We start from the raw sequence: 50,448 nt of genomic DNA, 5'->3' as shown, positions 1-50,448 counted from the left end.
ACCACGCCAACGTCCAGTCCCACTCGGGCTCTTCGGCGGTGCTGGCCGCCTACGCCGCCCTGCTGCGCCCCGGGGACACCGTCCTCGCCCTGGGCGCCGCCCTTCACGCCGCCGGCCGCATCTCACGGGACGTCAGCACGCGCCGCGCCTTGCGCACCGCCCGCCGTACGAACGTGTCGACACGGCCCTCCCGATAGCCCGGGAACGCGCGGGCCTCTCGGGGCCCGGCGAGGTAGACCGCGTCGGGAATGCCCGCGGCGCGGTCGCGGAAGTGCGGATAGGCCAGGTAGACGCGGCGGCCCTTCTTCTCCAGGAGGGCCGCGGCCTGCTTCTTGGCCTTGACGAACTGCACCACGTCCAGCAACAGGTCCGGGCGCTGCTCGGCGACCAGGTGCAGCCGCAGCCGCTCGTGGACCTTCAGGCGCTCGGCGACGCCCTCGGTCCAGTGGGCGTCCATCAGCGGCTTGGCCAGCTCCAGCTTGTGCCGGCGGACCTCCTCGCTGTCGGTGGCGAACTTCGGGCCGAACTGCGGCAGCAGGGTGACCAGGAAGGGCCGGACCATCAGCAGGTCGCGCCGGCCGCCCGCCGGGACGAGCTCGGCGATGAGGTTCATCAGGGCCCGCGCGGAGTCGAAGCGCAGCGTGTAACTGCCGCTCTTGGTCACGTGCTTGCCGTCGTCGCGCCCGACCAGGTAGTAGCAGGTGTGGTCGGCGACCACCGAGACGCCGTTCGCCCGGAGGTAGGCCTCCATCGTGAACAGCGCGTCCTCGCCGGTGAACAGCGACTCGTCGAACCGCATGCCGTGCCGGTCCAGCAGCTCGCGGCGGAACAGCTTCTGCGCGCTGAGGGTGAACTTGATGTTGGAGGAGTAGACGTCCGTCCGCTCCACCGTCTTCCCCCACATGGACTTCGGGGCCGAGCGGTTGACGCCCTCGACCTTGCCGAGGACGACGTCGGTGCCGGCCCGGTCGGCCATGGCGACCATCCGCTCCAGCGCCTCGGGGCCCAGCCGGTCGTCGGCGTCCAGGAAGAAGACGTAGCGCCCGCTCGCCTTGCCCAGGCCGACGTTGCGCGGGCCGCTGGGGCCGCCCGAGTTCTCCTGCCGGATCACCAGCACGTGCATGGGAGCCCGCTCGGCGAACTCCTCCAGGTACTCCCCCGTGCCGTCCGTCGAACCGTCGTCCACCGCGATGACCTCGACGCGGTCCGGATCGATGGTCTGCGCCTCGACGGACGAGAGGCACTCGATCAGGTACGGCATCGCTTCGTACGCCCCGATGATCACGCTCACATCAGGCTGCGTCACGGTCACGTTTCCCCCTAGTCAATGGGATATTCCCCCCGTATCGCCTCATTCGCTACTTGGTAGACGGGTGATCGAGGCAAGCGGTTGCCTCGCACACAGGTGTTAGTGGGACACGTCACATGGTGAACGGACAGGGAACGACAGACCAAAAGGGCTCGGCCCCCGAGGAACTCCTCGGGGGCCGAACGCCTCAGCGGTGGGCGGCAGTTCAGCCCGTGCCGACTCCGTCCGTGTCACCGGCCGTGGACACCCGCTGCCCGGGCACGGCGTTCGCCAGCTCGGCCTCCGCCTGGGCCAGGGCGGCCGCGTCCCGTGACTGCTGCCCGACGTTGCGCGTCTCGGCCTTGAGCGCGAGGTTCGCGACGGCGGTGTTGAACTGCTGAAGCGAGGTCGGCTCGTCCGGGCCCAGCAGGTACTGCTTGAGCTCCTTGCGGTCCTCGGCCAGCGGGTCGGCGGCCGGGTCGCGCACGGCGCTCAGCAGCTCGCCCAGCTCGTTCGCGCTGTTGGAGAGGATCACCGCGGCGCGCACCGCCGTGTTGTTCCGCTTGAACTCCTCGGCGCCCACCTCGGCGGAGTCCGTCACCGCGTACGGCTTGCCGCTCGCGATGAAGTCGGAGACCACGCTGGATATGTCGGAGACCATCGCCTCGGAGACGTTGAAGCAGTCGTACAGCCGCGGCTCGGGCCCGGTGATGACCCGGTGCTCCCAGCTGGGGAAGGAACGCCAGTAGGCGTCGTTCCACTCGGCGCGCAGCCGGGCGGCCTCCTCGTGCCGGGCGACGTCGAGCACACCGTCACGGGTGGCCTCGGCCTCGTCGCCGCGGTCGCCGCCGGTGCCGGCCAGCTGTGCCAGCCGGGCCTCGATCCGGGCCAGCTCGTCCTTGGCCTGCGCCTGGACGGCGGTGTCGGCGACGAAGCGCGGGTCGAGGGCGCGCTCCGCCGCGGCCTTGCGGACCAGGGCGGTGATGCGCTGGTGGGCGGCGCCGGCCTCCTTGCTGACCGTGCCGGTGAAGGGGTGCGGCTTGTACAGCACGCGCACGGGCGGGTCCGCCGCGACCAGCTTGCGCACGATGTTCTCGCCGGCCAGCACGATCGAGGTGTTGCCCGGGTTGCCGTCCCAGCCCTCCCAGGTGGGCGCGTACAGCACCGTGGGGATGCGGCCCTCGGGGACGCCCTGCCAGGTCTGGATGGGGGCGAGCTGGGGGCGGCCGACCTCGACGATGTCGTCGTCGCGGACACCGACGTCGGCGATGGCGTAGCGGTCGCGGCCCGCGCGGCCGGCCGTCCACACCTCGTCGTAGACCTTGCTGAACGGGTTGACGCTGGCGAGCTTGTCGCTGTCGCCGTGGCCGATGAAGACGTGCTTCATGGTGGGCACGCGCAGCAGGTGGATGTTCTTGCCGACGTTGGCCGCGTACAGCGCGACGCGCACCGTGGACAGGTCCAGGTTCATCAGGTGCACCCCTCCGGGCACGCAGATGACCGGGACCGTGGTGGGCGCCAGGTTGTTCAGGATGACCCGCTCGCGCAGGATGATCAGCGGCTTGGAGTCCAGCTTCTCCATCGTGTCCAGCCACATGTTGACCTGGTACGCGGAGTCCTTCGAACCGGAGAAGTACAGCACCGTCTCGGGCTTGTACTCGCCCAGCCAGTCGTCGACGGCGGCCAGCACGCCCTCGGCCTTCGGCGGAATCCTCCGGCCGCGCACGTACGGCACCAGCGCCAGGACGTACAGGGTGGCCAGGGCCACCGTGACGCCGATGCCGGCGAAGCCGATCAGGGAGGACTTCAGCTGCGCGGCGAGCAGGATGCCGACGACCGCCGCGAGGTCGAGGTGCAGCATCTTCTCGGCGGAGCGGTGCAGCAGCCGGCGCGGCGGGGCGTCCGGGATGCGGATGCGGGACTTCAGGTCCACGTTGCGCGTGGCGACCGGCATGCGGCGGCGGTTGCGGATCAGCTGCACCAGCGCCCCGTGCGGGGCCTGCAGACCGTAGAAGGCGATGAAGCAGGCGATCGCGCCGTAGTAGATCAGGTTGTCCGCCAGGGACAGCCGGGCCAGCAGCAGGACCAGGAGCAACTGCCGGATCAGGAACCGGATCGACAGGCCGGCCCGGACCTTGCCGAGGCGGTTGATCAGGTAGCTGCCCTTGCGGTGCAGATAGTGGTCCGCCAGGTACGTCACGGCGGCCGCTGCCGCGAAGGCGGGAACGCTCGGGACGAGCGCGGCCAGCATGAGGGCGGGGAAGCCCGCCACCATGAGGACCGCCGCGGCCAGCTCGGCCGCGCTGCCCACCCGGGCGACGCGAATAGCGGTGGATATCACGGAGAAACCTGCTCTTGGGAGGGGTGTGCCGTCTTGGTTCTGAATGCGGCTGGTCTGTGAATATTCGCGGGACTGTATGGATTCAGGCCCCTGCGAACACTCCTGTTGACAGATACCCGTGAACAGGAGGGCGCAGAGGCCTGAATTACCGAAGTCTAATTGCCGCCAATTATTACACGCCGTCCTGCCGGTCCAGCACCGAGGCCAGCGCCTGCTCGAAGCCGGACGCGCGGGCCGCGCCGGCCGTCGGGTCCTGCTGGCGGACGTCGATGACGTGCCCGGTCAGCTCGGACAGCAGCACGTCGAGCGACGTACGGGCGACCGCCTCGGAGGACAGCAGGGAACCCGCGGGCTCCTGGCCGAAGGCCTTGGTGCGCATGGGGGTCGCGGTGCGCTCGGGGTTGATGCAGTTGACGCGGACGCCGTCGCCGGCCCACTCGTCGGACAGGGCCTGGGTGAGGTTCACCATCGCGGCCTTGGTCGAGGAGTACAGGCTGTACTCGGCGCGGCCGCGGGTGTAACTGCTGGAGGTGTAGAGCAGCAGCTGGCCCTTGGTCTCCGACAGGTACTTGTACGACGAGCGCGCGATCTGCACCGGGGCCAGGTAGTTGACCTTCAGCGCCTCCTCGATGGTGGCGTTGTCGGTCTCGGCGAGCTTGCCGATGCGCAGCACGCCGGCGGTGTTCACGACGTAGTCGATCCGGCCGGTCTCGGCGTACGCCTTGGACAGCGCGTCGTCGACCTCCTCCGGGTTCTCCACGTGGGTGCCGGTGGTGGAGCGGCCCAGGGCGTACACCGAGGCGCCGTAGGATCCGGCGAGTTCGGCGATGTCCTTGCCGATGCCGTAGGAGCCGCCGAAGACGACGATCGTCTTGCCGGTCAGCAGCTCGCGGTAGGCCTGCTCGGAGACCTGCTCGGGCGCGGCCGTGGAGGCGAGCTGGAAGAGCTTGTCGGCAATGAAGACGTCGACGGGCTGGGTGACCTTCATGTTGTACTCGTCACCCGCGACGACGTGGATCGGCACGTCGGGCAGGTACTTGAGCACGACGGAGCAGTCGTCGGTGGCCTGGAAGTTGGGGTCGCCGGCGGCGACCTCGTAGGCCCGCTTGATCGTGGACAGCTTGAAGGCCTGCGGCGTCTGGCCGCGGCGCAGCCGGGAGCGGTCCGGGATCTCGGTGATGAACTCGCCGTCCTCGCCGTGCGTGCGCGTGACGATGATGGTGTCCGCGGAGGGGATGGCCACGTCGACGGCCTGGTAGCGCTCCAGCGCGGTGACGCAGTCATCGATGACGCGCTGCGACAGCAGGGGGCGTACGGCGTCGTGGAAGAGGACGTTGAGGTCCTCGCCCTCGGCGAGACCCTCACCGAGGGCCGCGATGGCGCGCTCGGTGGTCTCGTTCCGCGTGGAACCGCCCTCGATGATCCTGGTGACCTTCTTGAATCCGGCCTTGGCGACGATCTTCTCGACGTCGGGCACGTAGCCCTGCGCCATCAGCACGATGATGTCGTCGATCGCGTCGGTGTTCTCGAAGGTGGTCAGCGTGTGCTCGATGACTGCCTTGCCGGCGATCTTCAGCAGCTGCTTGGGGATCGACAGACCCACCCGCTGACCGGTGCCACCGGCCAGGATCACTGCGGTGGTACGGGGCTTGGCTATGTGCTGGGACACAGGTGACCTACCTTGGGGCGACAGGGAACTTCGAAATGGTCCCACTCTTGGTTACCGCAGTGCAAGGTGAGCGCCCTCCGCCGCATATGTGCGCGCAACCTGTCATTCACCTGGTACTGCTGGTGATTGGCGAGACGGTTCCACGGCGTCGCGAGGGTCCCTCTAATTGCTGTGAGTAACTCCACAAGGAGTTCCCGATCAAGATTCCGCAGCAATTCGGTCTCGGCGCGGGCAAGGTGGCGCCCGCGCGCCGAACCCCCGTCCGTACGGCGGGAGCCCGGGACTCCGAAGAGTCCCGGGCTCCCGTGTGTCCCCGGTGTGGCGGTGTCGCGGTCAGACGACCTGCACGCCCGGCCGGCCCGCCTCGACCCGCAGCCGGGCCAGCGTGCTCGGCGTCGCCTGCGGCTGCCGCACCGTGTCGACCACCCGCACCTGGGCGTCGATGCCGGCCCGGCGGATGTCGAACAGGTGGTAGCCGCGGTGCGCGTCGAGCAGCTTCCAGTGCGGGTTGTCCGGCCGCCGCGGGTCCCACTCCCGGCGGAAGGCCTCCTGGTCCTGGTCGCCGTTGCTGGAGATGGAGGTGCCGACGAACTCGGCGCCGACGACCGCGGAATCCGGGTCGGCGTAGTCCTCCTTGAGGTCGCTGATCATCGTCAGGTGCCGGTCGCCGGAGAGCACCACCGGGTTGCGGACCTGCCTGAACTCCTCCATGAACCGGTTGCGTTCGGCCTGGTAGCCGTCCCAGGCGTCGTAGAACCAGAGCTTGCCCTCGCCCACCTTGAGGTCCGTCTCGGCCATCATGATCTGCGAGGCGATGAGGTTCCAGCGGGCGGGCGAGTCCTGCAGGCCGTTCAGCAGCCACTGCTTCTGCCGCGCGCCCAGCATGGTCAGTGACGGGTCCTGGGCGCCTTCCTGACTGGTGGCCTGATCGCTGCGGTACTGCCGGGTGTCCAGGACGTTGAGGCGGGCCAGGCGGCCGAACTCCAGGCGGCGGTACATCCGGATGTGCGGGCCGTTCGGCACGGCGCTGGCGCGGACCGGCATGTGCTCGTAGAACGCCTGGTAGGCCGCGGTCAGGCGGGCCACGAACGCGTCGTGGGGCTGCTTGTCCGGGTCCTGCGGGATCTCGCCGGCGAAGTCGTTGTCCACCTCGTGGTCGTCGAAGCTCACCACGAAGGGCGCGTTCGCGTGCATCGCCGCGAGGTCCGGGTCGGTGCGGTACTGGGCGTACCGGTTGCGGTACTGGACGAGGCTGAACGGCTCGCCGGTGCCCTCGTGCCGCCGCAGGGCCGTCGCCGAGGGCGTGGACTCGTAGATGTAGTCGCCGACGAACACCACCACGTCCGGGTCCTGGTCGAGCATGTCCGCGTAGGGCGTGAAGTAGCCGTGCTGCCAGTTCTGGCAGGAGGCGAGGGCCATGCGCAGGGAGCCACCGGAGCTGTGGCGGTGGGGCGCGGTACGGGTGCGGCCGACGGGCGAGAGCTGGCCGCCGGTGCGGAAGCGGTACCAGTGGGCACGGTCCGCGCGCAGTCCGCGTACGTCCACGTGAACGCTGTGCCCGTACTCGGGCCGGGCCTGGGCGGTGCCCCGGCGGACGACCTTTCTGAACCGGTGGTCCTCGGCGACCTGCCACTCCACGGGCACCACGCGGTCCGGCATGCCACCGCCGTTCAGCGGGTCCGGGGCGAGCCTGGTCCACAGCACGATGCCGTCCGGGAGCGGGTCCCCGGAGGCGACGCCGAGGCTGAACACCCCGTCGGGCAGAGGCGTTTCGGCCGCGTGCGCGGCGGCCGGAAGCCACAGGCCGGCGGAGGACGCGGCACCGAGCACCGCGGCGCCGGCGGTCAGAAAGCGACGTCGGTCGGGGGATACTGCTCCGGTCATCGGCGGACTCCCTTACCTCGCTGGCCACATGGACACGGGGAAGCTTCACGCTCGCGGGCGGTCCGCCCGCTGAACGCCGGGGTTCACGTACATGACAACTAAGCAGACAAAAGAAGACCCGCCGCCAGCGCTGGAACCAGCCGTTGCCGGGGCGAGTCTGACAGGTGTTCAGTCGGAGGTGGGTGAGCGAAACCCCGAGGGCGGTGACCGCGCGGGAGCGGTCAGGGCTCCTCATCCGCGCGGCCCCCTACGACCCGTCGGGGGAAGGGCTCTGCTCAGAACGGCTCGAAGTCGTCGAACTCCTGCTGCGCGTCGTCCCGCTCGGCCTGCCGGTCCCGGCGGCGCTGCGCGGCCGGACGCGGCTCCTCGAAGCGGTGGTCCTCGCCTCGCCGGCCGAGCATCTCGGCACCGGCCGTCACGGACGGCTCCCAGTCGAAGACGACCGCGTTCTCCTCGGGGCCGATGGCGACGCCGTCGCCACCCCGGGCGCCGGCCTTCATCAACGCCTCCTCGACACCGAGCCGGTTGAGCCGGTCCGCCAGATAACCGACCGCCTCGTCGTTGTTGAAGTCGGTCTGCCGCACCCAGCGTTCGGGCTTCTCGCCGCGCACCCGGAACACGTCGTCCTCGCGGGTCACGGTGAAGCCGGTGTCGTCCACGGCCTTGGGCCGGATGACGATGCGCGTGGCCTCTTCCTTCGGCTTCTCGGCCCGCGCCTTGGCCACGAGCTCGGCGAGCGCGAACGACAGCTCCCTCAGTCCCAGGTGCGCCACGGCCGACACCTCGAAGACGCGGTAGCCGCGCGCCTCCAGGTCGGGCCGCACCATCTCGGCCAGGTCCTTGCCGTCCGGTACGTCGATCTTGTTCAGCACGACCAGGCGCGGCCGGTTGTCCAGCCCGCCGTACTGGCGCAGCTCCTCCTCGATGATGCCGAGGTCGGAGAGCGGGTCGCGGTCCGACTCCAGCGTGGCGGTGTCCAGGACGTGCACGAGCACACTGCACCGCTCCACGTGCCGCAGGAACTCGAGCCCCAGGCCCTTGCCCTGGCTGGCCCCGGGGATCAGCCCGGGCACGTCGGCGATCGTGTAGACCGTCGAGCCGGCCGTGACGACGCCGAGGTTCGGCACGAGCGTGGTGAAGGGGTAGTCGGCGATCTTCGGCTTGGCCGCGCTCAGCACCGAGATCAGGGACGACTTGCCCGCGCTCGGGTAGCCGACCAGCGCCACGTCGGCGACCGTCTTCAGCTCCAGGACGATGTCCTGCACGTCCCCCGGCTCGCCGAGCAGCGCGAAGCCGGGCGCCTTGCGCCGGGCCGAGGCCAGGGCCGCGTTTCCGAGCCCGCCCCGGCCGCCCTGCGCGGCGACGTACGACGTGCCGTGCCCGACCAGGTCCGCGAGGACGTTGCCCGCCTTGTCCAGCACGACCGTGCCGTCCGGCACCGGCAGGACCAGGTCCTGCCCGTCCTTGCCGGAGCGGTTGCCGCCCTCGCCGGGCTTGCCGTTGGTGGCCTTGCGGTGCGGGGAGTGGTGGTAGTCGAGCAGCGTGGTGACGGACTGGTCGACGGTGAGGATCACGTCCCCGCCGCGACCGCCGTTGCCGCCGTCCGGGCCGCCCAGCGGCTTGAACTTCTCACGGTGGACGGAGGCACAGCCGTGGCCTCCGTTACCCGCGGCGACATGCAGTTCGACGCGGTCCACGAAGGTGGTCATGGTGGGTGCCTCCAGAAGTACGTACGAGATTTACTTGTTCAACGAGATGTACTTGTTCAACAAGCGAAAGGCGGACCCGCCTTCCCGCAACGGGAAGTGAGGTCCGCCTCGCGAGAGTGTCCGATCAGGCGACCGGAACGATGTTCACGACCTTGCGGCCACGGTGGGTGCCGAACTGCACCGAACCGGCCTGGAGCGCGAACAGCGTGTCGTCGCCGCCACGGCCGACGCCCGCACCCGGGTGGAAGTGGGTGCCGCGCTGACGGACCAGGATCTCACCAGCGTTGACGACCTGACCGCCGAAGCGCTTCACGCCGAGCCGCTGGGCATTGGAGTCGCGACCGTTCCGAGTGGACGATGCGCCCTTCTTGTGTGCCATTTCTCCTCAGTCCCTTACTTCGCAGCCGTGGGGATCTCGGTGACCTTGATCGCCGTGTACTGCTGGCGGTGGCCCTGGCGACGGCGGTAACCGGTCTTGTTCTTGTAGCGCAGAATGTCGATCTTCTGCCCCTTGTGGTGGTCCACGACCTCGGCCTGGACCTTGATGCCGGCCAGCACCCACGGGTCGCTGGTCACGGCGTCGCCGTCGACAACGAGCAGGGTCGAGAGCTCGACCGTGTCGCCAACCTTGGCAGTGGAAATCTTGTCAACCTCAACGATGTCGCCGACAGCAACCTTGTGCTGGCGACCACCGCTGCGCACGATGGCGTACACGCGGAACTCACTCTCTCGCTCGGGAAACGGCACCCCCGCAGGCCAGCCGCCCGGCAGAGCGGGCGGCCTCTCCTGGGCGCCCGGCGCCCGGAGGATGAGGTTTACGGGGATGTGACGCGTCAGTCGACACGCCGACGGTCAAGGTTACGGGGCCGCGGTCGAGGGGGTCAAACCGAGCCGGGCCCCCGGCCTGTGCGTCCGGTCACTCCGGCCCCCCGGGCCGGCGCCCGGGGCGTACGCGTGGCCGCGCACGCCCCGGGTGTTCGCCGTACGGGTCAGCCCTCGTCGGTGGAGGCCGTGACGGAGGAGAGCGTCTGCTCGGCCGCCGCGGTCTTCTTCGACGTGGCCTTCTTGGCGGCCGTCTTGGTGGTCTTCGCCGCCTTCTTGGCCGTCGTCTTCTTCGCCGCGGTCTTCTTCGCCGCGGTCTTCTTGGTGGCGGCCTTCTTCGCCGTGGCCTTCTTGGCCGTCTTGCGGGCCGTCTTCTTGGCCGCGGCGGGCTCCTCGCCCGTCTCGGTCTCAGCCGCGTCGGCGGCCGGAGCGCCGGTCTCCGCCGCGGGCTCCTCCGACGGGGCCGACGGGACGACCACGACGGCCGCCTCCTCGGACGCGGTGGGCGCCGTGGACTTGCGCACGGCCCGGCGCCGCGGACGGGCCGGGGCGGCGCTCTCGGCAGGCGTCTCGGCGACCTGCTCGGCGACCGGCTCGGCCTGCCCGGCCGCCTCGGCCGGCGGGGCCTCGGACACCGCGGGCGAGGTCTCGGCCACCGTCACCACGGCGGCCTCGGCCCCCGCCGGCGAACCGGCCGGAGCGGACACCTTGCGGGTGGCCCGCCGCCGGGTGCGGCCCTTCGGCGCGGCCTCCTCGGCCGCAGCGACGGGAGCGGGCTGCGCCGCCTCCACCACCGGGTCCTCCACGGCCATCGGCTCGGCCTGCGCCTCCGCGGCCGGCTCCGGCTGCACGGGACGGGCGACCTCCTCCGCGGCGGTGACGTCCTGGGCCGTGGGCCCCTCGGCGGCGTCCGCGACCGGCTCGGCCGCCCTGCTCTCCGCCCTCGCGGACTCGCCGCGCGGCGCGCCCGCCGGGGCCGACGCCCGCCGGCTCACCCGGCGCCGCGACCGTCCGCGGGTGGCCGCGGCCTCCGCCTCGGCGGCGCTGCTGTACAGCTCCTCGTCGGGCTCGAAGGCCGGCTCGGGCAGCGCGACCGGCTCGGCGGCCTCGGCCACGACCTCGGCCTCGGTCTCGGCCTCCTGCTCGGCGGTCTCGACGGCCGCCTCGTGGACGTGCGGCTGCTCGGCGGCACCGGCACGGGCCCGCTTCTTGCGCTTGCCGCCGCCCCCGGTGGAGGTGGGCTGCTCCATGTGCACGATGACACCGCGCCCGTTGCAGTGAACGCAGGTCTCGGAGAAGGACTCCAGCAGGCCCTGGCCCACCCGCTTGCGGGTCATCTGCACCAGACCCAGCGAGGTCACCTCGGCGACCTGGTGCTTCGTACGGTCCCGGCCCAGGCACTCCAGCAGGCGCCGCAGCACCAGGTCCCGGTTGGACTCCAGCACCATGTCGATGAAGTCGATGACGATGATGCCTCCGAGGTCGCGCAGCCTCAGCTGGCGCACGATCTCCTCGGCCGCCTCCAGGTTGTTCCTGGTGACGGTCTCCTCCAGGTTGCCGCCCTGGCCGGTGAACTTGCCGGTGTTGACGTCGACGACGACCATCGCCTCGGTCCGGTCGATCACCAGCGAGCCTCCGCTGGGCAGCCAGACCTTGCGGTCCAGGGCCTTGGCGAGCTGCTCGTCGATCCGGTACGTGGCGAAGACGTCGACCTCGGAGGTCCACTTCTGCAGCCGCCCGGCGAGGTCCGGCGCCACGTGCGAGACGTACCCGTGGATCGTCGACCATGCCTCGTCGCCGCTGACGACGACCTTGGAGAAGTCCTCGTTGAAGATGTCGCGCACGACCCGGACGGTCATGTCCGGCTCGCCGTACAGCAGCGTCGGCGCGTTGCCGCTCCTGGCCTTCTTCTGGATGTCCTCCCACTGCTGCTGCAGCCGCTCGACGTCCCGGCGCAGCTCGTCCTCGCTCGCGCCCTCGGCGGCGGTGCGCACGATGACGCCCGCGTCCTCGGGGACGATCTTCTTGAGGATGGTCTTCAGCCGGGCCCGCTCGGTGTCGGGCAGCTTGCGGCTGATGCCGGTCATGGAGCCCTCGGGCACGTACACGAGGTAGCGCCCCGGCAGGGAGACCTGGCTGGTCAGACGGGCGCCCTTGTGGCCGATCGGGTCCTTCGTCACCTGGACGAGCACCGACTGGCCGGACTTGAGGGCGGACTCGATGCGCCGCGGCCCGTGGGCCATGCCCAGCGCCTCGAAGTTGACCTCACCGGCGTACAGCACGGCGTTGCGGCCCTTGCCGATGTCGATGAAGGCGGCCTCCATCGACGGCAGCACGTTCTGCACCTTGCCGAGGTAGACGTTGCCGACGTACGAGACCGCCTGCTCCTTGTTGACGTAGTGCTCGACGAGCACGTCGTCCTCGAGAACGCCGATCTGCGTGCGGTCGCCGTGCTGACGGACGACCATCACGCGCTCGACGGCCTCGCGGCGGGCCAGGAACTCGGCCTCGGTGATGATCGGGACGCGCCGGCGGCCCTGCTCACGGCCCTCGCGGCGGCGCTGCTTCTTGGCCTCCAGACGCGTCGAGCCCTTGATGGACTGCACCTCGTCGGACGGCTCGGCGCTCTTCTCGCGGGCGGGCCGGGGATCGCGGACCTTGACGACCGTGCGCTCGGGGTCGTCGTCGGACAGCTCGGCCTCGAGGCCGGAGTCACCGGCGCGGCGACGGCGGCGACGGCGCCTGCGGCTGCTGCTGGAGCCGCCCCCGCCGGACGAGTCGTCCCGGTCGGTGGCCTCGTCGGCGTCCTCCCGGTCCTCCTCGGTCTGCTCGGCGGCGTCCTCGGCGTCCTGTACGGCGTCGATCTCGTCGGAGTCGCCGTCCGCGGCGTCGCCGTCGCTCTCGGCGGACTCGCCGCGACGGCGGCGGCGACCGCCCCGGCGGCGGCGCCGGCGCGAGCCGGGCCCCTCGGAGTCGTCCTGGTCGTCGTCCTCGACCTGGTCCTCGGCGGACTCCTCGGCCTCCTCCGGCTCCTCGACGGCCGTCTCGGCGGCCGGGGCCTCGGGCTCCTCGCCACCCCGGCGCCTGCGACGGCGACGGGATCCGGGGGTCTGCTCGTCCCGGTCGGACCGGTCGTCGCGTCCCTCCGGGGTCTCCGGCGTGTCCTGCGTGTCCTGCGTGAGGTCCTCGGGCTCCTCGGCGTTAACGGCCGCCTCGGCTGCGGCCGCGGCGGCCCGCTCCGGGGTCTGGAACTGGGGCTCGGTGAAGACGGGCGGCTGGAAGAGGGCGACGGCGGGCCGTGCCGGGCGCGCCGGTCCCTCGTTCTCACCGGCGGCCGCACCGGCGGCGCGCCCGGCGGGCTGGGCGGGCTCGGCGAATCCGCCGGCGGCCCGGCGCACGACCCGGCGGCGACGCCGCGGGGCGGCGTCCTCGGCGGGCTCGGCGGCGGGGGCCTGGGCGGTGGCTTCGGCGGGGGCCTCGGACGCGGCGGGGGCCTGGGCGGAAGCCTGCGCGGCGGGCGCGGCCTCTTCGGCCCCGGAGACGGGGGCCGTCTCGGCGGCGGCCTTGGAACGGGACCGGGACCTGGACCTGCGGGCCGGTTCGGCGGGGTTCTCGGTCACGGGGGCCTTCGCCTCCTCGGGCGATTCCGCGGGCGCCTCGGCGGATTCGGCGGTGGAGCCGGACGGACCGGCGTCGACGCCGGAGCCGGCCGCTTCGGCGGGCGCGGACACGCGCCGCGAGGCCCGCCGGCGGGTGCGGCGCGGAGCCGCCTCCTCGGTGGTGTCGGCACCGGCGATCGCGACCTCGTCGGCCTCGGCGACGGCCGGCTCGGAGTCGACCGGCGCGCTCTGCGCGGCCTGGTCGCTGCGCGCCGGCGTGTCGTTCTCGGTGGAAGCGGAAGCGGCGGGCGAGGTGACGCTGCGGGTCGCACGGCGCCGGGTGCGCCGGGGAGCGGCGTCCTCGGCGGGTGCGGGGACCTCGGCCTGCTCCGGCGCCTCGAGGGCGGCGGGTGCGGCGGCGGTCGCGGGCAGCACGGTCTCGGCGGCCTCGGCGGCCGGAGCCCCGGCCGGTGCGGAGGCACGGCGCACCACACGGCGCCGCTTGCGCCCGGCGGACGCGGTGTCCTCCACCGGGGAGGACTCGGCGGGCTCCGTCACGTCGGTGGCGGCGTCCTGCGCGGCGGTCTCCTCGGCCTCGTCGGTCTCCACGGCGTCGGCCGCGAGCTCCTCGGCCTCGGCGGCCGGTATGGCCGGTGCGACGGTCTCCGCCGGCGCGTCGGTGGCACCGGCGGGCGGACCGGCCGGGCGGGACGCGGCACGGCGCCGCCGGCGGGGCGGCAGGGTGTCGCTGGGGGTGTTCTGTTCGGAGCCCTGTGCGGACTCTGTGGGTTCGGTCGGTTCGAGCATGCGGGCTTATCTCCCGTCAGGCTCCCGGGCGCCGCGCCTGGTCCGGCGATGCCGGTGACGTCCGCGGCTCGCGCTGTGCGCGTCGCCGCCGTCCGGGGCGCGGGCGCCGCACGGGAGCTCTCCGTGTCCTGTCTCGCCGGTTCCGTACGCCGAATGCGTACGGCCTGGCGAAAGTCTTCTGGTCGGTACGCTGCCCGACCCAGGTGGCTCCCGAGTCCGAGGGCGGCGTTACGACGTCCGTCCCTACGCGGGACCTTCCTTACACCGGCGCCGTCGCGGCGGCAGACTGTTCGGCCGTTGAGTGGGCCTGCGCTGCCTCGCGGTCGGGCGCGAGCGGGTCGGTCACCGTGCCGGTCTCTTCATCGAACAGCCCCTGCGCCAGCCTGGTCACCGCTGCGGGGACCGGCGGCGCCAGGTCGGCCACGGCGCGGAGACCGGACAGGACGTCGTCGGGTCGTACGGCAGGCGTCACGTGCCGAACAACCAGCCGCAGTATCGCACAGGGCTGGTCGGTCGGCCTATCAGCCTGCGAACTCCGCGTTTCCGCGAGGTCGCGGCTCTCCAGGCTCACGACGGCGGAGCGGGCGTCGAAGGTGCGCACGCCGTTCTTGGCGAGACGCTGGACCTCGACGGTCTCGGCCTCGGTGAAGGCGTCCGCCGCCCGGCGGGCCTCCCCCGGCGACACGCCGTCCAGCCGCAGCTCCCACACGGAAGCCGTCAGCCGGTCGGCGAGGCCCGAGGTGCGGGCCTCGACCGCCTCGACGATGTCGAGCCCGGCGGGCAGCGACTCGTCGAGGAGGACCCTGAGCTGCTCCGGGTCGCGGCGCGCGGTGAGCGCGATCTCCAGGTACTCCGCCTCACTGCCCGTGCCGGTGGGTGCGGCATTGGCGTACGACACCTTCGGGTGCGGCGTGAACCCGGCCGAGTAGGCCATCGGCACCTCGGCACGGCGCAACGCACGCTCGAAGGCGCGCTGGAAGTCACGGTGGCTGGTGAACCGGAGGCGGCCGCGCTTGGTGTAGCGCAGTCGGATGCGCTGCACCGCGGGTGCGGGCGGCGGGCCTTCGGGCTGTCGCTTGCCCAGTGTCGTTCAGTCCTTCGTGAGAGCGGTCGTACTGCTACCAAGAGTACGTGCCTCGCGGCCGGATGGTTCCCTCCGGGCGGCCGGCGCGGGCCGCCTCGGCTCCCCGAGGAGCATCCGGCGCACGTCGGCGCGGGTGCGCCGGACGGTCTGGCGGGCAGCGGCCAGGGCCTGCCGGGTGGCGCGTCCGGCGCTGCGGGCGGCCTCGGCGGCGGGCCGCAGCAGGGTGTCGCGCAGGACGTGCCCGACGGGCGTGAGCACACCGCGGTACACCCACCGCAGCGGCTCCACGAAGGTCCACCGCAACAGCGTGCCGAGGAACCGCCCGACGGCGAGCGAGACGTGGCCGGCGACGCGCCAGGCGTGGCCCAGGGCGTCCCGCACCTCTCGTCCCACGACGGCGAGGACACGGCCCACGGGCGTGAGGACCCGGCGCCACAGGGCGAGCGCGGGCAGCACGAACAGGATCCGCGCGATCCAGTACAGGGCCGCTCCGACGCCGGTGACGACCGTGCTGACCAGCCACACCAGCCCCTTGCCGCACCACAGCAGGGCGCGTCCGACGGGCGCGAGCACCCAGGTGTACAGCCAGAGGGCCGGTACGGCCACGAGGTACCGGACAAGCCACGCCACGGCCGTCCAGGCGCCGAGCCCGAGCGCGGCGAACGCGGCCCCGATCCCCCTCACCACCCACATCACGGCGTGCCCGGCGGGGGTGAGCAGGTGCGCGTACGCCCAGCCGAGCACGGCGCCGACGCCCCGCCCGGCCAGGGCGAGCGCGTGTCCCAGGGGTGTCAGCACGTACCGGTACAGCCAGACGAGCGGCACCACGACGAGGACGTTGCCGAGCCAGGCGAGGGCTTTGCCCAGCGGCACCGCGACGTACCGCCACAGCCCCACGAAGGGCCAGACGAACACCGCGCGGCCCAGCCACAGCAGGGCCCGGCCGAGTGGCCGGAGCAGGGTGTCGTTCAGGAACCGGCCGGTGACGACGAGCGCGTCCCAGGCCATCCGCACGGGGACGACCAGCACGAGCACGACGATCCGCACCGGCATCCGGATCGCGACGGCGAGGCACCCCTCGGGCGCCTCCGGCTGCCGCCGGACGGGCGGCCCGGCCGGACGCGTGCGCGGACCGACCCCCGGTACGGAACCCTCACGGGGCGGTTTCTCCAGATCCATACCGTCGAAGACGCCGCAGCGCCCCGTCCGGATCCCGCACCGCACCATCCCGGCCCGTTCTCCCGCAGATCCGCCACCCGGACCCGCGGTCGTACCGTCCGGTTCCGACGTGAGGCCCGGTGAGGCGCCCGCGGGAGGGACATCCGCCGCACGACGGCCGGCCGGGCCATGCCGCCGACGACGTGGGTGACCGCGCTCAGGCTCCGGAGGCGTCCCCGCCCGTCTCGAAGCGCAGCAGGTCACCCGGCTGGCACTCCAGCACCTCGCAGAGCGCGGCGAGGGTGGAGAAGCGGACCGCCTTGGCGCGGCCGTTCTTGAGGACGGCCAGGTTGGCCGGGGTGATGCCGACGCGTTCGGCGAGTTCGCCCACGGACATCTTCCGCTTCGCCAGCATCACGTCGATGTCGACGGCGATCGGCATCAGATGACCTCTTCCAGCTCGGCCCGCATCCGGGCCGCCTCGATGTCACGGGCGACGGCCTGCGCCAGCAGCATCCGCAGCACCAGCACGACCAGCGCGACCCCCAGAACGGCCACACCGACCCCGCCCAGCAGCAGCACCACGCCGGGCGCGACGGCCTCGCCCGGCGCGAGCACGACCCCGAGCGCGAACACCAGGCAGGCGGCCGCCACGAACGCGCCGATCACGAGGTGCACGTACCGGAAGGCACCCGTGGAGAACACCGTCCCGCGGCGCACCATCGTCACCAGGCGCCACACGCAGACGATGACGACCTGAGCGGTCACGACACCCAGCACCAGGATCACCAGGACCGGCGTGCGCAGATGGGCGTACTCGGGCCTGAGCCCGTTCATGTCGATCGCCAGCAGCGGGACCATCACGCCCTGCACGAACAACGAACCGGCCAGCAGCATCACCAGCACCGCGCGCAACGCGGTCACGGCCAGCTTCCCCATCCCCACTCCCCGCCTACCAATCGAACCACGATGGAAATCTATCGAGATTCGATAAATCCGGCAAGTGGCGGTTCCCCCGGAGGCGTACGACCCCTGACACCGTGGCAAGAGGCATCAAGGCCGGTACCCGGACCGAGGAGGACGACGGTGGACTGGCGCGTGTTCGCACGGGAGATGGCCTCCATGGCGCGGGACCTGCTCGCCCAGGACTCGGTCGAGGCCACTCTGGGCCAGATCACCCGCGCGGCCGTCGAGCTGGTCTCCGGGTGCGACGCGGCCGGCGTCCTGCTGCTGCACGGCGAGACCGTGGAGTCGCTCGCCCCGACCCACGACCTGGTGGTGGAGAGCGACCGGCTCCAGGACCGTCTCGGCGAGGGCCCCTGCTTCGACGCGGCCCGCACGAGCACCGGTGAGCGGGTGTACCGCCTCGGCGACCTCACCACCGAGCGGTCCCGCTGGCCGGCCTACGCCAGCCGGGCCGAGGATCTGGGCATCGGCAGCATGATGGGCTTCCTGCTGTACACCGAGGACGAGAATCTCGGCGCGCTCAACCTGTACTCCCACCGCCCCGGGTCCTTCTCCGAGGACAGTGAGACCGCCGGCTGGCTGCTGGCCTCGCACGCCGCCGTCGCCTTCTCCAGCGCCCGCAACCACGCCCAGCTGGAGCAGGCCATCGCCACGCGGCACGTCATCGGCGAGGCGATGGGCATCCTCATGGGAAGCCACCGCCTCACCGAGGAGCAGGCCTTCGACGTCCTGCGCCGCTTCTCCCAGGAGCACAACACCAAGCTCCGGGAGGTCGCCCGCCGGGTCTGCGAACACGGCGGACTGAGCTGACGGCTCCCCCAGCACGCGTTCTGAACTGGGGGAACCTGACGGAACCGGTCCCCCGGGGGAGCGTCACCGACTCCGCCTCCTCAGCGGGTCCCCCGGGACCGCGGTGTCTCACCCTTCGTTCCGCGGCGGAAAAGCACCGCTGGCGGGCGATCACCGAACCGTCGTACACGTGGTCCGGTGTGGCGACCGCCGTGACCGCCCGGGCGAGCGGTGTGGACGGCTCCTGGCCCCTCGACCGTGACATCCGTGTTGATCATGATGACCAGGGTGGCCCGCCGCGCGGGCGGATACACCGTCACCATCTCGTAGCCCGGGATCGAGCCGTTGTGCCCGATCCACCCGTTGGTCTTGACGAGGCCGAGTCCGTACGTCGTACCGGGGTAGCCCGGTCGGCTGCGTCCTGAGCCGCTGCGCCTGGGTCTCGGGGCTGAGCAGCCGGCCCGTGGCGAGGATCGGGGCCCAGCGGCGCAGGTCGTACAGGTCGGAGATCATCGCCCCGGCCGGAGGCAGCGGTGAGCCCCCTCCGCTGCGGAGGGGGCTCACCGGTCTGTCCCGTCAGTGCGCGTGGCCGCTCGGCGCGGGTGCCGCGTTCTTGACCGTCAGGGGCAGCAGCTTCTTGCCCGTCGGGCCGATCTGGATGTGGGTGTCCATCTGCGGACACACCCCACAGTCGAAGCACGGCGTCCAGCGGCAGTCCTCGACCTCCGTCTCGTCGAGGGCGTCCTGCCAGTCCTCCCAGAGCCAGTCCTTGTCCAGGCCCGAGTCGAGGTGGTCCCAGGGGAGGACCTCCTCGTAGGTGCGCTCGCGGGTGGTGTACCAGTCGACGTCCACGCCGAACGGCTCCAGCGCCTTGTCCGCGCACGCCATCCAGCGGTCGTAGGAGAAGTGCTCGCGCCAGCCGTCGAAGCGGCCGCCGTCGTCGTAGACCGCGCGGATGACCGCTCCGATGCGGCGGTCGCCGCGGGAGAGCAGGCCCTCGACGATGCCGGGCTTGCCGTCGTGGTAGCGGAAGCCGATGGAGCGGCCGTACTTCTTGTCGCCGCGGATCTTGTCCCGGAGCTTGGCCAGGCGGGCGTCGGTCTCCTCGGCGGAGAGCTGCGGGGCCCACTGGAAGGGCGTGTGCGGCTTGGGGACGAAACCGCCGATCGAGACCGTGCAGCGGATGTCGTTCGAGCGGGAGACCTCGCGGCCCTTGGCGATGACCTTCGTCGCCATGTCGGCGATCTGCAGGACGTCGTCGTCGGTCTCGGTGGGCAGGCCGCACATGAAGTACAGCTTCACCTGCCGCCAGCCGTTGCCGTAGGCGGTCGCAACCGTGCGGATCAGGTCCTCTTCCGAGACCATCTTGTTGATGACCTTGCGGATGCGCTCCGAGCCGCCCTCGGGGGCGAAGGTCAGGCCCGAGCGGCGGCCGTTGCGGGTCAGCTCGTTGGCCAGGTCGATGTTGAAGGCGTCCACCCGGGTCGACGGCAGCGACAGGCCGATCTTGTCGTCCTCGTAGCGGTCGGCGAGGCCCTTGGCGATGTCGCCGATCTCGCTGTGGTCCGCGGAGGACAGCGACAGCAGGCCGACCTCCTCGAAACCGGTCGCCTTCAGCCCCTGCTCGACCATGTCGCCGATGCCCGTGATCGAACGCTCCCGGACCGGGCGCGTGATCATGCCGGCCTGGCAGAAGCGGCAGCCCCGGGTGCAGCCGCGGAAGATCTCCACGGACATGCGCTCGTGCACCGTCTCGGCCAGCGGGACCAGCGGCTGCTTGGGGTAGGGCCACTCGTCCAGGTCCATGACGGTGTGCTTGGACACCCGCCACGGGACACCGCTGCGGTTGGGCACCACCCGGGCGATACGGCCGTCGGGCAGGTACTCGACGTCGTAGAAGCCGGGCACGTACACCCCGCCCGTCTTCGCCAGGCGGAACAGCAGTTCCTCGCGGCCCCCCGGGCGGCCCTCGGCCTTCCAGGCGCGGACGATCGCGGTGATCTCCAGAACGGCCTGCTCGCCGTCGCCGATGACGGCGCAGTCGATGAAGTCCGCGATCGGCTCGGGGTTGAACGCGGCGTGCCCGCCGGCCAGGACGATCGGGTCGTCCGGGCCGCGGTCCTTGGCCTCCAGCGGGATGCCCGCCAGGTCCAGGGCCGCCAGCATGTTCGTGTAGCCGAGCTCGGTGGAGAAGGACAGGCCGAGCACGTCGAACGCCTTCACCGGCCGGTGGCTGTCGACCGTGAACTGGGGGACGCCGTGTTCGCGCATCAGCTCCTCCAGGTCCGGCCACACGCTGTACGTGCGCTCGGCGAGGACGCCCTGCTGTTCGTTCAGGACCTCGTACAGGATCTGGACGCCCTGGTTGGGCAGACCGACCTCGTAGGCGTCCGGGTACATGAGCGCCCAGCGGACGTCGCAGGACTCCCAGTCCTTGACCGTGGAGTTGAGCTCTCCGCCGACGTACTGGATCGGCTTCTGCACATGCGGGAGCAGAGCTTCGAGCTGCGGGAACACCGACGCAGCGACTTCGGCAGGCATGTCGCGCACCTTCGTGAGCTGGACTTAACTGACAGGGGTGACCATCCAGCCTAACGCGGTCGCGGAGCACCTCCGTACGCCGCGAGGCTCACAGGCCCGCCGCCGCGCCCTTGATCTCCTCCCACAGCGCGGGCAGCTCGGCCTCCGTGCGCAGGGCACGCTGCTCCTCGCGCTCGTGGAGCAGGCCGTAGGTGAAGGCGCTCTCGCCCGCCGCGTGGGCGACCGCCGACAGCTCGCGCAGGGTCTGCCGGGCCATCACGCTGTCCTGGTGCTCGCCGAGCAGCTTCTGCAGCGACTTCATGGAGTTGAGCATGGTCCTGGCGGGCTTGCCCAGGGCCGGCTCGGCCACCTCCGCGGCGTAGCGGGCGCGCTTGGCCTTCTTGCGGGCCTCGTGCACGGCGACGTCCCGTTCGGTGCCGGGCTCCAGCTCCAGCGCCCGCTCGACCAGCCGGGACACCTTGCGGAAGTCCTTCTTCACGGCCTCGGCGAGCGGCTTGCCGGGCTTCTTCCCGGCCGCCTTCAGCAGCGGCGGTGCGGCGATCAGCGCGTCCAGGGTGTCGAGCAGGGTGAGGTGGCGGCGGGAGTCCAGGATCCCGAGGAGCCGGCCGCGGGCCGTGTGGTGCTCGGCGCTCGACCAGTCGCGCAGCCGCTCGGCCACGGGTCCGCGGACCAGGCCGTCGGGCACCTCGTCCAGGGCCATCGTCAGCCGTGCGGCCAGCACCTCGCGGTCACGGTCCAGCCCCAGCTCCCCGGCCAGCCACTTCAGTTCGTCGGCGATCGGGTCGGTGACGGCCCGGTCGAGGATGTCCCGGAACGACTTGAAGGTGCTGCGCAGCCGCCGGGTGGCCACGCGCATGCTGTGCACGGAGTCCTCGGCGTCCCGGCGGACGGCCGGGTCGAGCGCGACGATCGCGTCGCGCTGCTCGCGTACGTACGCGAGCACGTGGTCCGCGGCGGTCACCGGGTCCCCGGCGTCCGCGGACGGGCGCCGCCTTCCGGGTGCGGTCTCCGCCAGGGCCCGTGCCAGCTTGGACGGCGACTTCGAGGGCCGCACCCCCGCCTTGCGCAGCCGCTTCTCCACCTGGGCGAGGAAGGCCGGGTCGCCTCCGTCGGCGAGCTCGACCTCCAGCTCGGTCCACCGCGCCTCGCCCCCGCCGGCCGTGAGCCGCTCGGCGTGCACGGCGTCCACGCTGACCTCGGCGAGCAGTCGTCCCCCGGCGTCCACGAGGTGCCGTACGTCGCGCTCGGAGCGCAGCCGGACCAGGGGGACCAGCTCGCCGTCGCGGACGCGGGAGCGGACGAGCCCGGCGAGTTCGCCGGGGAGGGTGTCGGAGAGCGGGGCATGGATCTCGTCCCGGGTGTCCGGGCCGACCGGGAACTTCAGGTGCCAGCCCGCGTCCGAGCCGCCGGTGCGGCGGCGCAGGGTGACGGAGGTCGCGGCGAGGCGCTCGTCGGCGGTGTCGTAGTAGGTCGCGTCGAGATGGGCCACCCCCCTGTCGACCACGTTCGCGACCCCGGCCACGCCGGTCAGGTCCGGCAGCCCGCCGTCCTCGGCTTCGTACTTCCGCTCGATCTCACGCTTGGTGTCCGCCATGGACCGAATCTAGTCGGCCGGGGCGCGGGGCGGGAGAGGGCCACCCCGCGCGGTGTCATGCCGACATCGGCCGCTGCACCCGGATCGACTGCAGCAGTCCCACCGCTATCCACACGGAGAACATCGAGGAGCCGCCGTACGAGACGAACGGCAGCGGCAGGCCCGTGACCGGCATGATGCCGAGGGTCATGCCGATGTTCTCGAACGTCTGGAAGGCGAACCAGGCGACGATGCCGGCGGCCACGATCGTGCCGTACAGGTCGGTCGTCTCCCGGGCGATCCGGCAGGCCCGCCACAGCACGATGCCGAGCAGCAGGATGATCAGGCCACCGCCGAGGAAGCCCAGCTCCTCCCCCGCCACGGTGAAGACGAAGTCCGTCTGCTGCTCGGGCACGAACTGGCCGGTGGTCTGCGAGCCGTGGAAGAGGCCGGAGCCGGTCAGTCCGCCGGAGCCGATGGCGATGCGGGCCTGGTTGGTGTTGTAGCCGACGCCGGCCGGGTCCAGCTCGGGGTTGGCGAAGGCGGCGAAGCGGGCGATCTGGTAGTCGTCGAGCACACCGAGCTGCCAGACGGCGATCGCGCCGGTGACGCCCGCGCCCAGCAGGCCGAACACCCACCGGTTGGTGGCGCCGGAGGCGAGCAGCACGCCGAGCACGATGATGACCATGACCATGACCGACCCGAGGTCGGGCATGAGCATCACGATCACCATGGGCACGGCGGCCAGGCCGAGCGCCTGCACGACCGTGCGGTGGTCGGGGTACTGCTTGTCGCCGGCGTCGACCCGGGCCGCCAGCAGCATCGCCATGCCCAGGATGATCGTGACCTTCACGAACTCCGAGGGCTGGAGCGAGAAGCCGCCGGGGAGCTTGATCCAGGAGTGGGCGCCGTTGATCGTCGAGCCGAGCGGGGTGAGCACGAGCAGGATCAGCAGCACCGAGAAGCCGTACAGCATCGGCACGGCCGTGCGCAGGGCGCGGTGGCCGAGCCAGACCGTGGCGGCCATCAGCGCCAGGCCGATGCCGGTGTTCAGCAGGTGCCGGACGAGGAAGTAGTACGGGTCGCCCTGGTTGAGCTCCGTGCGGTTGCGGGTGGCCGAGTAGACCAGCAGCGTGCCCATCAGGGACAGGGCGAGGGCCGACAGGAGGATCGGCCAGTCCAGCCGCCGTGCCACCGAGTCACGGGCCAGCAGGCGCGTCCAGCCGGAGCGCTCGGGCCCGTAGCCGGAGACCTGGAAGCTGTTCACACCGCCGGTCATGTCGGCAACCTCCGGCTTCCCCGCCGGCGCCGGCGCCTTCGGGTGTCGCGGTTCTCGGGCGTCGGCGGGGCCGCCGTCGCCGGCTGGAGCGGGTCGGCCGGGGCGTTGGGGTCCTTCTTGTTCGCCTGCTGGTCCTTGGCCGGGTCCTTGGACAGCTTCGGGGAGGCGATCGTGCCGTCGGCCTTGACCTTCGGGAGGCTCTTCTGCGGCGTCGGCAGCAGGGCCTTCTTCCGGTCGATGTCGCCGTCCGGGGACACGCCGTACAGCGCGTTGTAGATGTTGCGCACGGCCGGACCCGAGGCGCCGGAGCCCGTACCACCCTGGGAGATCGTCATGACGACCGCGTAGTCCTTGGTGTACGTGGCGAACCAGGAGGTCGTCTGCTTGCCGTAGACCTCGGCCGTACCCGTCTTGGCGTGCATCGGGATCTTGTCCTGCGGCCAGCCGCCGAACCTCCAGGCGGCCGTACCGCGGGTGGCGACTCCCGCGAGGGCATCGCTTATCTCGCTGCGCGTCTTCTGGCTCATGGGGAGCTTGCCGTGCGCCTGGGGCTTGATCGGCGTGACGGTCCTGCCGTCGGCGCTGATGACGGCCTTGCCGACGGAGGGCGTGTACATCGTGCCGCCGTTGGAGATGGCGGCGTAGATGGTGGCCATCTGGATCGGCGTGACGAGCGTGTCGCCCTGGCCGATGGAGTAGTTGACGGAGTCACCGGCGCGCAGGCGGTTGCCTTCGAGGCAGTTCTCGTAGGCGATCTTCTCGGCGTAGCTGCCGTTGCGCTTGCCGGTGCGGCACCAGACGTCCTTGTTGGCCTTCCAGTAGTCGAGCTTCCACTGGCGGTCGGGGACGCGGCCGGTGACCTCGTTGGGCAGGTCGATGCCGGTCTCCTTGCCGAGGCCGAACTGGTGGGCGGTCTTGTAGAACCAGTCGTTGGCGTTCTTCTTGGGCTTGGTGCCGCCGTCGCGCTTCCACTCCTCGTGGGAGAGGCGGTAGAACACCGTGTCGCAGGAGACCTCCAGGGCGCGGCCGAGGCTGATCGCCCCGTAGCCCTTGGACTCGAAGTTCTTGAAGACCTGGCCGCCGATGGAGTACGAGCTGGAGCACTCGTAGGGGCCGTTGAAGGAGTAGCCGGCGTTGACCGCGGCGGCGGTCGGGATGACCTTGAAGATGGAGCCGGGCGCCGACTGGCCCTGGATCGCGCGGTTGAGCAGCGGGTAGTTGGACTTCTTGCCGGTGAGCGTGGCGTAGTCCTTGGCGGAGATGCCGCCCACCCAGGCGTTCGGGTCGTACGTCGGGTTCGACGCCATGGCGACGACGCGGCCTGTCTTGGCCTCCATGACGACGACGGCCCCGGAGTCGGCCTTGTAGTTCGTGCCCGTGTTGCGGTCGTGCTCCTTGCGGGCCTGCTTCATGGCCTCGTTCAGCTCGTACTCGGCGATCCGCTGGACGCGGGCGTCGATGCTGGTGACGAGGTTGTCGCCGGGGTGGGCGGGGTCGGCCTCGGCCTGGCCGATGACGCGGCCCAGGTTGTCGACCTCGTAGCGCGTGACGCCGGCCTTGCCGCGCAGCTGCTTGTCGTACTGGCGCTCCAGGCCGGAGCGGCCGACCTGGTCGGAGCGCAGGTACGGCGAGTTGGTGTTCTGCGCCTTCTTGATCTCCTCGTCGGTGACCGGGGAGAGGTAGCCGAGGACCTGGGCGGTGTTGGCCTTGCCCGGGCTGGGGTAGCGGCGCACGGCCTGGGGCTCGGCGGTGATGCCGGGGAAGTCCTCGGCGCGCTCGCGGATCTGCAGGGCCTGCTTGGGCGTGGCCTCGTCGGTGATGGGGATGGGCTGGTACGGCGAGCCGTTCCAGCAGGGCTGGGGCGTCTTGGCGTCGCACAGCCGGACCTTCTCCATGACCTCCTTGGGGGTCATGCCCAGGACGCCGGCGAGCTTGGTGAGGACTTCCTTGCCGTCGTCCTTCATCTTCAGCAGGTCCGTGCGGGAGGCGGAGACCACCAGGCGCGTCTCGTTGTCGGCGAGGGCCACGCCGCGGGCGTCCAGGATGGAGCCGCGGACGGCGGGCTGGACCACCTGCTGGACGTGGTTGCCCGACGCCTCCTTGGCGTAGGCCGCGCCCTCACGGATCTGGAGGTACCACAGGCGTCCGCCGAGGGTGAGCAGAAGGGAGAGGACCAGGACCTGAATGACGACGAGCCGGATCTGGACCCGTGGGTTCCGCCCGGTCTCGGGAATGTTGGTCACTGCGGCTGCCTCCCCCTCTCCCTGCGTGTACGGATGTGCGAGTACGACGGTCTGTCCGGACACGTGTGTGCGGTGACATGTGGGGAACGAAGGGCCCACACCCCGGCGTTCCTGCCGGACCGCCCCGTTCCGGTGAACTTCCCCGTCTTCACAGCCGCTTGACCCCCTTGATGCGCCCGGCCCGCGCCATCCGGGCCCGGGCCGCCTTCACCCGCAGCCCGTTGCGCTGGCTGCCGATCCTCAGGCCGGTGCCGCCGGCGAGCCAGCCGGAGGAGATGTCCGTGGCCTTGGTGGCGGCCGACGTGGACTCGGCGAGCGGGTCGTTCTCGGCACGCCGGGCCAGGGCCATCACCCCAGGTACCACGAACGGGGCGAGCAGCAGGTCGTACAGGGCGGCCGTGAACAGCAGGCCGCCCAGGCCCACGTGGCGGGCGGCGGTGTCCCCGACGAGGGCCCCGACCCCGGCGTACAGCAGGGTCGAGCCGGCCGCGGCGGCGACCACCACGACCATCGGGCCGGTCGCGGACTTCAGCTGGCCGTTCTCGGGCTTCACCAGGCCGGCGAGATAGCCGATGACGCACAGCACCAGGGCGTACCGCCCGGCGGCGTGGTCGGCGGGCGGGGCCAGGTCGGCGAGCAGGCCCGCGCCGAAGCCGACGAGGGCTCCGCCGACGTGCCCGTACACCAGCGCCAGGCCCAGGACGGTGAGCAGCAGCAGGTCGGGCACCGCGCCCGGCAGGTGCAGGCGGGCGAGGACGCTCACCTGGATCACCAGGGCGACGACGACCAGGGCGGAGGAGAGCAGGATCCGGTTGACGCGCATGGGGTGACAGCTCCTACTGCTCTTGCTGGTTCTGGCCGTCCACGGGAGCCCCGGCGGACGGCGTCACGGTCACCGTCACCGTCGGCCTCGGGGTCGGCTCGGGCTTGGGCGGGAGCACCGTGTCACGCGGGTCCTTCTTCGGGGACTCGACCACGACACCGACGATGTCGAGCTTGCTGAACGCGGCGTAGGGCGTGACGTAGAGCGTGCGGGTCAGGCCGCCGCCGGAGGGGTCGACGCGGGAGACCACGCCGACCGGCACGCCGGGCACGAACGGCCGGTCGGCCTGCGAGCCGAAGGTGACCAGACGGTCGCCCTTCTTCACCTCGGCCTTGCCGTTGAGGAGTTCCACGCGCAGCGGGCGGTCGCCCTGCCCGGAGGCGAAGCCGAGTTCGTCGCCGGACTCCATGCGGGTGCCGACCGTGAAGTCGGGGTCGCTGGCGAGCAGCACGGTGGCGGTGTTGGGGCCGACGGTGGTGACGCGGCCGACGAGCCCGTCGCCGTTGAGGACGGTCATGTCGCGCTTGATGCCGTCGTTGGCGCCGACGTCGATGGTGATGGTCCAGGAGAAGCCCTGGGCCGCCCCGATGGCGATGACCTCGGCGCCCTTGATGCCGTACTGGCCCTGCCCGGCGACCTTCAGCAGCTTGTCGAGCTGCTTGAGGCGGCTGCGGGCGCGGTCGTCGCTGCCGAGGCGGGCCTTCAGGGCCGCGTTCTCCTCTTCCAGAACGGCGAGCCTGTCGTGCCGTTCGCCGGAGTCGGCGATGGCGGAGACCGCGTTGCCGACCGGGTCGACCGCGGACGACACGCCGCTCTCGATCGGGCCGAAGACCGTCGCCGCGGTCTGCCGGGCACCGTCGACGGGCGAGTCCTCCCCACCGCGGATGTCCACCGTGATCAACGCGAACGCGATGGCGATCAGCAGCACCAGGAGCAGCCGGCTCTCTCGTGTGTCCCTCACGTGCGGCGGCCGTGCCCTTCCTCATAGGAATTCGGGAAGCCCCAGGGAATACCGAGGGGCTGCTTTGTGGGAGCTTATGCCTCTATATCAACGATCCGCCGTACGAGAGGAGATCGTCCCGTACGGCGGAATCGAAGAGTTATGTCATCTGCGCGGCTGGGCGTCCAGAACCTGCTGCAGCGCCTCGAACTCCTCGACGCACTTACCGGATCCGAGCGCCACGCTGTCCAACGGGTCCTCGGCGATGTGGATCGGCATGCCCGTCTCCCGGCGCAGCCGCTCGTCCAGGCCCCGCAGCAGCGCCCCGCCGCCGGTCAGAACGATTCCTCGGTCCATGATGTCGCCGGACAGCTCCGGCGGGCACTTGTCGAGGGTCGTCTTGACGGCGTCGACGATGGCGTTGACCGGTTCCTCGATCGCCTTGCGGACTTCGGCCGCGGAGATGACGACGGTCTTCGGCAGGCCGGAGACCAGGTCCCGGCCGCGGATCTCGGTGTGCTCGTCGGTGTCGAGGTCGTACGCCGAACCGATCGTGATCTTGATCTGTTCGGCCGTCCGCTCACCCAGCAGGAGGGAGTACTCCTTCTTGACGTGCTGGATGATCGCGTTGTCCAGTTCGTCGCCGGCCACCCGGATGGACTGGGCGGTGACGATGCCGCCGAGGGAGATGACCGCGACCTCCGTCGTACCGCCGCCGATGTCGACCACCATGTTGCCCGTGGCCTCGTGGACCGGCAGGCCGGAGCCGATGGCCGCCGCCATGGGCTCCTCGATGATGTGCACCTGGCGGGCGCCGGCCTGGGACGACGCCTCGATGACGGCGCGGCGCTCGACGCCCGTGATGCCCGAGGGCACACAGACGACGACCCGCGGACGAGCCAGATACCGCCGCTTGTGGATCTTCAGGATGAAGTAGCGGAGCATCCGCTCGGTGATCTCGAAGTCGGCGATCACGCCGTCCTTCAGCGGACGGACGGCAACGATGTTGCCGGGCGTGCGCCCGATCATCTTCTTCGCTTCGGCGCCGACCGCGAGGATGCCACCGGTGTTGGTGTTGATCGCGACCACGGACGGCTCGTTGAGTACGATCCCGCGACCCCTGACGTACACCAGCGTGTTGGCGGTCCCGAGGTCGACAGCCATGTCACGGCCGATGAACGACATTGAGTTCCCCATCAGGATTCGTCTGGCCTTCCCATGAGCTTTTGAGGGCTTTTCAGGTCGGCAAAGGTGGGTGCTGTGACGTGAAGGCTTCCATGGTAGACGCGCCTTCGCGAACACTGCGGGAGGGTCTGCGCCATTGTCAGCAGATGCCGTGCGCGTTCGCTTGTGGAGACGGGCGTTCGGGGGCGATCGTTCCCTCGTACGCCACGCATATGCCGCAAAGCCCGGGGGCGGCGCCCCCGGACCTGCCGTATGTGCTGATGACGTGCGGACGCTACGCCCGGCCGGGGAAGAAAATCTTCACCTCGCGCTCGGCGGACTCCTCGGAGTCGGAGGCGTGGATCAGGTTCTCCCGGACGATGACGCCGAAGTCACCGCGGATGGAGCCGGGCGCCGCGGCGATCGGGTCGGTCGGACCGGCCAGCTGACGCACGCCCTCGATGACCCGCTCGCCCTCGACGATCATCGCCACGACCGGCCCGGAGGCCATGAACTCCACCAGCGGCTCGTAGAAGGGCTTGCCCTTGTGCTCGCCGTAGTGCTGCTCCAGCGTGTCCTGGTCCAGGGTGCGCAGCTCCAGCGCGGTGATCGTCCAGCCCGCCTTGCGCTCGATGCGGCCGATGATCTCGCCGGTCAGGCCACGACGGACGGCGTCGGGCTTGAGGAGGACGAGGGTGCGCTGGGTCACGACGGGGCTCCTTATGCGTGAAGGCTGTGCGGTGATGCGGTGATGCGGTGATCCGGTGGGACGAGATTACCCGGCGTGTCGGGGCGCCTGTTACGCAGCGTCAGGTGTGGAGGAGCCGGCCTGGGCGGCGAATCTCGCCTTCGCCTCGTCCACCTTCCGCCCGTAGTGCACGGACGCCCACCACAGGGCCGCGAAGATCGCACCGAGGAAGAACATGGTCGGCACGATGAAGCCGGACGCGATCAGCGCGATCTGCAGCGCCCAGCCGAGGGCGACCCCGCCGGGCCGCGTCACCAGGCCGCACAGCACCACGCACAGGAACATGGCGATGCCGCTGACCGTCCACACGGTGGTCATGGACAGGTCGGGATCCTTCATGGCGACCAGCCCGGCGAAGCCGATGACGAAGAACTCGCCGATCAGGGTGGAAGAACAGAGCGTACGCATGGGTTCTCAGCCCCTCCCCAGGAGCAGTCGGGCCTCGCCGACGGTGATGACCGAACCGGTGACGAGCACACCGCCGCCCGCGAACTCGCCCTCCTCCTCGGCCAGGGTGATGGCGGCCTCCAGCGCGTCGGGCAGCCGCGGCTCGACCTGGACGCGCTCCTCGCCGAACACCTCGACGGCGATGCCGGCCAGCTCGTCGGCGTCCATCGCCCGGTGGCTGGAGTTCTGCGTGACGACGATCTCGGCGAACACCGGCTCGAAGGCCTCCAGCAGCCCCCGCACGTTCTTGTCGCCGCTCGCGCCGACCACGCCGATGAGGCGGCTGAACTGGAACGCCTCCCCGATCGCCTCGGCCGCCGCCCGGGCGCCCGCAGGGTTGTGGGCGGCGTCCAGCACGACCGTCGGGGAGCGCCGCACGACCTCCAGCCGTCCCGGCGAGGCCACGGCGGCGAACGCCTTGCGGACCGTGTCCAGATCGAGCGGGTCGGGCCGCTGCGCGCCGACGCCGAAGAACGCCTCGACGGCGGCGAGCGCCACGGCCGCGTTGTGCGCCTGGTGCGCGCCGTGCAGCGGCAGGTACACCTCCCGGTACTCGCCGCCCAGTCCGCGCAGCGTCAGCAGCTGCCCGCCGACGGCCACCTGCCGGTCCACGACACCGAACTCCAGCCCTTCCCGAGCCACCGTCGCGTCCACCTCGACGGCCTTCTTCAGCAGCACCTGCGCCGCCTCGACCGGCTGCTGCGCCAGGATGACGGTGGCGTCCTGCTTGACGATGCCGGCCTTCTCCGTGGCGATCTCGGCGTGCGTGGTGCCGAGCCGGTCGGTGTGGTCGAGGTCGATGGGCGTGACGACGGCGACGTCCCCGTCGATCACGTTCGTCGCGTCCCAGGAGCCGCCCATGCCGACCTCGACGACGGCCACGTCCACCGGGGCGTCCGCGAAGGCCGCGTACGCCATGGCCGTGAGCACCTCGAAGAAGGACAGCCGGTAGTCCTGCGAGGCGTCGACCATCTCCACGTACGGCTTGATGTCCCGGTACGTCTCGATGAACCGCTCGGGCGAGATGGGGGCGCCGTCCAGGCTGATCCGCTCGGTGATCGACTGCACGTGCGGCGAGGTGTAGCGGCCGGTGCGCAGCTCGAAGGCGCCGAGCAGGGCCTCGATCATGCGGGCCGTGGAGGTCTTGCCGTTGGTGCCCGTGATGTGGATCGACGGGTACGACCGCTGCGGCTCTCCGAGCACGTCCATCAGGGCGGCGATCCGGGCGACCGAGGGCTCCAGCTTGGTCTCGCCCCAGCGCGTGGCGAGCTCCGCCTCGACCTCGCGCAGGGCCTTGTCGACCTCGGGGTCGGCGGGCCGGGCCGGGATGTCGGCCTCCGGGGGGCCGCCCTGGGTGCGCAGGGTCCGGCTGCCGGCCTCGATGACCGCGAGGTCGGGGTCGCGGGTGGTCTCCTCCGCGATGATCTCGTCGAAGGCGGTGAGGGGGTCGGGCTGGTCGTCGGCGCTGTGGTCTGGAGGGAGCTCGCTCACGGGGTCAGTCTACGGAGGCGGAGTGACATCGGTCGGGGGTGGTTTGTGTCGTCGTGGGTGCGGGCCGTCTGCGGCTTGTCGAGCCCACGCGGCGGAGCCGCATATCGATGACAGCCCCGCGCCCCTCGAAAGCGGGTACGCGAAGGCCCCGGTACCCAGTGGCACCGGGGCCTCCACCACTCTGCGAACGGGCTACGCCTGCGGCAGCCTCTCCAGCTGGGCCTGGATGCGGGCGATGTCCTCCTCCGCCTTGGCGAGGCGGGTGCGGATCTTGTCCACGACGTGGTCGGGGGCCTTCGCCAGGAACGCCTCGTTGCCGAGCTTGGCGCCCGCCTGGGCCTTCTCCTTCTCGGCCGCGGCGAGGTCCTTCGCCAGGCGCTTGCGCTCCGCCGCCACGTCGATCGTGCCGGAGAGGTCGAGGGCGACCTCGGCACCGGCGACCGGGAGGGTGGCCGTGGCCGTGAAGGACTCGCCCTCTGGCTGGAGGCGCAGCAGCTGGCGGATGGCCGCCTCGTGCGGCGCGAACGGCGTGCCGTCCAGGGTGAGGCGGGCCGGGACCCGCTGGCCGGGCTGGAGGCCCTGGTCGGCGCGGAAGCGGCGGACCTCGGTGATGACCGACTGGAGCGACTCGATCTCGCGCTCGGCGTCGGCGTCCCGGAAGCCGCTGTCCTTGGGCCACTCGGCGATGACGACCGACTCGCCGCCGGTCAGCGTCGTCCACAGCGTCTCGGTGACGAACGGGACCACCGGGTGCAGCAGCTTCAGCGTGACGTCGAGGACCTCGCCCAGGACGCGCTTGGAGACCTCGGCCGCCTCGCCGCCCGCCTGGAACGTCGTCTTGGACAGCTCGACGTACCAGTCGAAGACCTCGTCCCACGCGAAGTGGAACAGGGCATCGGACAGCTTCGCGAACTGGTAGTCGTCGTAGAACGCGTCGACCTCGGCGACGACCGAGTTCAGGCGGGAGAGGATCCAGCGGTCCGTCGAGGACATCTTCGACGGCTCGGGCAGCGGGCCCTCGACCGTGGCGCCGTTCATCAGCGCGAAGCGCGTGGCGTTCCAGATCTTGTTGGCGAAGTTGCGCGAGCCCTGGACCCAGTCCTCACCGATCGGCACGTCGACGCCCGGGTTGGCGCCGCGGGCGAGGGTGAAGCGCAGGGCGTCGGAGCCGTACTTGTCCATCCAGTCCAGCGGGTTGACCGCGTTGCCGAAGGACTTCGACATCTTCTTGCCGAACTGGTCGCGGACCATGCCGTGCAGGGCGATGGTGTGGAACGGCGGGGTGCCGTCCATCGCGTACAGGCCGAACATCATCATCCGGGCGACCCAGAAGAAGAGGATGTCGTAGCCGGTGACCAGGACGGAGTTCGGGTAGAACTTCGCGAGCGACTCGGTCTGCTCGGGCCAGCCGAGCGTGGAGAACGGCCACAGGCCCGAGGAGAACCAGGTGTCGAGGACGTCGGTGTCCTGGCGCCAGCCCTCGCCGCTCGGCGGCTCCTCGTCGGGACCCACGCAGACGACCTCGCCGTCCGGGCCGTACCAGACCGGGATGCGGTGGCCCCACCACAGCTGGCGCGAGATGCACCAGTCGTGGAGGTTGTCGACCCAGTCGAAGTAGCGCTTCTCCATCTCCTGCGGGTGGATCTTGACGCGCCCGTCGCGGACGGCGTCACCGGCCGCCTTGGCGAGCGGGCCGACCTTGACCCACCACTGCATGGACAGGCGCGGCTCGATGGTGGTCTTGCAGCGCGAGCAGTGGCCGACGGAGTGGACGTACGGGCGCTTCTCCGCGACGATCCGGCCCTCGGCGCGCAGCGCGGCGACGATCGCCGAGCGGGCCTCCAGCCGGTCCTGGCCCTGGAAGGGGCCGTGGGCGGTGATGACCGCGTGCTCGTCCATGATCGTCAGTGCCGGGAGGCCGTGGCGCTGGCCGATCTCGAAGTCGTTCGGGTCGTGGGCCGGGGTGACCTTGACGGCACCCGTGCCGAACTCGGGGTCGACGTGCTCGTCGGCGACGACCGGGATGGAGCGGTCGGTCAGCGGCAGCTTGACCAGCTTGCCGACCAGGTGCTTGTAGCGCTCGTCCTCGGGGTGGACGGCGACGGCCGTGTCACCGAGCATCGTCTCGGCACGGGTGGTGGCGACGACGATGGTGTCGTCCCCGTCGCCGTACTTCATGGAGACGAGCTCGCCGTCGTCGTCCTGGTACTCGACCTCGATGTCCGAGATCGCGGTCAGGCACCGCGGGCACCAGTTGATGATGCGCTCGGCGCGGTAGATCAGCTCGTCGTCGTAGAGCCGCTTGAAGATGGTCTGGACGGCCTGGGAGAGGCCCTCGTCCATCGTGAAGCGCTCACGCGACCAGGCGACGCCGTCGCCCAACCGCCGCATCTGCCCGCTGATCTGGCCGCCGGACTCGCCCTTCCACTGCCAGACCCGCTCGACGAAGGCCTCACGGCCCAGGTCGTGCCGGGACTTGCCCTCCTTCGCCAGCTCGCGCTCGACGACGTTCTGCGTGGCGATGCCGGCGTGGTCCATGCCGGGCTGCCACAGCGTCTCGAAGCCCTGCATGCGCTTGCGGCGGGTCAGGGCGTCGATGAGGGTGTGCTCGAAGGCGTGCCCGAGGTGCAGGCTGCCCGTGACGTTCGGCGGCGGGATGACGATGGTGTACGGCGGCTTGTCGCTCTTGGCGTCCGCCTCGAAGTAACCCCGCTCCACCCAGCGCTCGTACAGCGGCCCCTCTACGTCGGCCGGCGCGTACTGGGTCGGCAGGTCGGTGCTGGGCGCTGGTGGCTGCTGCTGAGCGTTCTCGGTCACGGGGGTCAGTTTAGAGGTGTCACGACGCCGTCCCGAAACGCGTTTGTCTTGTAACGGTGGGGGGCCCGATGCCATGCACACGGCGGGTCTGCGCCAGGATGTCGGAAAGACCTGACCATCTGGAGGGGAACCCAGAAGATGAGCTACAACCAGCCGGGCCCGTACGGCGGGCAGCCCCAGCAGCCCGGACCGTACGGCCAGCCGGGCCCGTACGGCCAGCAGCCGCAGGCGCCCCAGCCCGGCTACGGCTACCCCCAGCAGGCCCCTCCGCCCCAGCCCGGCTACGGCTACCCGCAGCAGCCCCCGCAGGGCGTCCCGCCCCAGCAGGCTCCCTACGGCCAGCAGCCCCCGTACGGCCAGCAGCCGCAGCCGCCCTACGGCCAGGCCCCGTACGGCATGCCGCAGCCCCCGGCGCCGGGCGGCGGCAAGAAGAAGACGGGCATCATCATCGGCGCGGTCGCCGTCGTCGCTGCGATCGGCGTGGGCGCGTACTTCGTGCTCGGCGGGAGCGGCGGCGCGGGCGCGCTGGAGGACGACGGTCCGCACAAACTGACGACACCGGCGAAGGTCCTCACCGACTACAACCGCACCACCAAGGACGGGCAGACCGCCGGCGACGACTCGACGGCGGAGCTGGAGAAGAGCGGCGTCAAGAACGCCAAGACGGCGGCGGGCCTCTACTCCACGGTCGACCTGAGCGACTACGACCCCGACGATCCGTCGTCCGCCGCGAAGATGGCCACGGCCAAGACCCTTTCGGTGGCCGGTGCCTACGGCGAGATCTCCGACCCGGAGAAGACGCTGGACCTGTTCTTCGCCAATTTCAGGAAGTCGGCCGAGAAGGAGTCCTCCACCGGGTCCGGCAAGCCCGAACTGGTCGGCGAGCCGGAGTCGGCGGACCTCGACGGCGCGGTCATGAAGTGCCAGTCGGTCAAAGGCCAGGACCAGCTGACGAAGAAGGAGAAGAGCAACTGGTTCTGCGCGTGGGCCGACTACAGCACCATCGCCCTCATCTCGCCCGGTGACGCGGCGCAGGGCGTCACCAAGGACGTGGCGATCGACCTCACCACGAAGGTCCGCAGCGAGATCCGGGTGAAGGCCTGACACCAGGAACGACCAAGGCGCCCGGCGATTCGCCGGGCGCCTTCTGTGTGCCGGGGGTGGGGGCTAGGCCGTCTTCTGCTCGCCCGGCCCGCGGCCCCGCGCATCGCGCGGGATCAGGGTCGGGTTGACGTTCGACTGGACGACGTCCGCCGTGATGACCACCCGGGCCACGTCCTTGCGGGACGGGACCTCGTACATCACGCCCTGGAGGACTTCCTCCATGATGGCGCGCAGGCCGCGGGCGCCGGTCTGGCGGAGGATGGCCTGGTCGGCGATGGCCTCCAGCGCCTCGCGCTCGAAGTCCAGCTCCACACCGTCGAGTTCGAACAGGCGCTGGTACTGCTTGACGAGCGCGTTGCGCGGCTCGACGAGGATCTGCAGCAGGGCCTCGCGGTCCAGGTTGTGGACCGAGGTGATGACGGGGAGGCGGCCGATGAACTCGGGGATCATGCCGAACTTGACCAGGTCCTCCGGCATGACCTCCTGGAACTGGTCCTTGGACTCCATCTCGCGCTTGGAGCGGATCTGCGCGCCGAAGCCGATGCCCTTGGCGCCGGCCCGGGACTCGATGATCTTCTCCAGACCGGAGAAGGCACCGCCCACGATGAACAGCACGTTCGTCGTGTCGATCTGGATGAACTCCTGGTGCGGGTGTTTGCGGCCGCCCTGCGGCGGGACCGACGCCGTGGTGCCCTCCAGGATCTTCAGCAGGGCCTGCTGGACACCCTCGCCCGAGACGTCGCGCGTGATGGAGGGGTTTTCACTCTTCCTCGCGACCTTGTCGATCTCGTCGATGTAGATGATCCCGGTCTCGGCCTTCTTGACGTCGTAGTCGGCGGCCTGGATCAGCTTCAGGAGGATGTTCTCGACGTCCTCGCCGACGTAGCCGGCCTCCGTCAGGGCCGTGGCGTCGGCGATCGCGAAGGGGACGTTCAGCATGCGCGCCAGGGTCTGCGCGAGGAGGGTCTTGCCGGAGCCCGTGGGGCCGAGCAGGAGGATGTTGGACTTCGCCAGCTCGATGGCGTCGTCGCGGCCGCTCCCCCCGGCGTTCTCACCGGCCTGGACGCGCTTGTAGTGGTTGTACACCGCTACGGACAGGGCCTTCTTGGCGGCCTCCTGGCCCACCACGTAGCCCTCGAGAAACTCGTAGATCTCGCGCGGCTTCGGGAGTTCCTCCCAGCGGACCTCGCTGGTCTCCGCCAGCTCTTCCTCGATGATCTCGTTGCAGAGATCGATGCACTCGTCGCAGATGTAGACACCGGGCCCTGCGATGAGCTTCTTGACCTGCTTCTGGCTCTTGCCGCAGAACGAGCACTTGAGCAGATCGCCGCCGTCACCGATGCGTGCCACGGTGTGCTTCCCCTTCGCCTGGGAGACTCCTGGACGTCGACGTCCAGCGGACTCCTGGTGCTGCCTTATGTCCGACGGTACCTTGCCGGGCCCCTCGTCCGGGCCCCCCTTGGCACGGTTCGCTTTGACGTGAACCGGGCCAAACCGTGTCAAGGGGCGGCAGACGATACAACCTCACGCCTCAACGCAGGCTCGAGTTGTCCATCTTCCGGGTGGTGATGATCTGGTCGATCAGCCCGTAGTTCAGCGCGTCCTCGGCCGTGAGGATCTTGTCGCGCTCGATGTCCTCGCGGATCTTGTCGATCGCCTGGGTGGAGTGCTTGGCCAGCATCTCCTCCAGCTGCGTACGCATCCGCAGGATCTCGTTGGCGGCGATCTCCAGGTCGGACACCTGGCCGCGGCCGGTCTCGCTGTAGGGCTGGTGGATCAGCACGCGCGCGTTCGGCAGGGCCATGCGCTTGCCCGGCGTACCGGCGGCCAGCAGCACTGCGGCGGCGGAGGCCGCCTGGCCCATGCAGACCGTCTGGATGTCCGGCTTGACGTACTGCATCGTGTCGTAGATCGCCGTGAGCGCCGTGAAGGAGCCGCCGGGGCTGTTGATGTAGACCGAGATGTCCCGGTCGGGGTCCATCGACTCCAGGCACAGCAGCTGCGCCATGACGTCGTTGGCGGAGGCGTCGTCGATCTGGACGCCGAGGAAGATCACGCGCTCCTCGAAGAGCTTCGCGTACGGGTCGTACTCGCGAATGCCCTGGGAGGTGCGCTCGACGAAGCGCGGGATGACGTAGCGGGACTCGGCCTGCGGGCCGGTGTAGCGGCCCTGCGAGGCGCTCACGTCCTGCACGGCCTGAGTACGGTCGTAGATCCCGCTGCCGGGGAATGCGTTCACGGTGTCTCCTGAAAGGGGCTGAGGCGGTCGGCTGGGGCTGCTGGGGCGTCCCGGGGCCCTCACGGGTCCGGGCGGGGTCCTACGGGGCTCGTGGAGCCGCGTGGGACCTCTCAGGCCCCGGTGCCGCCGCCGCCCGGCATACCGGCGGCCGTGGGGATCACGTCGTCGATGAGGCCGTACTCCTTGGCCTCGAAGGCGTCGAACCAGCGGTCGCGGTCCGAGTCGCGGGTGATCTGCTCGACCGTCTGGCCGGTGTGCTGAGCGGTGAGCTCGGCCATGCGCTTCTTGGTGTGCAGCAGCCGCTCGGCGTGGATCTTGATGTCCGAGGCGGAGCCCGCCAGACCCGCGGAGGGCTGGTGGATCAGGATCTCGGCGTTCGGCAGAGCGAAGCGCTTGCCGGGGGTGCCCGCGCTGAGCAGGAACTGGCCCATGGAAGCCGCGAGACCCATGGCGATGGTCACCACGTCGTTCTTGATGAACTGCATCGTGTCGTAGATCGCCATGCCGGCCGTGATCGAACCGCCGGGGCTGTTGATGTACAGGTAGATGTCCTTGTCCGGGTCGGCGGCAAGGAGCAGCAGCTGTGCGGTGATCTTGTTGGCGATGTCGTCGTCGACCGGCTGGCCGAGGAAGATGATCCGCTCGTTGAGCAGCCGGTTGTAGACCTGGTCGCCGAGGCCACCACCGATGGAAGGCTCGCCGGCGGCTGAAGGCATCAGATTCGTCACGTATCCACCTGCTCGTCTTACGACGGCGCCGGGCCGTCTCACGTGTTCCCTGCGGGGCGGGAGCCGTATCGGAGACTCCACTGCCCTGGTATTCATGGACCCTAACGCGCGGGTCCCTTCGGGGAATCCCGGAGATGGGGGTGTTCGCCGGGGGCGTAGCGCGGCGGGCTCCGCCGGGGCGGCGTGCGGTCTCGTCGTGGGTGGTGCGGCAATCGCCGGGCTGCGGGCGGGTGGGGGCTTGTCGCGCAGTTCCCCGCGCCCCTGAGGTGCGCTTGCCTCTCTGGGGGGGGCAAGAAGGCCCTGGGGCGTGCCCCAGGGCCTTCTCAGTCGCTCGTCGCTGCCGGGGCTCAGCCCTCGGTCTTCTCCTCGGCGGACTCGGCCGGGGTCTCCTCGGCCGCGGCCTCGGCGGACTCCGTCTCGTCCTCTTCGTCGTCGAGGTCGATGATCTCGCCGTTGGTGTCCTTGACCGTGGCCTTCTCGACCACGACGGCCAGGGCCTTGCCGCGGGCGACCTCGCCGACCAGGAGCGGAACCTGGCCGCCCTCGACGACCGCCTGGGCGAACTGGTCGGGGGACATGCCGGAGGAGGCCGCGCGGCGCATGAGGTGCTCGGTGAGCTCCTCCTGGTTGACGTTCAGCTTCTCCTGCTTGACCAGCTCGTCGAGGACGAACTGGGTCTTGATGCCCTTGACCGCGGCCTCACGCGTCTCGGTCTCGAACTCCTCCTCGGTCTTGCCCTGGATCTCCAGGTACTTCGCGAGGTCGAGGCCCATCTGGCCGAGCTGGTGGTGCTCCAGGTTGTGCTTGCGGGTGTTGATCTCGTCCTCGAGCAGCTTCTCGGGGACGGGCACCTCGACGAGCTCCAGCAGCTTCTCCAGGACGCGCTCCTGGGCCTGCGTGGCCTGGTCGTACTGCTTCATGTTCTCCAGGCGCTTGCGGCTGTCGGCGCGCAGCTCCTCGAGGGTGTCGAACTCGGAGGCGAGCTGCGCGAACTCGTCGTCCAGCTCGGGCAGTTCACGCTTGGCGACCTGGGTGACCCTGACGGTGACCTCGGCCTCCTTGCCGGCGGCGGAGCCGCCCTTGAGCTCGGAGGTGAAGGTGGCCTCGCCACCGGCCTCCAGGCCCTTCACGGCGTCGTCGATGCCGTCCAGCAGCTCGCCGGAGCCGATGGTGTAGGAGACGCCGCTCGCGACGCCGTCCTCCAGGACCTCGCCGTCGACCTTGGCCTCCAGGTCGATCGTCACGACGTCGCCGTCCTCGGCGGCACGCTCGACCGGGGCGGTGGAGGCGAAGCGCTCGCGCAGCTCCTCGACGGCCTTGTCGACGTCTTCGTCGGTAACCTCGACCGCGTCGACCTCGACCTCGATGCCGGAGTAGTCCGGGATCTCGATGGCGGGGCGGATGTCGACCTCGGCGGTGAAGTTCAGCGTCTCGCCGTCCTTCAGCTCCGTGATGTCGACCTCGGGCTGGCCCAGCGGGCTGAGCTCGGCCTCGTTGACCGCGTCGGTGTAGAACTTCGGAAGCGCGTCGTTGACGGCCTCCTCCAGCACGGCACCGCGGCCGAACCGCTGGTCGATGACCCGGGCCGGGACCTTGCCCTTGCGGAAGCCCTTCACCGTGACCTGCTGGTTGATCTTCTTGTACGCCGCGTCGAGGCTGTCCTTGAGCTCCTCGAAGGGCACCTCGACAGTGAGCCGAACCCGAGTCGGGTTCAGGGTCTCCACGGCGCTCTTCACGGTTCGGTCTCCTTGTGGCTGACTTCTTGGTTTCTGCCGGGGCCAGAACGGCCCGGCGGATTTCGCCGCCCGGAGGACTTCAGACGATGAGACACACGGGCGTGCAGCTTGCATAGTAACGGCAGCGACTACACCGCCCAAAAGGCGATCACGCGAGTGATCGGGAGAAGATCACCCGAGGTGGCCGGATGACGATCACCCGAGGTGGCCGGATGGCTGGTCGGGGTGGCGGGATTTGAACCCACGGCCTTCCGCTCCCAAAGCGGACGCGCTACCAAGCTGCGCCACACCCCGTCTGGTGCGACACGTAGGGTACATGCCGGCAGGCGGTGCGGCCGCCGTATTTCCACGGGGCCGGGGCCGCGTCGGCGCGGGCCCGAAACGCGGTGTGCGTGGTGCGGGCCGGACCCGCTACCATGCCTTCAGTGCCGGGGTCGCTCCGACCTGGCGCGTGCTGTGCGGGCGTAGCTCAATGGTAGAGCCCTAGTCTTCCAAACTAGCTACGCGGGTTCGATTCCCGTCGCCCGCTCTCCTGGCCTCGGGCCCGGTTCCCCGGAACCGGGCCCGAGGTGTTTCTCCGGCCGGTGCGCGCATGCGGGGCGGCCGGAGGGGGGCGTCATGTACACGCGGGTGGCGGAGGCGGTCGGGAGCCCGGATGGGCGCCTCGGCGGGCCGGGCCGCAGGCCGTCGGGAGGTCCGGCTTCGGCTGCCTCGCGAGGACGCTGCCCGCCGTCGGGGCCGAGGCGGTCATCGGTGCGGTGGCCGCCCCCCTCGGGGAGGGCGGAGTCGTGCGGGCCCATCCCCGTACGCGCGGCGCGGACCCGTGCCGGCCGTCAGAAGCTGATGGAGTTGATGGTCTCCGCTATCGAGTTCAGGAACCGGTTGATCGACGGGGCCATGCCGGTCGAGGCGAGGAAGAAGCCGAAGAGGATCGCCACGATCGCGGGACCTGCCTTGATGGATCCCCCTCTCAGCAACACCACAAGGATGATCGCCAACAGCAGCACCACAGACAGTGAAATGGCCACAACTGATCACACCCTCGGTCGGTCCGCTCTCCCGGCCCGGGGACGCGACCCCGCGCACCCCGCCAGAACCATCGTGCCACCAACCCGGCCTGGCTATGCGGCGGCTGACGCATCGACCGCCTCCGTGTCGCCCGGAGGCGCGCACGCCGCCCGGGGGCGAGGGCTCAACGGCGGGCGCTCGTACGGCATTTCGGCACGCCACCCGTGCGGGGAATTCGACCGTGTCGTTTCCGTCTCCACACAACGCGTTCGCCATTAATTCGAATTGTCGCCAGGGCCTCATCAACGACCCCGTGGGGCAGCTCCGAAGGGCGCTGAAGCGGACATTCCGCCGGAGTCCCCTGCTGGTCTTATGCACCGCTTAGTCCGGACGTATCCCGACAAGCAGGGCCCAGGGGGTGCACACGATCCGTCATGGGGCGATGTGTTGGTCATCACTCGGACGGCGATGTCAACCACCCGTAATCCGGGGTACCCGGAGCGAATAGCCAGGATTCACATCCGGCGTTTTACGAATAGCTGCAGGGAACGCTAGGGTGCCTCAGATGTTCCACGCTGCCTCGTCCCCCGTAAGCGCAGCGAGGTCCCGGATCGTCTCCCCGAGCTCCTGGTGGGAGGGTCTGTGACGAACTCGCTGCGACCGAACGGCGACCGCAAGGCGCCACTTCCCCCGGCCCAGCCACCGGCCGACGGAGTGCCGAGCCCGCGCTCGCCGCACAGCCCGCAGAAGAAGCAGAACGGCAAGCAGCGCGACGCGTTCTTCGACAACGCCAAGTACCTCGCGATCGTGCTGGTGGCCATGGGCCACGCCTGGGAACCGCTCAAGGGCGACAGCCGCATACTCGAGGCCGCGTACCAGGTCGTCTACGCGTTCCACATGCCGGCGTTCATCATCATCTCCGGCTACTTCTCCCGCAGTTTCGACATGCGGCCGGACCGGCTGAAGCGCCTGATCACCGGCGTCGCCGTGCCGTACATCGTCTTCGAGACGGCCTACCCGCTCTTCAAGCGCTGGATCGACGACGACCCGAGCCAGGACATCAGCCTCCTCGACCCCTGGTACCTGACCTGGTTCCTGGTCGCGCTGTTCGTCTGGCGGCTCACCACCCCCATGTGGAAGCTGGCCCGCTGGCCGCTGCCGCTCGCGCTCGGCCTCGCGATGCTCGCGACCATCAGCCCCTCGATCGGCGACGACCTCGACCTGCAGCGCGTCCTGCAGTTCCTGCCGTTCTTCGTGCTGGGCCTGTCGATGAGGCCCGAGCACTTCCACATGGTGCGCCGCCGTTCGGTGCGCATCGCGTCGGTGCCCGTGTTCGCGGCGGCGCTGGCCGTCAGCTGGTGGGCGGTGCCGCGGATGAACACCGCGTGGTTCTACCACCGCGACTCCGCGCAGGAGCTGGGCGCCCCGTGGTGGACCGGCCCGGTGATGGTGCTCGCGCTGTTCGGCTGCTCCCTGGTGCTGACCGCGTGCTTCTTCGCCTGGGTGCCGCGCCGCCACATGTGGTTCACCGCCCTCGGCGCCGGCACGCTCTACGGCTACCTGCTGCACGGCTTCCTGGTGAAGGCCGGCGACTACCAGGGCTGGTTCGAGGCCTCCTGGCTGCACCACCCGGCCGGTGAGATCGCCGTCACCGTCCTCGCGGCCGCCGTCGTCACCGTGCTGTGCACCAAGCCGGTGCAGCGCGTGTTCCGCTTCGCTATGGAGCCGAGGATGGAGTGGGCCTTCAAGCGGGACGCGGCCGAGCTCGCCCGCGAGCGCCAGAGCGCCGAGCGGCGCGAGCGTGAGCGCGAGAAGGTCGACGCCTGACCCTCACCCGGCTCAGCCGGCCAGACCGAGAAGTGCGCGCATCCGCGCGTACTTCTCGGTCAGTCTTTCGCGAGTCGCCTCGTCGAGGACCGCGAGACGCGCCGGGTCCGCGTTGTGCGCCAGGTCCGCCTCCTTCACCAGCAGCGCGCCGGGCGTGGCGAGGATGCGGGCCGCGTACGCCCCGGGCGGCTCGCCCGTCCGCTTGGTGACGGCCCGCACGATGGCCTTCGTCCGGCTGCTCAACGCGGCCTCCCGCAGCCACTGCTCCGAGAGGGCGTCGTCCTCGACGGCGTCGTGCAGCCAGGCCGCCGCGATCTGCTCCTCGTCGCCGCCGCGCGCCCGGACACCCTCGGCAACGGCCCGCAGGTGTTCCTCGTAGGGCCGTCCGGCCTTGTCCGTCCGGCCGGCGTGCGCGGCACGGGCGATGGCCTCGATCCGGGCCAGGGTCAGCGGTGTTCGGGGCGTCTCGGTCACGGCTCCAGTGTGCCCCGGGCGCGGGCGACGGCGCGTCAGCGGGTGGCGGCGGACGTCGGACCTTCGCGGCAGATCAGCAGCAGGGCCCGGTCGTCGTTGACGTCCTTGGCGACCGCCTCGATGAGGTGCCAGGCGGCGCCGTGGAAGCCGCCGGCCACGTAGCGGTCGGCCTCGCCGGTGAGGCGGTCGATGCCCTCGACGATGTCGCGGTCGGACGTCTCCACCAGGCCGTCCGTGAACAGCATCAGCACGTCGCCGGGGCGCAGCGAGCCCTTCACCGGGTCGAACTGGGCACCGTCGTACACCCCGAGGAGCGGGCCCTCGGCGGCCTTCTCCTCCCAGCGGCCGGTACCGGCGCTGAGCTGCAGGCCCGGCGGATGGCCCGCGGAGTAGAGCTCGTAGTCGCCGGAGTCCAGGTCCAGGACCAGGTGGATGGAGGTGGCGAAGCCCTCGTCCCAGTCCTGGCGGAGCAGATAGCCGTTGGCGGCCGGCAGGAAGGCGTGCGGCGGGAGGGAGCCGAGCAGGCCGCCGAACGCGCCGGACAGCAGCAACGCGCGGGAGCCCGCGTCCATGCCCTTGCCGGAGACGTCGGTGAGGACGACTTCGAGCGTGCGGCCGCCGTTGGTGCGGGCCGCCACCACGAAGTCGCCCGAGAAGGACTGGCCGCCCGCCGGGCGCAGGGCCATCTCGCGGTGCCAGCCGTCCGGCAGGCCGGGCAGCTTGCTCTGCACGCGGATGCGTTCCCGCAGGTCGAACAGCATGGTGCCGCCGCGCCGCCAGGGCACACCGACCCGGCTGCGGAACTGCGCCAGCAGCAGTCCGAAGAACCCGCAGGCCGCGACCACCAGCACCACGCCCGGAGTGACCCGCGACGGGCCCTCCGTATAGGGGCCGAGCCGCACCGACTCCACGATCAGCGCCGTGGCGGCGGCCGCGTACAGGCCGAGCAGGCTCGCCGGGCGCAGGACCAGGCCGCCCACGACGACCGGCAGGACCAGCGCGGCCGGGGAGAACCACACCGAGTTGGCCAGTGTCGCCGCCGCGATCACCGGAACCATCAGGAGCAGACCGGCCAGGGCGATCCAGTCCGAGCCGTCACCGCGGAAGTAGTCCACGGCGGCCCGGCGCACGCCGACGCGGGCCCGGTGCCACTGCTTCTTCAACCGGGCCGTGAACGTCTCGGCTGCCGCGCGCCGCTCTCGTCCTGATGCCATTAGTTCGGGACCCTATCCAGCGGACCAGCCCCTTGGCACGGGAGGTCCTACTTGTCCCCCGTCCGAGGGCGCACGTCACAGTGAACTGCACAGCGCGCCGCCCCGCCGTCGGCCGGGAGAAATTCCCTCGCTCGTCCCGCATTGCCCTGGTAGGCATGGCGCATGGCGACTGACATGACCGGCTCTGCGGCCGACCTGCGGGTGCTCCGGCGGGACGAATGGGACAGGTTCTACGACGCCCTGCTCCGGGGGTTCGGCGGGGTGCCGGAGTCCGCCGAGGAACGGGAGTTGTGGAACTCGCTGACGGAGTTCGACCGTTCGCTCGGCGCGTGGGACGGGGACGAGTGCGTGGGCACGGCCGGGGCGTTCTCGTTCCGGCTGACCGTGCCCGGCGGGGCGTCGGTACCGGCCGCGGGCGTCACGATGGTGAGCGTGGCCGCGACGCACCGCCGCCGCGGGGTGCTGACGTCGATGATGCGCCGGCAACTGGACGACGTGCGCGCGTGGGGTGAGCCGCTGGCGGTGCTCACGGCCAGCGAGCCGGCGATATACGGCCGGTTCGGATACGGCAACGCCACCTACCACTTGAACGCCGAGATCGACACCAGCCGGGTGCGGTTGTCGGTGCCGCCCGGTACGGACGACGTACGGCTGCGGTACGCGGCTCCGGCCGACGTGCTCGACGCGTGCGAGGCGGTGTACGCCCGGCTGGTGCCGTCGCGGCCCGGGATGCTCGCGCGACGGCCCGGCTGGGAGCGGCTCGGGGTGCTCGACCCGGAGAGCGAGCGGGGCGGGGCGTCGCCGCTGCAGTGTGTCGTCGCCGAGCGGGACGGCGAGACCGTCGGATACACCCGGTACCGGATCAAGCCGGAGTGGGAGACCGCCGGGCCCAACGGCGCGGTGGTCGTGGAGGCTCTGGCCGCACTGGACCCCGCGGCGGACGCGGCGCTGTGGCGCTTCCTGTTCGACATCGACCTGACGTCGAAGGTGGTGGCGCGGGGGCGGCCGGTCGACGACGCGTGGCAGTACCTGGTGTCCGACATACGGCGGTGCCTGCCGCGGGTGCGGGACTCGCTGTACGTCCGGCCGGTGGAGGTGGGGGCCGCGCTGGAGGCGCGGACGTATCAGACGCCGGTGGACGTCGTGTTCGAGGTGGAGGACGCGTTCTGCCCCTGGAACGCCGGGCGTTGGCGGCTGAGCGGGGATCAGAAGGGGGCGTCCTGCGAGCGTACGGCGGATGCGGCGGATGTCGTGCTGTCGGTGCGGGAGTTGGGGGCGGCGTACCTCGGGGGCGTGTCCCTGGCCTCGTTGGGGGCGGCGGGACGGGTGCGGGAGGTACGGCGGGGGGCGCTGGCCGAGGCTTCGCTGGGGTTCGGGGGCGGCGGTGGTGGGCCGGCGCCCTGGCTGCCGCACGGGTTCTGATGCGGTGGGGTGCGGGCGGCTCGCGCGGGCCGGCCGGTGCTGCGTGAGGCTGCTGGCGGCCGGCTTGGGGCTGTCCGTGGATGTCGAGGCCGCAGTCGGTCAGGGGCGCTGGCAGGTCGGGCACCAGAAGAGGTTGCGGGCGGCGAGATCGGCGGTGCGGATCTCGCCGCCACAGATGTGGCAGGGCAGGTTGGCCCTGCGGTAGACGTACACCTCACCGCCGTGGTCGTCCACGCGGGGCGGGCGGCCCATCGCCTCCGGGCTGTGCTCCGGGCGGACCGTGTCGATGCGGTTGTTGCGGACGCCCTCGCGCATGAGGGCGACGAGGTCCGCCCAGATCGCGTGCCACTCGGTGGGGGTGATGTCCCTGCCGGGGCGGTACGGGTCGATGCGGTGCCGGAACAGGACCTCCGCGCGGTAGACGTTTCCCACGCCGGCGATGACCTTCTGGTCCATCAGGAGGGCTGCGATCGTCGTACGGCTGCGGGCGACGCGGCGGTACGCGGTGTCCGGGTCGGCGTCGTCGCGGAGCGGGTCGGGGCCGAGACGGTCGTGTATCGCCTGCTTCTCCGGGGGTGTGATCAGGGCGCAGGTGGTGGGGCCCCGGAGGTCGACGTAGGCCGTGTCGTTGGCGAGGCGGAGGCGGACGGTGCCGGTGGGTGGGGGTGCGGGGGCCGGGCCCGCGGTGACCTTGCCGAAGAGGCCGAGGTGGATGTGGATCCAGTGGGGTTCGCGGAAGCCGCGGTAGCCGCGGAAGCCCAGGAAGAGGTGTTTGCCGTGGGCGTCCGTGGCGGTGAGTTCCGTGCCGGTGAGGAGGGTCGCGGCGGGGGTGAACTTGCCCTGGGGGCTGGTGACGTGGGGGGTGGTGCCGCGGAAGGCTGTGGCGTAGTCCTGGGCGAGGCGGTGGATGGTGTGGCCTTCCGGCACGGGGTGCTCCCTGTGGTCGTTACGGTTCTGCCCACCGGCCCGCCCGACACGGTTCGCTCACAGGCCGGAGTCGACAGGCCCCCGGGGCTCCGCCCCGGATCCTCGCCCACCCGCCCACCCAACTCGGGCGATTCCGAGGCCGAGGTCGACAGGCCACGGGGGCCGCCCCGGGCCCGGGCGGGGACTGCGTCGCCTGCACCGCTCAGGGCCCCTGGACGGAGCTACGTTCTCTGTGCCCTCGTGGCCCCCGGCCGCGGCTTCGTTCCCCGTGCCCTCGTGGCCCCCGGCCGGGGCTACAGCCTCCTACCCCTCCGCGCACCCGCAGGCCGCAGCGACACTGCGCTTTCGCGAGGCCGCGGGGGGCGGGCGTCGGCCGGGAGCACTGCCGGCGCCTGTGGGCAGGGCGCGCGGGGTCCTACTGCTGGGGGTGGTGCGGGGGGATCGGGGGGAGGTCCGAGGTGGTTTCGTAGGCCGACAGCATGTCGATGCGGCGGATGTGACGTTCGTCACCGGAGAACGGGGTATTGAGGAACACCTCGACGAACTTGGTCGCCTCGTCCTGGGAGTGCATGCGGGCGCCGACGGCCACGACGTTGGCGTTGTTGTGCTGGCGGCCGAGGGACGCCGTCTCCTCGCTCCAGGCCAGAGCCGCGCGGACGCCCTTGACCTTGTTCGCGGCGATCTGCTCGCCGTTGCCGGAGCCGCCGATGACGATGCCGAGGGAGTCGGGGTCCGCGGCCGTGCGCTCCGCAGCGCGCAGGCAGAACGGCGGGTAGTCGTCCTGGGCGTCGTAGACGTGCGGGCCGCAGTCGACGGGGTCGTGACCCGCGTCCTTCAGCCACTCGACGAGGTGGTTCTTCAGTTCGTAGCCGGCATGGTCCGAGCCGAGGTACACGCGCATGGGACGAGTGTGACACGGGCGTTTCGGGAAAGGCGCGCGGGGTGGCGCTCGGCAAAACGTGAGCGGAATGTGAGCCGCGTTACGGAAGCTCAGGGAAACCTCAAGTAACAATCTGGATTCAAAGGTTCTCCTCGACGTTCGCCTCCGTTTCACTGGACCGGCTTGTACACCGCTCGTACGAGCCCCCGTACACCGTCATGCCGCGACACACCCCGTTCGTACGGCGCGTGCGGTTCCGTACGGAAGTACCACTCCCCGGCGCAAAGGAAATCCGTTCCATGACCTCGCAGCCGACGATGAAGACAACCGGAAACGAACCCCAAGGCCCCGGAGATCCCGGGGCGCACGGTTCCGGGCTGCAGGCCGGACTCAAGAACCGGCATCTGTCGATGATCGCCATCGGCGGTGTGATCGGCGCCGGCCTCTTCGTGGGGTCCAGCTCCGGCATCGCCACCGCCGGCCCCGGCATCCTGCTCTCCTACGCCCTCGTCGGCACGCTCGTGGTGCTGGTGATGCGGATGCTGGGCGAGATGTCGGCCGCCAACCCGACCTCGGGTTCGTTCTCCGCCCACGCCGACCGGGCGCTCGGTCCCTGGGCCGGGTTCTCCATCGGCTGGCTGTACTGGTTCTTCTGGGTCGTGGTGCTCGCGGTCGAGGCGACCGCCGGTGCCGTGATCCTGGAGGGCTGGATACCGGCCGTGCCGCAGTGGGCCTGGGCCCTGATCGTGATGGTCGTGCTGACCGCCACCAACCTCGTCTCCGTGGGCTCCTACGGCGAGTTCGAGTTCTGGTTCGCGGGCATCAAGGTCGTCGCCATCGCCGCGTTCATCGTCATCGGCGGGCTGGCCGTGTTCGGCCTGCTGCCGGGTGTCGACAGCGAGCAGGCCGGGCTGAGCAACCTCACCGAACACGGCGGCTTCCTGCCCCACGGGGCCGGGGCCATCCTCACCGGTGTGCTGCTCGTCGTCTTCTCCTTCATGGGCAGTGAGATCGCGACCCTCGCGGCCGGCGAGTCGGAGAACCCGCAGCAGGCCGTCACCAAGGCGACCAACAGCATCATCTGGCGTGTGGCCGTCTTCTACCTCGGCTCGATCTTCGTCGTCGTCGCCCTCCTGCCGTGGGACAGCAAGTCCATCACCGAGGACGGCTCCTACGTGGCGGCGCTCGACTCGCTCGGCATTCCGCACGCCGGTCAGATCATGAACTTCATCGTGCTGACCTCGGTGCTGTCCTGCCTCAACTCGGGCCTCTACACCGCCTCCCGCATGGCCTTCTCGCTCGGCCAGCGTGGGGACGCGCCGAAGTCCTTCGCCCGCACCACCTCCAACGGCGTGCCGCGCACGGCGATCCTCGCCTCCGTCGCGTTCGGCTTCGTCGCCGTGTTCTTCAACTACAAGTTCCCGGACTCCGTCTTCCTGTTCCTGGTGAACTCCAGTGGTGCGGTCGCCCTCTTCGTGTGGCTGGTGATCTGCTTCTCGCAGCTGCGCATGCGGAAGATCATCCAGGCCGAGGCGCCGGAGAAGCTCGTCGTGAAGATGTGGCTGTACCCGTACCTGACCTGGGCGACTGCCGCGCTGATCGTGTTCATCCTCGGCTACATGCTCACCGACACCGAGCACGACGGGCGCACCACCATTTCGCTGTCGCTGCTCGTCGCGGCGGTGGTGCTCGTCATCGCCTTCGTGAAGGAGAAGGTGCGGGGCGGGAGGCGGGCCGCCGGCGAGGCCGAGGCCCGGGACAGGATCTCCGCCGGCTGAGCCCTGAGGCGCTCGCCGTCCCCGTGAACGGCCGGGCCTGCGGCGCGTGTTGCTTCGGCGCACGCGCCGCAGGCCCTTTTCGCTGCCCTAGAGCACCGTGAAGCCGTCCTCGACCTTCTCATGGACGCGCAGGGCCTCCGGCTCGACGGCCACGTCGTACCAGGTGTTGACCTGGCAGGACTTCCCCTTCACGTTGAAGCCCGGCAGGCGGGCGTGCCAGTGGACGCCCTTCAGGGTGAACGTGTACTCCCAGACGACCGCGGGGTGGCCGCGGAACGGTCTCCTCCAGGCGGATCTCGCGGTAGTCCGCGCCCTGTTCCCGGGAGCCGTCCGGGGAGGTGTAGTGCACCTCCCCGTCCGTCTTCACGTCCCGCCGCCAGCCGTCGGCGGGCGCCCAGGCGAAGCCGCCCGCCTCCCGGTGCGTGCCGGGCGGCAGGCTCTGCGGCCTGGCGGTGCCCTCCACGGTGGAGTCCGCGCGGGTGAATTGCCGTCGGGCGGAGTGGAGGTCGTGCCAGCAGGATCCCCACGGTGCCGGCGGTGGCGACGGTGGCCGCGGCGACTGTGAGCAGCGTGCGGCGACTGTGTACGGAGGAGCCCGAGGGCGGGGCCGGGGGTGAGGATGGCCGCGCGTTCGCGGGGGCTTGCGTGGGTGGGGTGACGGAGCGGGGTGGTCCGGGCTGCGGTGCGGTGTCGACTGCGGGGCCCGGCGCGTGATCTGCTGCCGCTGGGCGTGGCCGGTGCGTCGTTGCTGGCCGCGGCGTGGCCGGTTTGTGGTGGTCGCAGCGGCGGCGGCCGGTGGTGCGGGAGGGCTGATCCGGCCTCCTCGTGGGGCGGACACGGCAAGAGGCCCGCGGGGGGGGGGGGGGCCCGCGGGGCGGGGCCGCCCGGCCCCCCGGGGCCGGCTGTGTGGGGAGGTCAACACATAAGGA

The 50,448-nt window shown here is 70.8% G+C and carries 37 protein-coding genes, 2 tRNA genes and 1 pseudogene; 6 read left to right on the top strand and 34 right to left on the bottom strand.

Annotation, left to right across the window (positions count from 1 at the left end; genetic code table 11):
* Positions 1–103 precede the first annotated feature (103 nt).
* The 12 genes from ABTZ58_RS34190 to ABTZ58_RS34135 form a co-directional block, all read right to left on the bottom strand.
* On the bottom strand, positions 104–1,312 hold the full coding sequence (locus ABTZ58_RS34190; RefSeq protein ID WP_351365475.1) for a glycosyltransferase family 2 protein: 1,209 nt from the start codon (positions 1,310–1,312) through the stop codon (positions 104–106).
* Positions 1,313–1,514: 202 nt separating this feature from the next.
* Positions 1,515–3,599, bottom strand: a complete 2,085-nt coding sequence (locus ABTZ58_RS34185; RefSeq protein ID WP_351365478.1) for a CDP-glycerol glycerophosphotransferase family protein — start codon at positions 3,597–3,599, stop codon at positions 1,515–1,517.
* 202 nt (positions 3,600–3,801) lie between these two features.
* Positions 3,802–5,298 carry a D-ribitol-5-phosphate cytidylyltransferase gene (locus tag ABTZ58_RS34180; protein WP_351365472.1) on the bottom strand — a complete coding sequence of 499 codons (1,497 nt, stop codon included), beginning with the start codon at positions 5,296–5,298 and terminating at the stop codon, positions 3,802–3,804.
* Between the two features lie 333 nt (positions 5,299–5,631).
* On the bottom strand, positions 5,632–7,182 hold the full coding sequence (locus ABTZ58_RS34175; RefSeq protein WP_351365469.1) for an alkaline phosphatase D family protein: 1,551 nt from the start codon (positions 7,180–7,182) through the stop codon (positions 5,632–5,634).
* Positions 7,183–7,457: 275 nt separating this feature from the next.
* Positions 7,458–8,891, bottom strand: coding sequence for a GTPase ObgE (obgE, locus tag ABTZ58_RS34170; protein WP_351365466.1), 1,434 nt, complete (start codon positions 8,889–8,891; stop codon positions 7,458–7,460).
* Between the two features lie 124 nt (positions 8,892–9,015).
* Positions 9,016–9,270, bottom strand: a complete 255-nt coding sequence (rpmA, locus tag ABTZ58_RS34165; protein ID WP_010041940.1) for a 50S ribosomal protein L27 — start codon at positions 9,268–9,270, stop codon at positions 9,016–9,018.
* A gap of 14 nt (positions 9,271–9,284) precedes the next feature.
* On the bottom strand, positions 9,285–9,605 hold the full coding sequence (gene rplU / locus ABTZ58_RS34160; RefSeq protein WP_003990208.1) for a 50S ribosomal protein L21: 321 nt from the start codon (positions 9,603–9,605) through the stop codon (positions 9,285–9,287).
* Positions 9,606–9,880: 275 nt separating this feature from the next.
* On the bottom strand, positions 9,881–14,119 hold the full coding sequence (locus ABTZ58_RS34155) for an Rne/Rng family ribonuclease (protein WP_351365462.1): 4,239 nt from the start codon (positions 14,117–14,119) through the stop codon (positions 9,881–9,883).
* 259 nt (positions 14,120–14,378) lie between these two features.
* Positions 14,379–15,161, bottom strand: coding sequence for a TIGR03936 family radical SAM-associated protein (locus tag ABTZ58_RS34150; protein ID WP_351365459.1), 783 nt, complete (start codon positions 15,159–15,161; stop codon positions 14,379–14,381).
* A 48-nt stretch (positions 15,162–15,209) separates the two neighbouring features.
* A complete protein-coding gene (locus ABTZ58_RS34145; RefSeq protein ID WP_351365457.1) occupies positions 15,210–16,382 on the bottom strand; it encodes a hypothetical protein in 1,173 nt (390 codons plus the stop codon).
* Positions 16,383–16,578: 196 nt separating this feature from the next.
* Complete coding sequence (locus tag ABTZ58_RS34140) at positions 16,579–16,803, bottom strand: helix-turn-helix domain-containing protein (protein ID WP_351365454.1); 225 nt, start codon at positions 16,801–16,803, stop codon at positions 16,579–16,581.
* Positions 16,803–17,300, bottom strand: coding sequence for a DUF2975 domain-containing protein (locus tag ABTZ58_RS34135; protein WP_351365451.1), 498 nt, complete (start codon positions 17,298–17,300; stop codon positions 16,803–16,805). Before ABTZ58_RS34135 ends, ABTZ58_RS34140 begins: the two co-directional genes overlap by 1 nt.
* 147 nt (positions 17,301–17,447) lie before the next feature.
* On the opposite strand from ABTZ58_RS34135, the gene ABTZ58_RS34130 reads away from it, so the two are divergent.
* Positions 17,448–18,137 carry a GAF and ANTAR domain-containing protein gene (locus ABTZ58_RS34130; RefSeq protein WP_351365448.1) on the top strand — a complete coding sequence of 230 codons (690 nt, stop codon included), beginning with the start codon at positions 17,448–17,450 and terminating at the stop codon, positions 18,135–18,137.
* Between the two features lie 154 nt (positions 18,138–18,291).
* Here the strand turns inward: ABTZ58_RS34130 and ABTZ58_RS34125 are convergent.
* The 12 genes and pseudogenes from ABTZ58_RS34125 to ABTZ58_RS34070 all read right to left on the bottom strand — a co-directional run.
* Positions 18,292–18,638: pseudogene (locus ABTZ58_RS34125) on the bottom strand (serine hydrolase); the annotation flags it as partial.
* A 54-nt stretch (positions 18,639–18,692) separates the two neighbouring features.
* A complete protein-coding gene (locus ABTZ58_RS34120) occupies positions 18,693–20,657 on the bottom strand; it encodes a TIGR03960 family B12-binding radical SAM protein (protein ID WP_351365445.1) in 1,965 nt (654 codons plus the stop codon).
* A gap of 88 nt (positions 20,658–20,745) precedes the next feature.
* A complete protein-coding gene (locus ABTZ58_RS34115) occupies positions 20,746–22,251 on the bottom strand; it encodes a CYTH and CHAD domain-containing protein (protein WP_351365442.1) in 1,506 nt (501 codons plus the stop codon).
* A gap of 55 nt (positions 22,252–22,306) precedes the next feature.
* Complete coding sequence (gene rodA, locus ABTZ58_RS34110) at positions 22,307–23,509, bottom strand: rod shape-determining protein RodA (RefSeq protein WP_351365439.1); 1,203 nt, start codon at positions 23,507–23,509, stop codon at positions 22,307–22,309.
* On the bottom strand, positions 23,506–25,752 hold the full coding sequence (gene mrdA, locus ABTZ58_RS34105) for a penicillin-binding protein 2 (RefSeq protein ID WP_351365436.1): 2,247 nt from the start codon (positions 25,750–25,752) through the stop codon (positions 23,506–23,508). The genes rodA and mrdA overlap by 4 nt, the downstream gene beginning before the upstream one ends.
* Positions 25,753–25,900: 148 nt before the next feature.
* Positions 25,901–26,575 carry a rod shape-determining protein MreD gene (gene mreD / locus ABTZ58_RS34100; protein WP_351365433.1) on the bottom strand — a complete coding sequence of 225 codons (675 nt, stop codon included), beginning with the start codon at positions 26,573–26,575 and terminating at the stop codon, positions 25,901–25,903.
* A gap of 13 nt (positions 26,576–26,588) precedes the next feature.
* Entirely contained in the window at positions 26,589–27,536 is a 948-nt protein-coding gene (mreC, locus tag ABTZ58_RS34095; protein WP_351365430.1) for a rod shape-determining protein MreC, read from the bottom strand.
* 144 nt (positions 27,537–27,680) lie between these two features.
* On the bottom strand, positions 27,681–28,700 hold the full coding sequence (locus ABTZ58_RS34090) for a rod shape-determining protein (protein WP_028422119.1): 1,020 nt from the start codon (positions 28,698–28,700) through the stop codon (positions 27,681–27,683).
* 274 nt (positions 28,701–28,974) lie between these two features.
* Positions 28,975–29,388 carry a nucleoside-diphosphate kinase gene (ndk, locus tag ABTZ58_RS34085; RefSeq protein ID WP_351365427.1) on the bottom strand — a complete coding sequence of 138 codons (414 nt, stop codon included), beginning with the start codon at positions 29,386–29,388 and terminating at the stop codon, positions 28,975–28,977.
* Positions 29,389–29,478: 90 nt separating this feature from the next.
* On the bottom strand, positions 29,479–29,835 hold the full coding sequence (locus ABTZ58_RS34080) for a DUF4233 domain-containing protein (RefSeq protein ID WP_309093891.1): 357 nt from the start codon (positions 29,833–29,835) through the stop codon (positions 29,479–29,481).
* A 6-nt stretch (positions 29,836–29,841) separates the two neighbouring features.
* On the bottom strand, positions 29,842–31,365 hold the full coding sequence (gene folC / locus ABTZ58_RS34075; protein ID WP_351365424.1) for a bifunctional tetrahydrofolate synthase/dihydrofolate synthase: 1,524 nt from the start codon (positions 31,363–31,365) through the stop codon (positions 29,842–29,844).
* Positions 31,366–31,557: 192 nt separating this feature from the next.
* Positions 31,558–34,182 (bottom strand): valine--tRNA ligase, encoded by a 2,625-nt coding sequence (locus ABTZ58_RS34070; RefSeq protein WP_351365421.1) that lies wholly within the window; start codon positions 34,180–34,182, stop codon positions 31,558–31,560.
* A gap of 138 nt (positions 34,183–34,320) precedes the next feature.
* On the opposite strand from ABTZ58_RS34070, the gene ABTZ58_RS34065 reads away from it, so the two are divergent.
* Positions 34,321–35,286, top strand: a complete 966-nt coding sequence (locus ABTZ58_RS34065; protein ID WP_351365418.1) for a hypothetical protein — start codon at positions 34,321–34,323, stop codon at positions 35,284–35,286.
* Positions 35,287–35,349: 63 nt separating this feature from the next.
* On the opposite strand, the gene clpX is transcribed toward ABTZ58_RS34065, so the two are convergent.
* From clpX to ABTZ58_RS34040, 5 genes are all read right to left on the bottom strand, one after another.
* Entirely contained in the window at positions 35,350–36,636 is a 1,287-nt protein-coding gene (gene clpX, locus ABTZ58_RS34060; protein WP_351365415.1) for an ATP-dependent Clp protease ATP-binding subunit ClpX, read from the bottom strand.
* A 181-nt stretch (positions 36,637–36,817) separates the two neighbouring features.
* Positions 36,818–37,525: an ATP-dependent Clp protease proteolytic subunit gene (locus ABTZ58_RS34055; RefSeq protein WP_309093887.1), complete on the bottom strand. Its 708-nt coding sequence runs from the start codon at positions 37,523–37,525 to the stop codon at positions 36,818–36,820.
* A gap of 110 nt (positions 37,526–37,635) precedes the next feature.
* A complete protein-coding gene (locus tag ABTZ58_RS34050; protein WP_030240055.1) occupies positions 37,636–38,241 on the bottom strand; it encodes an ATP-dependent Clp protease proteolytic subunit in 606 nt (201 codons plus the stop codon).
* 359 nt (positions 38,242–38,600) lie between these two features.
* Positions 38,601–39,989 carry a trigger factor gene (gene tig / locus ABTZ58_RS34045; protein ID WP_309093886.1) on the bottom strand — a complete coding sequence of 463 codons (1,389 nt, stop codon included), beginning with the start codon at positions 39,987–39,989 and terminating at the stop codon, positions 38,601–38,603.
* A 217-nt stretch (positions 39,990–40,206) separates the two neighbouring features.
* Positions 40,207–40,283: transfer RNA gene (locus ABTZ58_RS34040), tRNA-Pro, on the bottom strand.
* A 164-nt stretch (positions 40,284–40,447) separates the two neighbouring features.
* Between ABTZ58_RS34040 and ABTZ58_RS34035 the strand changes: the two genes are divergently transcribed.
* Positions 40,448–40,518: transfer RNA gene (locus ABTZ58_RS34035), tRNA-Gly, on the top strand.
* Between the two features lie 304 nt (positions 40,519–40,822).
* Here ABTZ58_RS34035 and ABTZ58_RS34030 read toward each other — a convergent pair.
* Complete coding sequence (locus ABTZ58_RS34030) at positions 40,823–41,017, bottom strand: hypothetical protein (protein ID WP_010041885.1); 195 nt, start codon at positions 41,015–41,017, stop codon at positions 40,823–40,825.
* A 622-nt stretch (positions 41,018–41,639) separates the two neighbouring features.
* On the opposite strand from ABTZ58_RS34030, the gene ABTZ58_RS34025 reads away from it, so the two are divergent.
* Positions 41,640–42,824 carry an acyltransferase family protein gene (locus ABTZ58_RS34025; RefSeq protein ID WP_351365410.1) on the top strand — a complete coding sequence of 395 codons (1,185 nt, stop codon included), beginning with the start codon at positions 41,640–41,642 and terminating at the stop codon, positions 42,822–42,824.
* Positions 42,825–42,836: 12 nt separating this feature from the next.
* On the opposite strand, the gene ABTZ58_RS34020 is transcribed toward ABTZ58_RS34025, so the two are convergent.
* Both ABTZ58_RS34020 and ABTZ58_RS34015 read right to left on the bottom strand, forming a co-directional pair.
* Positions 42,837–43,298, bottom strand: coding sequence for an HD domain-containing protein (locus ABTZ58_RS34020; RefSeq protein ID WP_351365407.1), 462 nt, complete (start codon positions 43,296–43,298; stop codon positions 42,837–42,839).
* A 35-nt stretch (positions 43,299–43,333) separates the two neighbouring features.
* On the bottom strand, positions 43,334–44,512 hold the full coding sequence (locus tag ABTZ58_RS34015) for a PP2C family protein-serine/threonine phosphatase (protein WP_351365404.1): 1,179 nt from the start codon (positions 44,510–44,512) through the stop codon (positions 43,334–43,336).
* A 162-nt stretch (positions 44,513–44,674) separates the two neighbouring features.
* Between ABTZ58_RS34015 and ABTZ58_RS34010 the strand changes: the two genes are divergently transcribed.
* Positions 44,675–45,934, top strand: coding sequence for a GNAT family N-acetyltransferase (locus ABTZ58_RS34010; protein ID WP_351365401.1), 1,260 nt, complete (start codon positions 44,675–44,677; stop codon positions 45,932–45,934).
* Between the two features lie 99 nt (positions 45,935–46,033).
* On the opposite strand, the gene ABTZ58_RS34005 is transcribed toward ABTZ58_RS34010, so the two are convergent.
* Together ABTZ58_RS34005 and ABTZ58_RS34000 are read right to left on the bottom strand one after the other, a co-directional pair.
* Positions 46,034–46,861: an Fpg/Nei family DNA glycosylase gene (locus ABTZ58_RS34005; protein WP_351365398.1), complete on the bottom strand. Its 828-nt coding sequence runs from the start codon at positions 46,859–46,861 to the stop codon at positions 46,034–46,036.
* A 415-nt stretch (positions 46,862–47,276) separates the two neighbouring features.
* Positions 47,277–47,762 (bottom strand): ribose-5-phosphate isomerase, encoded by a 486-nt coding sequence (locus tag ABTZ58_RS34000; protein WP_351365395.1) that lies wholly within the window; start codon positions 47,760–47,762, stop codon positions 47,277–47,279.
* A gap of 278 nt (positions 47,763–48,040) precedes the next feature.
* On the opposite strand from ABTZ58_RS34000, the gene ABTZ58_RS33995 reads away from it, so the two are divergent.
* The gene (locus tag ABTZ58_RS33995) at positions 48,041–49,519 is read left to right on the top strand and encodes an amino acid permease (RefSeq protein ID WP_351365392.1); all 1,479 of its coding nucleotides are present in this window, start codon (positions 48,041–48,043) and stop codon (positions 49,517–49,519) included.
* Positions 49,520–50,448: the final 929 nt, after the last annotated feature.

Origin of the sequence: Streptomyces sp. NPDC094143 (assembly GCF_040303825.1) — a bacterium.
Taxonomy (GTDB): Bacteria; Actinomycetota; Actinomycetes; order Streptomycetales; family Streptomycetaceae; genus Streptomyces.
This window is presented reverse-complemented; position numbering and strand designations above follow the sequence as displayed.

Excerpts from the sequence above, each read along its gene's own strand:
- ABTZ58_RS34175 (WP_351365469.1), bottom strand. The coding sequence starts at position 7,182 with ATGACCGGAGCAGTATCCCCCGACCGACGTCGCTTTCTGACCGCCGGC.
- obgE (WP_351365466.1), bottom strand. The coding sequence starts at position 8,891 with ATGACCACCTTCGTGGACCGCGTCGAACTGCATGTCGCCGCGGGTAAC.
- rpmA (WP_010041940.1), bottom strand. The coding sequence starts at position 9,270 with ATGGCACACAAGAAGGGCGCATCGTCCACTCGGAACGGTCGCGACTCC.
- ABTZ58_RS34155 (WP_351365462.1), bottom strand. The coding sequence starts at position 14,119 with ATGCTCGAACCGACCGAACCCACAGAGTCCGCACAGGGCTCCGAACAG.
- ABTZ58_RS34145 (WP_351365457.1), bottom strand. The coding sequence starts at position 16,382 with ATGGATCTGGAGAAACCGCCCCGTGAGGGTTCCGTACCGGGGGTCGGT.
- ABTZ58_RS34140 (WP_351365454.1), bottom strand. The coding sequence starts at position 16,803 with ATGCCGATCGCCGTCGACATCGACGTGATGCTGGCGAAGCGGAAGATG.
- ABTZ58_RS34135 (WP_351365451.1), bottom strand. The coding sequence starts at position 17,300 with ATGGGGAAGCTGGCCGTGACCGCGTTGCGCGCGGTGCTGGTGATGCTG.
- ABTZ58_RS34120 (WP_351365445.1), bottom strand. The coding sequence starts at position 20,657 with ATGCCTGCCGAAGTCGCTGCGTCGGTGTTCCCGCAGCTCGAAGCTCTG.
- ABTZ58_RS34115 (WP_351365442.1), bottom strand. The coding sequence starts at position 22,251 with ATGGCGGACACCAAGCGTGAGATCGAGCGGAAGTACGAAGCCGAGGAC.
- rodA (WP_351365439.1), bottom strand. The coding sequence starts at position 23,509 with ATGACCGGCGGTGTGAACAGCTTCCAGGTCTCCGGCTACGGGCCCGAG.
- mreD (WP_351365433.1), bottom strand. The coding sequence starts at position 26,575 with ATGCGCGTCAACCGGATCCTGCTCTCCTCCGCCCTGGTCGTCGTCGCC.
- ABTZ58_RS34090 (WP_028422119.1), bottom strand. The coding sequence starts at position 28,700 with ATGTCGTTCATCGGCCGTGACATGGCTGTCGACCTCGGGACCGCCAAC.
- ABTZ58_RS34080 (WP_309093891.1), bottom strand. The coding sequence starts at position 29,835 with ATGCGTACGCTCTGTTCTTCCACCCTGATCGGCGAGTTCTTCGTCATC.
- ABTZ58_RS34065 (WP_351365418.1), top strand. The coding sequence starts at position 34,321 with ATGAGCTACAACCAGCCGGGCCCGTACGGCGGGCAGCCCCAGCAGCCC.
- ABTZ58_RS34050 (WP_030240055.1), bottom strand. The coding sequence starts at position 38,241 with ATGCCTTCAGCCGCCGGCGAGCCTTCCATCGGTGGTGGCCTCGGCGAC.
- ABTZ58_RS34015 (WP_351365404.1), bottom strand. The coding sequence starts at position 44,512 with ATGGCATCAGGACGAGAGCGGCGCGCGGCAGCCGAGACGTTCACGGCC.
- ABTZ58_RS34010 (WP_351365401.1), top strand. The coding sequence starts at position 44,675 with ATGGCGACTGACATGACCGGCTCTGCGGCCGACCTGCGGGTGCTCCGG.
- ABTZ58_RS34000 (WP_351365395.1), bottom strand. The coding sequence starts at position 47,762 with ATGCGCGTGTACCTCGGCTCGGACCATGCCGGCTACGAACTGAAGAAC.
- ABTZ58_RS33995 (WP_351365392.1), top strand. The coding sequence starts at position 48,041 with ATGACCTCGCAGCCGACGATGAAGACAACCGGAAACGAACCCCAAGGC.